At 72.7% G+C, this 57,671-nt stretch carries 43 protein-coding genes and 1 riboswitch (2 of these 44 only partly in view); of the genes, 30 read left to right on the top strand and 13 right to left on the bottom strand.

The window, feature by feature from the left end; genetic code table 11:
• The 3 genes from OOK31_RS08510 to OOK31_RS08500 all read left to right on the top strand — a co-directional run.
• Positions 1-1,773, top strand: partial view of an IucA/IucC family protein gene (locus tag OOK31_RS08510; protein ID WP_267011727.1) — the 3' portion only. Its footprint begins 237 nt before the window's first position; only the last 1,773 of its 2,010 coding nucleotides appear in the window; its start codon lies off the left edge, out of view; it ends in the stop codon at positions 1,771-1,773.
• A gap of 30 nt (positions 1,774-1,803) precedes the next feature.
• Positions 1,804-2,478 (top strand): GNAT family N-acetyltransferase, encoded by a 675-nt coding sequence (locus tag OOK31_RS08505; RefSeq protein WP_267011726.1) that lies wholly within the window; start codon positions 1,804-1,806, stop codon positions 2,476-2,478.
• Positions 2,479-2,641: 163 nt separating this feature from the next.
• The gene (locus OOK31_RS08500) at positions 2,642-4,612 is read left to right on the top strand and encodes an ATP-dependent DNA helicase (RefSeq protein ID WP_267011725.1); all 1,971 of its coding nucleotides are present in this window, start codon (positions 2,642-2,644) and stop codon (positions 4,610-4,612) included.
• Positions 4,613-4,683: 71 nt separating this feature from the next.
• On the opposite strand, the gene lexA is transcribed toward OOK31_RS08500, so the two are convergent.
• Positions 4,684-5,475, bottom strand: coding sequence for a transcriptional repressor LexA (gene lexA, locus OOK31_RS08495; protein ID WP_267011724.1), 792 nt, complete (start codon positions 5,473-5,475; stop codon positions 4,684-4,686).
• A gap of 567 nt (positions 5,476-6,042) precedes the next feature.
• Here lexA and nrdR point away from each other — a divergent pair.
• From nrdR to OOK31_RS08465, 6 genes are all read left to right on the top strand, one after another.
• Positions 6,043-6,555: a transcriptional regulator NrdR gene (gene nrdR / locus OOK31_RS08490; protein ID WP_267011723.1), complete on the top strand. Its 513-nt coding sequence runs from the start codon at positions 6,043-6,045 to the stop codon at positions 6,553-6,555.
• A gap of 144 nt (positions 6,556-6,699) precedes the next feature.
• On the top strand, positions 6,700-9,585 hold the full coding sequence (locus tag OOK31_RS08485; RefSeq protein WP_267011722.1) for a vitamin B12-dependent ribonucleotide reductase: 2,886 nt from the start codon (positions 6,700-6,702) through the stop codon (positions 9,583-9,585).
• Positions 9,586-9,731: 146 nt separating this feature from the next.
• Complete coding sequence (locus OOK31_RS08480) at positions 9,732-10,571, top strand: arylamine N-acetyltransferase (RefSeq protein WP_267011721.1); 840 nt, start codon at positions 9,732-9,734, stop codon at positions 10,569-10,571.
• Positions 10,572-10,603: 32 nt separating this feature from the next.
• The gene (locus OOK31_RS08475) at positions 10,604-11,209 is read left to right on the top strand and encodes a YdbC family protein (RefSeq protein ID WP_267011720.1); all 606 of its coding nucleotides are present in this window, start codon (positions 10,604-10,606) and stop codon (positions 11,207-11,209) included.
• Positions 11,210-11,281: 72 nt separating this feature from the next.
• Complete coding sequence (locus OOK31_RS08470; protein WP_267011719.1) at positions 11,282-11,941, top strand: histidine phosphatase family protein; 660 nt, start codon at positions 11,282-11,284, stop codon at positions 11,939-11,941.
• Between the two features lie 11 nt (positions 11,942-11,952).
• The gene (locus tag OOK31_RS08465; protein ID WP_267011718.1) at positions 11,953-12,867 is read left to right on the top strand and encodes an ADP-ribosylglycohydrolase family protein; all 915 of its coding nucleotides are present in this window, start codon (positions 11,953-11,955) and stop codon (positions 12,865-12,867) included.
• A gap of 172 nt (positions 12,868-13,039) precedes the next feature.
• Here the strand turns inward: OOK31_RS08465 and OOK31_RS08460 are convergent, their stop codons facing one another.
• The 3 genes from OOK31_RS08460 to OOK31_RS08450 form a co-directional block, all read right to left on the bottom strand.
• Complete coding sequence (locus OOK31_RS08460) at positions 13,040-13,609, bottom strand: transposase (RefSeq protein ID WP_267011717.1); 570 nt, start codon at positions 13,607-13,609, stop codon at positions 13,040-13,042.
• Between the two features lie 17 nt (positions 13,610-13,626).
• Positions 13,627-14,022, bottom strand: a complete 396-nt coding sequence (locus tag OOK31_RS08455) for a winged helix-turn-helix domain-containing protein (RefSeq protein WP_267011716.1) — start codon at positions 14,020-14,022, stop codon at positions 13,627-13,629.
• A gap of 299 nt (positions 14,023-14,321) precedes the next feature.
• A complete protein-coding gene (locus tag OOK31_RS08450; protein ID WP_267011715.1) occupies positions 14,322-15,878 on the bottom strand; it encodes an MFS transporter in 1,557 nt (518 codons plus the stop codon).
• Between the two features lie 141 nt (positions 15,879-16,019).
• On the opposite strand from OOK31_RS08450, the gene OOK31_RS08445 reads away from it, so the two are divergent.
• The 3 genes from OOK31_RS08445 to OOK31_RS08435 all read left to right on the top strand — a co-directional run bounded on the left by OOK31_RS08445 (position 16,020) and on the right by OOK31_RS08435 (position 18,179).
• Entirely contained in the window at positions 16,020-16,625 is a 606-nt protein-coding gene (locus OOK31_RS08445) for a TetR/AcrR family transcriptional regulator (protein WP_267011714.1), read from the top strand.
• 151 nt (positions 16,626-16,776) lie between these two features.
• Positions 16,777-17,487, top strand: coding sequence for a ribonuclease HII (locus OOK31_RS08440; RefSeq protein ID WP_267011713.1), 711 nt, complete (start codon positions 16,777-16,779; stop codon positions 17,485-17,487).
• A 59-nt stretch (positions 17,488-17,546) separates the two neighbouring features.
• A complete protein-coding gene (locus tag OOK31_RS08435; RefSeq protein WP_267011712.1) occupies positions 17,547-18,179 on the top strand; it encodes a hypothetical protein in 633 nt (210 codons plus the stop codon).
• A gap of 278 nt (positions 18,180-18,457) precedes the next feature.
• Here OOK31_RS08435 and OOK31_RS08430 read toward each other — a convergent pair whose 3' ends face one another.
• Positions 18,458-19,087, bottom strand: a complete 630-nt coding sequence (locus OOK31_RS08430; RefSeq protein ID WP_267011711.1) for a hypothetical protein — start codon at positions 19,085-19,087, stop codon at positions 18,458-18,460.
• A gap of 218 nt (positions 19,088-19,305) precedes the next feature.
• On the bottom strand, positions 19,306-21,465 hold the full coding sequence (locus OOK31_RS08425) for a RecQ family ATP-dependent DNA helicase (RefSeq protein WP_267011710.1): 2,160 nt from the start codon (positions 21,463-21,465) through the stop codon (positions 19,306-19,308).
• Positions 21,466-21,614: 149 nt separating this feature from the next.
• Between OOK31_RS08425 and OOK31_RS08420 the strand changes: the two genes are divergently transcribed.
• From OOK31_RS08420 to OOK31_RS08390, 7 genes are all read left to right on the top strand, one after another.
• Positions 21,615-22,880 (top strand): DUF4192 domain-containing protein, encoded by a 1,266-nt coding sequence (locus OOK31_RS08420; RefSeq protein ID WP_267011709.1) that lies wholly within the window; start codon positions 21,615-21,617, stop codon positions 22,878-22,880.
• 425 nt (positions 22,881-23,305) lie between these two features.
• Positions 23,306-25,321 (top strand): glycogen debranching N-terminal domain-containing protein, encoded by a 2,016-nt coding sequence (locus OOK31_RS08415; RefSeq protein ID WP_267011708.1) that lies wholly within the window; start codon positions 23,306-23,308, stop codon positions 25,319-25,321.
• A gap of 254 nt (positions 25,322-25,575) precedes the next feature.
• On the top strand, positions 25,576-26,322 hold the full coding sequence (locus tag OOK31_RS08410) for an NUDIX domain-containing protein (protein WP_267011707.1): 747 nt from the start codon (positions 25,576-25,578) through the stop codon (positions 26,320-26,322).
• Between the two features lie 152 nt (positions 26,323-26,474).
• The gene (locus tag OOK31_RS08405) at positions 26,475-28,412 is read left to right on the top strand and encodes an ABC transporter ATP-binding protein (RefSeq protein WP_267011706.1); all 1,938 of its coding nucleotides are present in this window, start codon (positions 26,475-26,477) and stop codon (positions 28,410-28,412) included.
• A 147-nt stretch (positions 28,413-28,559) separates the two neighbouring features.
• A complete protein-coding gene (locus OOK31_RS08400) occupies positions 28,560-29,501 on the top strand; it encodes a FadR/GntR family transcriptional regulator (protein WP_323188189.1) in 942 nt (313 codons plus the stop codon).
• A 359-nt stretch (positions 29,502-29,860) separates the two neighbouring features.
• Positions 29,861-31,435 carry an RNA polymerase sigma factor gene (locus OOK31_RS08395; RefSeq protein ID WP_267011704.1) on the top strand — a complete coding sequence of 525 codons (1,575 nt, stop codon included), beginning with the start codon at positions 29,861-29,863 and terminating at the stop codon, positions 31,433-31,435.
• Positions 31,436-31,566: 131 nt separating this feature from the next.
• Positions 31,567-32,421, top strand: a complete 855-nt coding sequence (locus tag OOK31_RS08390) for a serine protease (RefSeq protein ID WP_267011703.1) — start codon at positions 31,567-31,569, stop codon at positions 32,419-32,421.
• A gap of 197 nt (positions 32,422-32,618) precedes the next feature.
• Here the strand turns inward: OOK31_RS08390 and OOK31_RS08385 are convergent, their stop codons facing one another.
• Complete coding sequence (locus tag OOK31_RS08385; protein ID WP_215019552.1) at positions 32,619-32,855, bottom strand: hypothetical protein; 237 nt, start codon at positions 32,853-32,855, stop codon at positions 32,619-32,621.
• A gap of 447 nt (positions 32,856-33,302) precedes the next feature.
• Between OOK31_RS08385 and OOK31_RS08380 the strand changes: the two genes are divergently transcribed.
• From OOK31_RS08380 to OOK31_RS08370, 3 genes are all read left to right on the top strand, one after another.
• Complete coding sequence (locus tag OOK31_RS08380; protein ID WP_267011702.1) at positions 33,303-35,423, top strand: type IIA DNA topoisomerase subunit B; 2,121 nt, start codon at positions 33,303-33,305, stop codon at positions 35,421-35,423.
• 165 nt (positions 35,424-35,588) lie between these two features.
• Positions 35,589-36,074, top strand: coding sequence for a DUF485 domain-containing protein (locus OOK31_RS08375; RefSeq protein WP_267011701.1), 486 nt, complete (start codon positions 35,589-35,591; stop codon positions 36,072-36,074).
• Positions 36,071-37,663 carry a cation acetate symporter gene (locus tag OOK31_RS08370; protein ID WP_267011700.1) on the top strand — a complete coding sequence of 531 codons (1,593 nt, stop codon included), beginning with the start codon at positions 36,071-36,073 and terminating at the stop codon, positions 37,661-37,663. The genes OOK31_RS08375 and OOK31_RS08370 overlap by 4 nt, the downstream gene beginning before the upstream one ends.
• An 18-nt stretch (positions 37,664-37,681) precedes the next feature.
• Here the strand turns inward: OOK31_RS08370 and OOK31_RS08365 are convergent, their stop codons facing one another.
• The 3 genes from OOK31_RS08365 to OOK31_RS08355 all read right to left on the bottom strand — a co-directional run bounded on the left by OOK31_RS08365 (position 37,682) and on the right by OOK31_RS08355 (position 41,724).
• On the bottom strand, positions 37,682-38,380 hold the full coding sequence (locus OOK31_RS08365) for a response regulator (protein ID WP_267011699.1): 699 nt from the start codon (positions 38,378-38,380) through the stop codon (positions 37,682-37,684).
• Positions 38,377-39,993 (bottom strand): sensor histidine kinase, encoded by a 1,617-nt coding sequence (locus tag OOK31_RS08360; RefSeq protein ID WP_267011698.1) that lies wholly within the window; start codon positions 39,991-39,993, stop codon positions 38,377-38,379. Before OOK31_RS08360 ends, OOK31_RS08365 begins: the two co-directional genes overlap by 4 nt.
• 474 nt (positions 39,994-40,467) lie before the next feature.
• The gene (locus tag OOK31_RS08355; protein ID WP_267011697.1) at positions 40,468-41,724 is read right to left on the bottom strand and encodes a citrate synthase; all 1,257 of its coding nucleotides are present in this window, start codon (positions 41,722-41,724) and stop codon (positions 40,468-40,470) included.
• A gap of 70 nt (positions 41,725-41,794) precedes the next feature.
• Between OOK31_RS08355 and OOK31_RS08350 the strand changes: the two genes are divergently transcribed.
• Complete coding sequence (locus OOK31_RS08350; protein WP_267011696.1) at positions 41,795-42,946, top strand: citrate synthase/methylcitrate synthase; 1,152 nt, start codon at positions 41,795-41,797, stop codon at positions 42,944-42,946.
• 14 nt (positions 42,947-42,960) lie between these two features.
• Positions 42,961-44,073: a GTP-binding protein gene (locus OOK31_RS08345; RefSeq protein WP_267011695.1), complete on the top strand. Its 1,113-nt coding sequence runs from the start codon at positions 42,961-42,963 to the stop codon at positions 44,071-44,073.
• A 22-nt stretch (positions 44,074-44,095) separates the two neighbouring features.
• Here OOK31_RS08345 and OOK31_RS08340 read toward each other — a convergent pair whose 3' ends face one another.
• Together OOK31_RS08340 and OOK31_RS08335 are read right to left on the bottom strand one after the other, a co-directional pair.
• Positions 44,096-46,216: a restriction endonuclease gene (locus tag OOK31_RS08340; RefSeq protein ID WP_267011694.1), complete on the bottom strand. Its 2,121-nt coding sequence runs from the start codon at positions 46,214-46,216 to the stop codon at positions 44,096-44,098.
• Between the two features lie 97 nt (positions 46,217-46,313).
• Positions 46,314-48,770 carry a DNA topoisomerase (ATP-hydrolyzing) subunit A gene (locus OOK31_RS08335; RefSeq protein WP_267011693.1) on the bottom strand — a complete coding sequence of 819 codons (2,457 nt, stop codon included), beginning with the start codon at positions 48,768-48,770 and terminating at the stop codon, positions 46,314-46,316.
• A gap of 238 nt (positions 48,771-49,008) precedes the next feature.
• On the opposite strand from OOK31_RS08335, the gene OOK31_RS08330 reads away from it, so the two are divergent.
• The 4 genes from OOK31_RS08330 (at position 49,009) to OOK31_RS08315 (ending at position 53,937) form a co-directional block, all read left to right on the top strand.
• On the top strand, positions 49,009-50,373 hold the full coding sequence (locus OOK31_RS08330) for a pitrilysin family protein (protein ID WP_267011692.1): 1,365 nt from the start codon (positions 49,009-49,011) through the stop codon (positions 50,371-50,373).
• A 20-nt stretch (positions 50,374-50,393) separates the two neighbouring features.
• Positions 50,394-51,761 (top strand): pitrilysin family protein, encoded by a 1,368-nt coding sequence (locus tag OOK31_RS08325; RefSeq protein ID WP_267011869.1) that lies wholly within the window; start codon positions 50,394-50,396, stop codon positions 51,759-51,761.
• Positions 51,762-52,105: 344 nt separating this feature from the next.
• Positions 52,106-52,265: riboswitch (cyclic di-AMP (ydaO/yuaA leader) on the top strand.
• 12 nt (positions 52,266-52,277) lie between these two features.
• Complete coding sequence (locus tag OOK31_RS08320) at positions 52,278-53,087, top strand: M23 family metallopeptidase (RefSeq protein WP_267011691.1); 810 nt, start codon at positions 52,278-52,280, stop codon at positions 53,085-53,087.
• 184 nt (positions 53,088-53,271) lie between these two features.
• Positions 53,272-53,937 carry a GntR family transcriptional regulator gene (locus OOK31_RS08315; RefSeq protein WP_267011690.1) on the top strand — a complete coding sequence of 222 codons (666 nt, stop codon included), beginning with the start codon at positions 53,272-53,274 and terminating at the stop codon, positions 53,935-53,937.
• 272 nt (positions 53,938-54,209) lie between these two features.
• On the opposite strand, the gene OOK31_RS08310 is transcribed toward OOK31_RS08315, so the two are convergent.
• Positions 54,210-54,491: an HPr family phosphocarrier protein gene (locus OOK31_RS08310; protein ID WP_215022735.1), complete on the bottom strand. Its 282-nt coding sequence runs from the start codon at positions 54,489-54,491 to the stop codon at positions 54,210-54,212.
• Positions 54,492-54,701: 210 nt separating this feature from the next.
• Here OOK31_RS08310 and OOK31_RS08305 point away from each other — a divergent pair, with 210 nt between their 5' ends.
• Together OOK31_RS08305 and OOK31_RS08300 are read left to right on the top strand one after the other, a co-directional pair.
• On the top strand, positions 54,702-57,509 hold the full coding sequence (locus OOK31_RS08305) for a bifunctional GNAT family N-acetyltransferase/acetate--CoA ligase family protein (RefSeq protein ID WP_267011689.1): 2,808 nt from the start codon (positions 54,702-54,704) through the stop codon (positions 57,507-57,509).
• A gap of 38 nt (positions 57,510-57,547) precedes the next feature.
• On the top strand, positions 57,548-57,671 hold the 5' portion of the coding sequence (locus OOK31_RS08300; protein ID WP_267011688.1) for a DUF5998 family protein. It continues 482 nt past the right edge of the window; 124 of the gene's 606 nt are visible here — the first part of the coding sequence; it begins with the start codon at positions 57,548-57,550; its stop codon lies beyond the right edge, outside the window.

Genomic DNA, 57,671 nt, shown 5'->3' with positions numbered 1-57,671 from the left:
GTGGGCGGGGCCGGTCCCGTAGGTCCCGAACCGGCCGCGCTGCCCGACCTCCTCGACCACCCCGACCCGGCGGTCGCCGCCGAGGCCGCGACGGTGGAGAACCTGCTGCGGTGCTGGGTCCGGGAGAGCGGCACCGGCCGCCCCGACGGGCCCGTCGGCACCTTGCTCCGCATCCCCCTCCCCGCATCCGGCGCCGCCCTGCTGGTCCCCGTCCGGTACTGGTCCCCGGCAGGTTGGCACCGCTTCGCCCCCGCCCGGCTCGAAGGGGCTCCCGCACACGCCCCCGCCCTCGACGCCGTTACCCTCGCGGCCCTGATCGCCCGCGAGGGCACCGGCCGGGCCGGCGCCGACCTCGTCGGCCGGGTGGCCGACTCGGTACGCCGTACCACCGAGTTCATCGCCGACCGGCGCGAACGCCGCACACCCCCCGCCCCCGTCGCCGGGGACCGCTTCCTCACCGCCGAACAGTCGCTGCTCCTCGGTCACCCCCTCCAGCCGGACCCGAAGAGCCGCGAAGGACTCTCCGAAGCCGAAGTACGCCACTACTCACCCGAACTCCACGGCTCCTTCCCCCTGCACTGGATCGCCGTCGCACCCTCCGTCCTCGCCACGGACTCCGCGTGGACGGAACGCGGCCGCCCGGTCTCCGCCGCACAGCTCCTCGCCCGGCTCGCTCCCGGACTCCCGCTGCCCGCCGGCTTCACCCCCCTTCCCCTGCACCCCTGGCAGGCACGCGACCTCCTCCACCGCCCCGCCGTCGCCGCCCTCCGCGACGCCGGACTCCTCACCGACCTGGGCCCCTACGGCGCACCCTGGTACCCCACCTCCTCCGTCCGCACCGTCCACCGCCCCGGAACCCCGGCGATGCTCAAGCTCTCCCTGGGCCTGCGCATCACCAACAGCCGACGCGAGAACCTCCGCAAGGAACTCCACCGCGGTGTCGAGGTGCACCGGCTGCTCCGCACCGGACTCGCCGAGCAGTGGCAGGCCGCCCACCCGGGCTTCGACATCGTCCGCGACCCCGCCTGGGTCGCCGTCGACTCCCTGGACGGCACCCCCGTCCGGGGACTCGACACCCTGCTGCGCCACAACCCCTTCCACTCCGACGACGACGCCGTCTGCATCGCCGCACTCACCGCACCCCGCCCGTGGCCCGGCCGGGCCACGATGCGCTCCCGGCTCGCCGAGACCGTCGCCGCTCTCGCCGTCACCACCGGCCGACCCACCTCCGCCGTCGCCGCCGAGTGGTTCCTGCGCTACCTCGACCACGTCGTCCTGCCGGTCCTCGCCTTCGACGCGCTCGCCGGCATCGCCCTCGAAGCGCACCAGCAGAACACCCTGGTGGTCCTCGACCAGGCCGGCTGGCCCGTCGGCGGCCGCTTCCGCGACAACCAGGGCTACTACTTCCGCGACTCGCGCCGCGCCGAACTGGACCAGCGCCTCCCCGGCATCGGCAGCGCCAGCGACACCTTCGTCCCCGACGCCGTCACCGACGAACGGTTCGCCTACTACCTCGGCATCAACAACGTGCTCGGTCTCATCGGAGCCTTCGGGGCCCAACGCCTCGCCGACGAACGCGTACTCCTCGCCGCGTTCCGCCGGTTCCTCGGCAAGGCGGCCGGTCTCGGCCCCGTCCCCGCGCAGCTGCTCGACTCACCTACCCTCCGCTGCAAGGCGAACCTGCTCACCCGCCTGGGCGGCCTCGACGAGCTCGTGGGCCCCGTCGACACCCAGTCCGTCTACGTCACCATCGCCAACCCCCTTCACGACTGACGCGCTCCCGCCGATCCGGAGAAGAGCCCGATGCCCACCACAGACACGCCCACCGGCACCGCCCCGGGTCCCGCACTCCACGAGGCCACCGGGCGGCGCCTCACTCCCGGACTGCTGCCCCTGCTCGCCGAGGCCGACCTCCTCGACTCCCCGGCGGGCTGGGGCACCGCCACCACCAAGGCCGGAGCCTTCCGGCTCGAACCCGTACGGCCGGGACGGGACCTGGAACTCCTCACCGGCTGGATGAACGACCCCGAGGTGGCCGCCTACTGGGAACTCGACGGCCCCGCCTCCGTCACCGCCGCCCACCTGCGTACCCAACTGGACGGCGACGGCCGCAGCATCCCCTGCCTGGGCCTCCTCGACGGGACCCCGATGAGCTACTGGGAGATCTACCGGGCCGCCCTCGACCCGCTCTCCCGCCACTACCCGGCGAGCCCCCACGACACCGGTATCCACCTGCTCATCGGAGACGGCACGAACCGGGGCAGGGGTCTGGGCAGCACCCTGCTGCGCGCCGTCGCCGACCTGGTCCTCGACAACCGCCCCCGCTGCACCCGTGTCATCGCCGAACCGGACATCCGCAACACCCCCTCCGTATCCGCCTTCCTGACCGCCGGCTTCCGCTATGCCGCGGAAATCGACCTTCCCGAGAAGCGCGCCGCGCTGATGATCCGGGACCGCGCCCTGCGCAACCTCCTCTGAATCACCGACGCCAACACCTCTCCCTTCGAAAACTCTGCGTCGCGCAGCAAAGTTCCCGATCTTCCGAGGATTCCCGTGCGCATGCCCCCACCTCGCCCGGACCGCCCGTGAGGGTTGATCGATGCCACTGCTGTCGGTGGCGCCCCGTAGGGTTGTCACTGCTATGACGAAGCCCTCCCTCCCCGACCTGCTGCACGCCGCCGTCTCCGCCGTCGGCGGCACGGAGCGGCCCGGCCAGGTGGCCATGGCCGAAGCCGTCGCCGAAGCGATCGATGACAACTCCCACCGGCTGATCCAGGCCGGTACCGGCACGGGCAAGTCCCTGGGCTACCTGGTGCCGGCCCTCGCGCACGGCGAGCGCGTCGTCGTCGCCACCGCGACGCTGGCCCTCCAGCGCCAGCTGGTCGAGCGTGACCTGCCGCGCACGGTCGAGGCACTGCATCCGCAGCTGCGGCGCCGTCCGCAGTTCGCCATGCTCAAGGGCCGGTCCAACTACCTCTGCCTGCACCGCCTGCACGAAGGGGCCCCGCAGGACGAGGAGGAGGGGCTCTTCGACCAGTTCGAGGCGGCCACCCCCACCAGCAAGCTCGGCAAGGACCTGATCCGGCTGCGCGACTGGGCCGACGAGACCGAGACCGGCGACCGCGACGACCTCACCCCCGGTGTCTCGGACAAGGCCTGGGGCCAGATCTCGGTCTCCTCCCGGGAGTGCCTGGGCGCCACGAAGTGCGCGTACGGGGCGGAGTGCTTCGCCGAGGCGGCCCGCGAGCGGGCCAAGCTCGCCGATGTGGTCGTCACCAACCACGCGCTGCTCGCCATCGACGCCATCGAAGGCGCCCCGGTGCTCCCGCAGCACGAGGTGCTGATCGTGGACGAGGCCCACGAGCTGGTCTCCCGCGTCACCGGCGTCGCCACCGGCGAGCTCACCCCGGGGCAGGTCAACCGGGCTGTGAAGCGTGCGGCGAAGCTGGTCGACGAGAAGACGGCGGACTCCCTCCAGACCGCCTCCGAGTCCTTCGAGCGCGTCATGGAGCTGGCGCTCCCCGGCCGCCTGGAGGAGATCCCCGAGGACCTCGGGTACGCGCTGATGGCCCTCCGGGACGCCGCGCGCAACGTGATCTCCGCGATCGGCGCCACCCGCGACAAGTCCGTCCACGACGAGGACGCCGTCCGCAAGCAGGCGCTGGCGGCGGTGGAGAGCATCCACGGCGTGGCGGAGCGGATCACCAACGGCTCCGAGTACGACGTCGTCTGGTACGAGCGCCACGACCGCTTCGGCGCCACCCTGCGGGTCGCACCGCTCTCGGTGTCCGGGCTGCTGCGCGAGAAGCTGTTCGAGGACCGCTCGGTGGTCCTGACCTCCGCCACCCTCAAGCTGGGCGGCGACTTCAACGGGGTCGCGGCCTCGCTCGGTCTCTCCGCCGAAGGGGTCGAGGGGGAGGGCGTGCCCGTCTGGCGGGGACTGGATGTCGGGTCCCCCTTCGACTACCCCAAGCAGGGCATCCTCTACGTCGCCAAGCACCTGGCCACCCCGGGCCGCGAGGGCACCCGCGGCGACATGATGGACGAGCTGGCGGAGCTGATCGAGGCGGCCGGCGGCCGCACGCTCGGTCTCTTCTCCTCGATGCGCGGCGCCAAGGCGGCGGCGGAGGAGCTCCGGGGCCGACTCGACAACCCGATCCTGCTCCAGGGCGAGGAGACGCTCGGCGAACTGATCAAGACGTTCGCGGCCGACCCGAAGACCTGCCTGTTCGGGACGCTCTCGCTCTGGCAGGGCGTGGACGTGCCCGGCCCGAGCTGCCAGCTCGTGATCATGGACCGGATCCCGTTCCCCCGTCCCGACGACCCGCTGATGAGCGCGCGGCAGAAGTCGGTCGAGGAACACGGGGGCAACGGCTTCATGGCCGTCGCCGCCACCCATGCGGCGCTGCTCATGGCCCAGGGCGCGGGCCGCCTCGTACGGGCCTCGGGCGACCGGGGTGTCGTCGCCGTCCTGGACCCCCGCCTGGCCACGGCCCGGTACGGGAGCTTCCTGCGGGCCACGCTGCCCGACTTCTGGTACACCACGGACCGTAACCAGGTGCGCCGCTCCCTGGCTGCCATCGACGCGACCGCCAAGGCCGACGGCAAGTAGCTCGCCGGGCATGGAACAGCTCCGGGACCGGCGCAGTGGGTCCCGGAGCTGGCTGAGGGCCGTCGGGCCGGTCAGACCCGACGCAGTACCGCGACGACCTTGCCGAGGATGGTGGCCTCGTCGCCGGGGATCGGCTGGTAGGCGGCATTGTGCGGAAGCAGCCACACATGGCCGTCCTCCCGCTTGAACCGCTTGACCGTGGCCTCGCCGTCCAGCATCGCGGCGACGATGTCGCCGTTCTCCGCGACGGGCTGGCGACGGACGGTGACCCAGTCGCCGTCACAGATCGCTGCCTCGATCATCGAGTCACCGACGACCTTGAGGACGAAGAGCTCGCCGTCGCCCACGAGCTGGCGGGGCAGCGGGAAGACGTCCTCGACCGACTCCTCGGCGAGGATCGGGCCGCCGGCCGCGATCCGGCCGACCAGGGGAACGTAGGAGGCCGCGGGCTTGCCGGTGGTGTCGGTGGGCTGCGAGCTCGGCTGGTCCGAGCCGCGTACCTCGTAGGCGCGGGGCCGGTGCGGGTCGCGGCGCAGGAAGCCCTTCCGCTCCAGGGCCATCAGCTGGTGTGCCACGGACGAGGTGCTGGAGAGGCCGACCGCCTGGCCGATCTCCCGCATCGACGGCGGGTAGCCGCGCCGCTGCACGGAGTCCCGGATGACTTCGATGACCCTCCGCTGCCGGTCCGTGAGCCCGGAGCTGTCGGCGCGGATGCCTGGAGGTCGCCCTGGCAGCGAGCGTGCGGGGCGTACGGGCTCCGCCTCCGGGTTCTGACTTGCGTCATTCATGGCATGCACCGGCTCGAGTCGGCTCTGGGAGCGGTTCTGGGCAGTGATGGTGGCACTGTCTGCGGTGGTGGTCACGTCGGCCCCTCTCGAAATGTTCTCCCTAGCTGGACAACGGTAGTAGCTTTCGAAAGGTTGCGCCAAACACACGTTCGAGTGAAAAATTGCGGATCGCCCGCCTGGGTGAGAACGGCGGGTGTATGGGCGACCGCTGTCGGTAGCCGGACCGGCGCCCGGCGTCGACGGCTGCGATCGGCGGCCATGCAGTCGGGAGGCTCGGGCGGCGTCGGGCGGGCGTCGTGCGGCGGGCCCGCGGACCGAACGCGGGTTCGGCTCAGGCCCTGCTGCTTACGGTACCCTTCCCGGTTGGATCGCCACCTCCGGGGCTCGCCCAGTGTGGCACTCGGAGCCCCTGTGTCCGCCTGTGCGGCGCTGCGACACGCGGAGCCGTGTAAATCCGCCACAACCCAAGATCTAGTGGTTGGATGAGCGCTGCCACCCAGAAGTTGTGGTCCTCGGTCCGCCGGAGTCCGCGACATCGCATATGCTTGTGGCTGCTTCACGAGCCCCCGGCGAAGACTTGTCTCCGTCGTTCAGGGGTTCCGTGGGGTGATTCAGTCGTGCCGAACGAAGGGTGAGGGAACCATGCACTGCCCCTTCTGCAGGCACCCCGACAGTCGCGTCGTCGACAGCCGGACGACGGACGACGGTACGTCGATCCGCCGGCGCCGTCAGTGCCCCGACTGCTCCCGTCGCTTCACGACGGTGGAGACGGCCTCGCTGATGGTGATCAAGCGCAGCGGGGTGACCGAACCCTTCAGTCGCACCAAGGTCATCTCTGGCGTCCGCAAGGCGTGCCAGGGGCGGCCGGTCACCGAGGACGCCCTCGCCAAGCTCGGCCAGCGGGTCGAGGAGGCGGTGCGCGCCACCGGGAGCGCCGAGCTGACCACCCACGACGTGGGTCTGGCCATACTCGGCCCGTTGCAGGAACTCGACCTCGTCGCATACCTGCGGTTCGCATCCGTTTACAAAGCGTTCGACACCCTTGAAGACTTCGAGGCCGCCATCGCGGAACTGCGCGAGCGGCCTCACCCCCATGAGTGCGAGCCCGGAGGGACCCCCCCGGTCGTCCCCGTGCCCGCCTCCGCCGCCGACTGACCGGACGGGCCGCAGCGCAGCGCGGCAGGACCCGGTCGTCGGCATGGCGAAATTCGCAGAAACAAGACACACAGCACCGTGCCGCGGAATATCGCTGGCACTTTAGGGCGTTTTTGCCCGCATATGGCGCATATGGGAGGCGGCATGACAGAGACGGCGAGCGGCTCGGCGCGAGGTTCCCGTACCAAGGGGACCAAGGCTGCCAAGGGCGGCCTGCGTATCGAGCGCATCCACACCACCCCGGGCGTGCACCCGTACGACGAGGTGAGCTGGGAGCTCCGTGACGTCGTCATGACCAACTGGCGCGACGGCTCGGTCAACTTCGAGCAGCGTGGCGTCGAGTTCCCCGACTTCTGGTCGGTGAACGCGGTCAACATCGTCACCAGCAAGTACTTCCGTGGCGCGGTGGGTACCCCGCAGCGCGAGACCGGTCTGAAGCAGCTCATCGACCGGATCGTGAAGACCTACACGAAGGCCGGTGACGAGCACGGCTACTTCTCCTCCCCGGCCGACTCGGAGATCTTCGAGCACGAGCTGACCTACGCGCTCCTGCACCAGATCTTCAGCTTCAACTCGCCGGTCTGGTTCAACGTCGGCACGCCCCAGCCGCAGCAGGTCTCCGCCTGCTTCATCCTCGCCGTCGACGACTCCATGGAGTCGATCCTCGACTGGTACAAGGAAGAGGGCATGATTTTCAAGGGCGGCTCCGGCGCCGGCCTGAACCTCTCCCGCATCCGCTCCTCCAAGGAGCTCCTCTCCTCCGGCGGCAACGCCTCCGGCCCGGTCTCCTTCATGCGCGGCGCCGACGCGTCCGCAGGAACGATCAAGTCGGGCGGCGCCACCCGCCGCGCGGCCAAGATGGTCGTCCTGGACGTGGACCACCCGGACGTCGAGGACTTCATCGCCACCAAGGTGAAGGAGGAGGAGAAGATCCGCGCCCTGCGCGACGCGGGCTTCGACATGGACCTGGGCGGCGACGACATCACGTCCGTCCAGTACCAGAACGCCAACAACTCCGTCCGTGTGAACGACGAGTTCATGACGGCCGTCGAGAACGGCACCGAGTTCGGCCTGCGTGCCCGCATGACCGGCGAGGTCATCGAGAAGGTCGACGCCAAGGCGCTCTTCCGCAAGCTCGCCGAGGCCGCGTGGGCGTGTGCCGACCCGGGCATCCAGTACGACGGTGTGATCAACAACTGGCACACCTGCCCCGAGTCCGGCCGCATCACCGCGTCCAACCCGTGCAGCGAGTACATGCACCTGGACAACACGTCCTGCAACCTCGCCTCCCTCAACCTGATGAAGTTCCTCGACGACGACGGCAAGGGCAGCCAGTCCTTCGACGCCGAGCGCTTCTCCAAGGTCGTCGAGCTGGTCATCACCGCGATGGACATCTCGATCTGCTTCGCGGACTTCCCGACGCAGAAGATCGGCGAGAACACCCGCGCCTTCCGCCAGCTGGGCATCGGCTACGCCAACCTCGGCGCCCTGCTGATGGCCACCGGCCACGCGTACGACTCCGACGGCGGCCGCACCCTCGCCGCCTCGATCACCTCGCTGATGACCGGCACCGCGTACAAGCGCTCCGCCGAGCTGGCCGCGATCGTCGGCCCGTACGACGGCTACGCCCGCAACGCCGAGTCGCACAAGCGCGTCATGAAGCAGCACTCCGACGCGAACGCCGTCGCCCCGCGCACCGAGGACCTGGACAACGTCATCTGGGCCGCGGCCACCGAGGCCTGGCAGGACGTCCTGCGCCTCGGCGAGGCGAACGGCTTCCGCAACTCCCAGGCCTCCGTCCTCGCGCCGACCGGCACCATCGGTCTCGCGATGTCCTGCGACACCACCGGTGTCGAGCCGGACCTGGCCCTGGTCAAGTTCAAGAAGCTCGTCGGCGGCGGCTCGATGCAGATCGTCAACGGCACCGTCCCGCAGGCCCTGCGCCGCCTGGGCTACCAGGAGGAGCAGATCGAGGCGATCGTCGCCCACATCGCCGAGCACGGCAATGTCGTCGACGCCCCCGGCCTGAAGGCCGAGCACTACTCGGTGTTCGACTGCGCGATGGGCGAGCGCTCCATCTCCGCGATGGGCCACGTCCGCATGATGGCCGCGATCCAGCCCTGGATCTCCGGCGCGATCTCGAAGACGGTCAACATGCCGGAGACGGCGACCGTCGAGGAGATCGAGGAGATCTACTTCGAGGCGTGGAAGCTGGGCGTCAAGGCGCTCGCGATCTACCGCGACAACTGCAAGGTCGGCCAGCCCCTCTCCGCGAAGAAGAAGGAGGAGGAGAAGGCCGAGGTCACGGCGAAGGCCGAGGACACGATCCGCACGGCGGTCGAGAAGGTCATCGAGTACCGTCCCGTCCGCAAGCGCCTCCCCAAGGGCCGCCCGGGGATCACCACCTCCTTCACCGTCGGTGGCGCCGAGGGCTACATGACGGCGAACTCCTACCCGGACGACGGTCTGGGCGAGGTCTTCCTGAAGATGTCCAAGCAGGGTTCGACCCTCGCGGGCATGATGGACGCCTTCTCCATCGCCGTCTCGGTCGGTCTGCAGTACGGCGTCCCGCTGGAGACGTACGTCGCGAAGTTCACCAACATGCGCTTCGAGCCGGCCGGTATGACGGACGACCCGGACGTGCGGATGGCGCAGTCGATCGTCGACTACATCTTCCGCCGCGTGGCGCTGGACTTCCTGCCCTTCGAGACCCGCTCGGCCCTCGGCATCCACTCCGCCGAGGAGCGTCAGCGCCACCTCGACACCGGCTCCTACGAGCCGCTCGAGGAGGAGCTCGACACCGAGTCCCTCGCGCAGTCGGCGCCGGTCGCCGCCGCCCCGGCGCCCAAGCCGGTCGTGGTCGTCCCGGTCCCGGCCCCGAAGACGGCGCACAGCAACGCCGAACTGGTCGAGATGCAGATGGGCGTCTCCGCCGACGCTCCGCTCTGCTTCTCCTGCGGTACGAAGATGCAGCGCGCCGGCTCCTGCTACATCTGCGAGGGCTGCGGCTCCACCAGCGGCTGCAGCTGATCACCGAGCACGCCTAGCTGACTGAGCGGGGACCGGCCTTGTGCCGGTCCCCGCTTCGGCGTGCGGCGCGCGGTCACGGCGATCATTGTGCGGGGCCGGCCGGCCGGCGGCCGGACCGGGAACCTCACGACGGGGAGCGGGAAGCCATGTGGAGCGGTGACGAGCTGGACCTGGACGCGTACCTGGCGCGGATCGGATACGCGGGACCGGTGGGGGAGGGCGGGGAACTCCGGCCGGACCTCGACACGTTGTACGAGGTGCACCGTGCCCACACCACCGCCATCGCCTTCGAGAGCCTGGACGTCCTGCTCGGCCGCCCCGTCGAGCTGGAGCTCAAGGCGATCGAGGACAAGCTCGTGCACCGCCGTCGCGGCGGCTACTGCTACGAGCAGAACTCGCTGCTGGCCGCCGCCCTGGAGCGGATCGGCTTCGAGGTCGCCGGGCGCGGTGCCCGCAACCGCACCCGGGGCGACACCCTGCTGGCGGTGACGCACGCCGTCCTCGTCGTCACCGTCGGGGGCGAACCCTGGCTGTGCGACGCCGGGTTCGGCTACCAGGGCCCGCGCGAGCCCGTACCACTCGCGCGGCCCGGCAGCGAGCTGCGGCAGGGGGCGTGGACGTACGCCGTGCACGAGGAGGAGGACGGCATCCTCGTGCTCCGCACCCTGCGCGGGGAGGTCTGGCGGGACCTGTACGCCTTCTCCCCGCAGCGCTACCACCCCGTCGACTACGTCCTGCTCAACCACTACAGCTCCTCGCACCCCCGCTCCTCCTTCGTCGGGCAGGCCATCGTCCAGTACCCGGGCGACACGGTGCGGCTGGCGCTCGTGGGGCGGGAGCTCACACGGCTGTACCCGGACGGGCGGACCGAGCGGGAGCCCGTCGCCGCCGACGGGCTGCTCTCCCTCCTCGACCGGGAGTTCGGGCTTCGGCTGTCCGGCCGGGATGCGGCGGAACTGGTACGGATCCACCGCTCCGGGGACTGACCCGGGCCGCGCCTGGACCGTACGATGGCGCGGTGCTGGTCAAGTGGATTCGCTGCACGGTGACGGACCGACGCGGGTTCGAGCGCGGGCAGCGCAAATGGGCGGGGCTGCCCGGCGAACCCGGATTCCGGGGGCAGGGCGGTGGCTGGAGCCGGGGCAGGCAGGGGGTCGCGCATGTCTTCGCGTTCTGGGAGAGCCGTGCCTTCTACGACTCCTTCATGGCCCGCTCGCACGACCGGCTCGCGGCCGCGCAGAACGGCACCTTCACGGACGCGCGGGTCACGCTCTTCGACCACCGCTTCGATGTGAAGACGGGCTTCGAGCCCCGCTTCAGCGACGCCGACGTGGTCCGCGTCGCCCACACCCGGGTACGGGAGGGGCGCGTGGACCACTTCGCCCTGATGCAGGAAAAGGTGTGGAATCCGGCCATGGCGGGCTCGCCCGGGATGATCCGCGGCCTCTTCGGGGAGGCCCCCGGCCGGGAGTTCCTGGTCCTGTCCATGTGGCGGGCCGCCGCCGAGCACGGGAAGTACCGCCAGGAGCGGGTGGAGCGGCTCTCGCTGCGCGCCCAGACCGAGGCCGACGTGGAGGCCCTGACCGGGGACGTCGTGGATCTCGAACCCGGCTGGACGGTATGACCGTACGACCTTCGGCATGCCGACCGGCGTGCCCGGTGTGTGCGCGCGCCGATGGCCGAATAGGGTCGTGGAATGGTACGACCACGGCGCATCGTCCTTGTCCGGCACGGGGAATCGGAGGGCAATGCCGATGACACGGTGTACGAGCGTGAGCCCGACCACGCCCTGCGGCTGACCCGAGCCGGCCGCGAACAGGCCGCCGGGGCGGGCGTCCGGCTGCGCGAGCTCTTCGGCGACGAGACCATCAGCGCCTACGTCTCCCCGTACCGCCGGACCCTGCAGACCTTCCGAGAGCTGCGCCTGGACCCCGCCCGGGTGCGGATGCGCGAGGAACCCCGGCTGCGCGAGCAGGACTGGGGGAACTGGCAGGACCGCGACGACGTACGGCTGCAGAAGGCCTACCGCGACGCCTACGGGCACTTCTTCTACCGCTTCGCACAGGGGGAATCGGGAGCGGACGTCTACGACCGCGTCGGCTCCTTCCTGGAGAGCCTCTACCGCAGCTTCGAGGCACCGGACCATCCCGAGAACGTCCTGCTGGTGACCCACGGACTGACGATGCGGCTGTTCTGCATGCGCTGGTTCCACTGGTCGGTAGCCGAGTTCGAGGCGCTGTCCAACCCGGGGAACGGCGAGTACCGCGTGCTGATGCTCGGTCCGGACGGCCGGTACCGGATGGACCGCCCGTTTGAGCGGTGGACCACACCCGAGCCTTATGACCTGGACGGCTAAAGTGACGCGGGATGACCGCTGATTCCGCTCCCGAGACGCGCTACGCACGCGCCATGTCCAGCCTCCGAGGGCTGGCACTGGGGGACGCCCTGGGCTCCCAGTACTTCGTTCCCGTGAACTACCCGCTGCTCAAGCGGCGCGAACTGCCGGCCGGCAGTTCGCCCTGGCAGTGGACCGACGACACCGAGATGGCCTGCTCGGTGGTGGCCGTGCTCGCCACCCACGGACGTGTCGACCAGGACGCGCTGGCCCGTTCCTTCGCCGACCACCACGACTTCGACCGCGGCTACGGGCCCGCCGTGAACCGGATGCTGCGGCTGGTCCGCGAGGGCGAGGACTGGCGCACGCTGGCCGCCGAGCTGTTCAACGGGCAGGGCTCCTGGGGCAACGGCGCCGCGATGCGCATCGCCCCGCTGGGCGCCTGGTACGCGGACGACCCGGAGCAGGCCACGCACCAGGCGGAGATCTCCGCGTACACCACCCACCAGCACCGTGAGGCGGTGTGCGGGGCGATGGCCGTCGCCGCCGCGGCCTCGCTGGCGGCCTCCCCGGCCGGTGCCCCGACCGCCGCCGAGCTGCTGGACGGCGTGATCGCGCTGGTGCCGCGCAGCGCGGTGGGCGCGGGCCTGCGCAGGGCGCGCGGCATGCTGGACTACGACGACGCGACCACCGTCGCGGCGGTGCTGGGCTGCGGCCGGCGTACGAGCGCTCACGACACGGTGCCCTTCGCGCTGTGGTCGGCGGCGCGGGCTCTGGACGACTTCGAGCGGGCCTTCTGGACCACGGCCGGGGTCGGCGGGGACGTCGACACCACCTGCGCGATCGTGGGAGGCGTGCTGGGGGCGCGCGGGGACGCGGTACTGCCGCAGTCCTGGCTGTCGCGCACCGAGGCCCTGCCGGCATGGCTCCCGGGGCCGGCGGCCTAGGGCCTGTCGTCAAACTCCCGTCTGCCCCGCGGCGCCTGGCACGCGCTCTCGCCGCACCGGGCGAAAGCCCGAGTACGGTCCAGTACGCGGGCTTCCGCCCGGCACGCCGAGAGCACGCACCAGACGCCGCGGGGCCGCCCTCCGGGCGACGACGGGAGTTTGACGACAGGCCCTACTGATCTTTTCGTAAGTTCGGTGGGTGTGGTGGGTGGATGGTCAGGCCGGTGTGGGCGAGGAAAGACCATGGCAGTTGCGGGTTGTGGTTGATGCGGTGGATGCCTTGTTCGGTGGCGTCGGCGACGTCGGCGAGGTGGTCGCCGGCGAGGTTGGCGAGTTCACGCTTCTTGAGCGAGGACCACAGCAGCTCCACCGGGTTCAGCTCGGGAGCGTAGGCGGGTAACCGCTCCAGGGTGAGCCAGTCCTGGTCGGCGACCCAGGCCCGCATCGCCCGGCTCCAATGGGCGGAAAGGCCGTCCCAGACCAGGACCACCCGCTCGCCGCGGTAGAACACCTTCATCTGCTCCAGGACCTCGATGAGGGCCGTGGTGTCGTAGCTGCCGGGCTTGAGGTGGAAGCACAGGCGGGCCCCTCGATCGGGGTCGGCGGAGTGGTAACCCAAGGCCCCGGCCATCGACGCCCGCTTCCAGTTCAGCCGGTGCCGCAGGAGCGGAGTCCGCCCTCGGGGCGAGTAGGTGCGGCGGATCTGAGGCAGCAGAGAGACGCCCGATTCGTCGAGGAACACGATCTAGGCACGTGTGTTCACGGCCCCTTTTTGATCCGCGGCCACTCATGCGCGATCCAGCGGGCGATCTCCGACTCGTCCCTCTCGACCGCCCGCCGCTCGGGCCGCTGCAGACTCCATCCGAGCCGGCCGGTCAGCAGCCGCCACACCGACGCCCTCGACAGCACCACTCCCGTCACCTGCTCCACGACGGCACCGACTCGCTCCAGGGTCCACAGGTCGGCCTCGAACCCATGAGCCTGGGCTCCTCGCATCAACGCGGCCCGGACAGTCTCGACCTGGGCGTCGTCCAGCTTGGGCGGACGACCGGTGGCCGCACGCCGCCGCAGGGCCGAAGCACCACCTTCCTCCCACGCCCGCCGCCATCGCCGCACGCTCTCCGCACACACCCCCACCGCCCGCGCAATCTCCACATTCGAGACACCGTCCTCAAATAACTCGACCGCCCGAACACGACGCGCCTCCGCCAACTGAGGCCGCGGCAACGGAGGAAGGAAGGCGCCGGCCGCAGAGGGCGAAGGTTGATAAGACACCCCGACAGCTTCCCACCCGCACCGCCACCACACCCACCGAACTTACGAAAAGATCAGTAGGACGCCCCTTCCGGATCCTGCCCGGCCCGCGCCGGTTCGGTGCGGAAGTGCCGTACGGGGGCCCGGGCGCGCGCGGTGTGACTCCGGGCGCCCGGGCCCTTGTAGGGGTGCAGGAGCGGTCAGGCCGCCGGGCCCGCCTTGGCGGCGGTTCCGTTGAGGGCCTCCAGGTCGCTCCTGCGCACCCGGATCACCAGGAGCGCCGTGGCCAGGGCCAGTCCTGCCATGGCGACGGCCGCCGTGAAGGCCGTCGAGATGCCGTGGGTGAGGACGAGGTCTCCCCAGGGGTCCGGAAGCCGGGTGGGGTCCGGGAACGTCACCTGCTGCTGGTCGCCGGTCTGTGCGCCGATGAAGGCGGGTATCTGCCGCTCGGCCTCGTGACGGCTCGCCGTCCCGAACACCGTGACCAGGATGGACAGGCCGAGCGAGCCGCCGACCTGCTGGCTGGCGTTGAGCAGCCCGGAGGCCGCGCCGGCCTCCCTCGGGGCCACGCCGGAGACGGCCGTGAGGGTGAGGGTCACGAAGTTGAGGCCCATGCCGAAGCCGAACAGCAGCATCGGGCCGAGGACGCCGGAGAGGTACGAGCTGTCGGTGCGGATGAAGGACAGCCAGGCCAGTCCGCTTCCGGTGAGCGCCGATCCGAGGACCATGAACGGCTTCGGGCCGAAGCGGGGCAGGAAGCGCTGCGAGAGGCCGGCGGCGGTGACGATGGCGGCGGTCACCGGCAGGAAGCCGAGCCCGGCCCGGATGGGCGAGAAGCCCAGCACGTTCTGCACGAACTGGACGATGAAGAAGAACATGCCGAACATGGCGGCGGCGAGGCCGAGCATGATCACGTACGTGCCGGCCCGGTTGCGGTCGGCGAACATCCGCAGCGGGACGATCGGTTCGGCGGCCCGGGACTCGATGACCACGAACAGGCCCAGCAGGACGACGGCGGCCACGAACGAGCCGATGGTGAGGGAGTCCCGCCAGCCGTCCTCGGACGCGCGGATGAACCCGTAGACGAGCGTGGCCATGCCGCCGGTGGAGGTGAGCGCCCCGGCGAGGTCGAAGCGGCCGGGGTGGCGCTCCGACTCGCTGATGTAGAGCGGGGTCAGGACCGCGATCAGCAGGCCGATGGGGACGTTGACGAAGAGGACCCAGCGCCAGTCGAGCCATTCGGTGAGCATGCCGCCGGTCAGCAGCCCGATGGCGCCGCCGCCCGCCGAGACGGCGGCGAACACCCCGAACGCCCGGTTCCGCTCGGGGCCTTCGGCGAAGGTGGTCGTGATCAGCGCGAGCGAGGTCGGCGAGGCGATCGCGCCGCCGACTCCCTGGAGCGCGCGGGCGGCCAGCAGTTGCCAGGGCTCCTGGGCGAAGCCGCCGAGGAGGGAGGCCAGGGTGAAGAGCAGGATTCCGGTCAGGAAGACGCGGCGCCTGCCGAGGATGTCGCCGGCCCGGCCGCCGAGCAGCAGGAGGCCGCCGAAGGTGAGGGTGTAGGCGCTGAGCACCCAGGAGAGGTCGGTGGTGGAGAAGTCGAGTGAGGTCTGGATGTGCGGGAGCGCGATGTTCACGATCGTCGCGTCGAGTACGACCATCAGCTGGCAGGCCGCGATGACGGCGAGTGCCACGCCTGGGCGCCCGGGCCGTCGGGCGGCCCCCGGTATCCGAGGAGTGGCGAGTTGAGTGCTTGTCACTGTCGATCCCCCCGAAGTGAAATAGTGAACGCATCCGTTCACTGCGGGACCACGGTAGGAGTCCGCTCGTAGGGAACGCAAGCGTTCACTAGGGCTGAAAATACGTGCGACGGACGCACGGCCCGGTCGGAGGTATGGAGCATGACGGGTTCGCGCTGGTCGGCGGGGGCGGCGCCGGGGCGCAGGCGGGGGCCGGAGCTCGAACGGGCGATTCTGGACGCCGCCCTGGAACAACTCAGCACGGTCGGCTGGAACGCCCTCACGATGGAGGGCGTCGCGGCCGGGGCGCGCACGGGCAAGGCGGCCCTCTACCGGCGCTGGCCCTCGAAGGCGGACCTGGTCGCCGAGGTGCTGCGGGCGGGGCTGCCCGCGCTGGGGGAGATCCCGGACCAGGGATCGGTCCGCGAAGACCTCCGCCGGCTGTGTGTGCGGATGCTTGACGTCATGCGCTCTCGGGCGGGTGTCGCGCTGCGGGCCGTCCTTCACGAATGCGATCACGTCCATGCCGACCGGTTCCGTGGGGTCATCTGGAACGGGCTGCACGAACCGGCCCACGAGCTGATCCGGGAGCTGGTGCAGCGCGGAATCGAGCGGGGGGACGTGCGGGCGGATGCGATGAGTCCGCTCGTCGTCGACGTGATTCCGGCGATGATGATGTACCGCGCCAAGGTGTGCGGGAGCGAATGGCCGGACGCGGAGATCGTCGAGATGATCGACCGGGTGATGGTGCCGATGCTCCGGGCCTGAGCCGACCGTACGCCGGGTGCACGGCCCGCCCCGAAGCCTGGTCCCGGCCCCGGCCCGGAGCCCGCTCCGGGGCCCGTGGGCCCGCCCGGACCACGCTTGCCGCAGGCCGGGGTGTGCAGGCGGCTCCGGGCGGCGTAACCTTGCTGGCGCCATGCCGTACGAAGCACCCACCCACACCGTCGAGCGCTCCCTCCGTGCAACCACCGGCGCCAAGGTCATCGCCGGGGTCGACGAGGTCGGACGAGGGGCCTGGGCCGGTCCCGTCACCGTCTGCGCGGCGGTCACCGGACTGCGCCGGCCGCCCGCGGGACTCACCGACTCCAAACTGCTCACCCCCAAGCGACGCGACGCGCTGCTCGACGTCCTGGAGGACTGGGTCACCGCCCACGCGCTCGGGCACGCCTCTCCCGAGGAGATCGACGAGCTGGGGATGACGGCCGCCCTGCGGCTCGCGGCGGTGCGCGCGCTGGAGGCCCTTCCGGTGCGGCCCGACGCGGTGATCCTCGACGGCAAGCACGACTACCTCGGCCCGCCGTGGCAGGTCCGAACGGTGATCAAGGGCGACCAGTCCTGCGTCGCCGTCGCCGCGGCCTCGGTGATCGCCAAGGTCCGCCGCGACCGGATGATGGCCGAACTCGGCGAACAGGGCGACGGAATAGAGGACTTCGCTTTCGCCGCCAACGCCGGCTATCCCTCGCCCGTGCACCGGGCCGCCCTGGAGGTCCGCGGGCCCACCGCGTACCACCGGCTCTCGTGGTCGTACCTCGACGCGCTGCCCCAGTGGCGGCACTTGAAGAAGGTGCGCCGGAGCGAGGAATCGGTGGAGCTGGAAAACGGAGGCCAACTCGGCTTCGATTTCTGATCGCACCCACGTGCCACCCACCGGTACGTTTCGTACCGGTGTTTGATAGATATCAACTCATGCCTCTCACCCCCGCCATCGAGGAGCCTCAGATTCACGAGAGTGCCCAGGGTCCCCGCGTCACGCCGGTCGCGAGCCGCACCGCGCAGACCCCCCGCCCCGTACCTGGTCCGCGTCCCGCAGCCGTACCCCGGCCCGGACGCCCCGGTCCTGTCCGGCCCGCCCCGCCCGCGCAGCGCGCGGCACAGGCCACCCCCGGACCCGTTCCCGCAGCCCCCACCGCGCCGTCCGTCTCGGCGGCGGTGCCGCAGGTCCAGCTGATCCCGGCATCCGCCGAGGGTGCGCTGGACGCGGCCGAGGAGGCCGTGGACCTGCTGCTCGACACCGGGCGCGCGCCCGGCGACATCCTCGTCCTCACCACCGGCGACCCGCACCCGTGGGCCGCGCACGAACTGTCCTTCGGCGAGGCCCCCTACTGGGCCCAGCACGACGCCGGGGACGACGTCTTCTACGCGGACGCGGCGCACGTACAGCGCGCCGCGAGCCGTCCCGTCGTGGTCTTCGCCGCCAACGGCGGACCGGCCGGGACGATCACCGCCGCACTGCCGGTCGCGCTCTCGCGGGCCGGTGCGCTGCTGATCGTGTGCGGCGACGTACAGCAGATCAACTCCGTGCTGGGCACGGGCGTCTGACGCCCCGTACCCCGCACGGGCCAGGGGCGGGGCGGGCCCGGTGCCGGCCCCGCTGAAGTCCGAGGCCCGACCAGCCGTACGCCCTTCGCGGGAGTGCGGCCGTGAAGGCTGTCCGCGGCGCTGTGCCGTGCCGTGCCCCCGCGCGGCACGGGCGCCGGGGCCGGACCGTGGTTCCGGCAGGCCGCGCACGTGGTGGCCGATGCGTGGCGGACGGACGGGTACGTGGAACAGCCCGGGCGCGTGGTGTGCGGGCGGTGCGGCTTCGGCGGTGCGCGTCCTCAGCGGGCCGCGGTGCGGCGCAGGGCCTCCGCGGCGCCACCACCGGTGCGCAGGGTCAGCGGTGTGACCTCGGCCGTTATGGACCCGAGGTGCTCGGGCCGGGAGTCCGAGCTGGGGCTCCGGCCGCCCCTGCCCTCGCCGAGCACCTGCCAGCCGCCGCGCGTCAGAGTGATGTACGCGCCGCAGCGCAGGCCGTGCAGGGTGCAGGCGTCCCGCAGCCCCCACATCCAGGCGCCGTCCTCCTCGGTCCACCGCTCGTCGCCGTCGCGGCAGTACATCAGCACCGCCGTCCTGACCGGGGTCCGTCGCCGCAGGTCGTGCGGGATGATCCGGCGCAGCCGGGACAACAGCGCGTTGCGGTACTCCCAGCCGTCGGCCGAGACCGACCTCTGCGCGAACGACGCACTGGCCACGAGTCTCTCATCGGGACCCAGCACGGCTATGACGGCCGTGGACGGTACCGGGCTGTGCCGGGAGTGCAGCCCGCCGACCACCTCGCGCGGATTGGTCAGCAAGGGGATTCCCGCAGCCGTCCACTCGGCGGGTTCGAGCAGTCTGCCGTGCCGGCTGGCGCCGCCGGTGGCCGTTGTCAGGGTCGTGGTCGAAGGCGGGGCGAATCCGAAGGTCACGGTCCTCCCTTCGGGTACTCGCCCGGGAACGGGCACGGCTGGGGTGCGGGCGCGCGCCACGACACGGCCCTGGAGAGTGCCGAAGAGCCGCGCGGGAGCACTCCCGATTCTCGCGTGGCCCGCGAGGGTGGGGCAATGAGCATTTGAGGCCGCAGACCGGAATTCGCCGGTATGCCGTTCATATCCTTGCCCCGCCAGGCCGAAGATGACGCATTCCGCTACGGCTGGAGCGCGAGCACCAGCGGAAACACACCCTTCGCACCCGCCCGCCGCAGCAGCCGGGCGGCCACCGCGAGGGTCCAGCCGCTCTCCGAGCGGTCGTCGACGAGGAGCACCGGGCCCGAGACCTCAGCCAGGGTGGCCGCCAGCGCCGGGGGCACGGTCAAGGCCTGGTGGAGCGCCCGGACCCGCTGGGCGCTGTTCGAGGACGGCAGCCCGAACTCCGGTGCCTGACCGGTGTACTCCAATACTCCGAGCAGCGGCATGCGGCCGACCTCCGCGATCCGGGCGGCCAGCGAGCCGACCAGCTGCGGCCGGCTCCGCGAGGGCAGCGCGACCACGCCCACGGGCCGGGCGGGAGCGTCCGCGGCCCCCGAGGCCCAGCCGCCCGGACCCCGGGCCCAGTCGGCCATCACGGCCACCACGGCCTGCGTCACATCGTCCGGAACGGCCTGGTCGGGCGACTGCCGGGCGAGCATCGGCCGCAGCCGGTTGCCCCAGCCGATGTCGGACAGCCTGCCCAGGGCCCGGCCCGTCGAGGCCTGTTCCCCGGCCGGGATCCGGCCCTTGAGGTCCACGCCCACCGCCACGAGCCCCGTCGGCCACATCCTGCGCGGCTCCAGCTCCACACCGGGACGGCCCAGCTCGCCCCGGGCGGTGTCCAGGGCGGCGGTGGAGACGTCCGCGGTGAAACGGGCCCCGGCGCAGTTGTCGCAGCGGCCGCAGGGCGCGGCCTCCTCGTCGTCGAGCTGGCGGCGCAGGAACTCCATGCGGCACGCGGTGGAGGCGGCGTAGTCCCGCATCGCCTGCTGCTCGGCGGACCGCTGCCGGGCGACCCAGGCGTACCGCTCGGCGTCGTACGCCCAGGGCTCCCCCGTAGAGGTCCAGCCGCCCTTGACGCGGTGGACGGCGCCGTCCACGTCGAGCACCTTGAGCATCGTTTCGAGCCGGGTCCGGCGCAGGTCGACCAGGGGCTCCAGGGCGGGCAGCGACATCGGCCGGCCCGCCTGGGCCAGGACGTCCAGGGTGCGGCGCACCTGCTCCTCCGGGGGGAAGGCCACGGAGGCGAAGTACTGCCAGATCGCCTCGTCCTCACGGCCCGGCAGCAGCAGTACCTCCGCGTGCTCCACACCACGGCCGGCGCGGCCGACCTGCTGGTAGTAGGCGATGGGGGAGGAGGGTGAACCGAGGTGCACCACGAAGCCCAGGTCCGGCTTGTCGAAGCCCATTCCGAGGGCCGAGGTGGCCACCAGGGCCTTGACCCGGTTGGCCTGGAGGTCGTTCTCCGCCTGCTCACGGTCCGCGTTCTCGGTCTTGCCCGTGTAGGACGACACCGTGTGCCCGCGGTGTCGCAGGTAGGCGGTCACCTCCTCGGCGGCGGCCACCGTCAGCGTGTAGATGATTCCCGAGCCGGGCAGGTCCGCGAGGTGGTCGGCGAGCCAGGCCAGGCGGTGCGCGGCGTCGGGCAGCGTCAGGACGGCCAGGCTCAGGCTCTCCCGGTCCAGGGGCCCGCGCAGCACCAGCGCGTCCGTGCCCGCCCCGGTGCCCAGCTGTTCGGCGACGTCGGCCGTCACACGGGCGTTGGCGGTGGCGGTGGTCGCCAGGACCGGGACGCCGGGCGGCAGATCGGCCAGCATGGTGCGCAGCCGGCGGTAGTCGGGCCGGAAGTCGTGCCCCCAGTCGGAGATGCAGTGCGCCTCGTCGACCACGAGCAGGCCGGTCGCCGCCGACAGCTTGGGGAGCACCTGGTCACGGAAGTCCGGGTTGTTGAGCCGCTCCGGACTGACCAGCAGGACGTCGACCTCGCCTGCGGCGACCTCGGCCTGGATGCCCTCCCACTCCTCCGGATTGGCGGAATTGATGGTGCGGGCGCGGATCCCGGCCCTGGCCGCCGCCTCGACCTGGTTGCGCATCAGCGCGAGCAGCGGGGAGACGATGACGGTCGGTCCGGCGCCGCCCGCCCGCAGCAGGGACGTGGCGACGAAGTACACGGCGGACTTGCCCCAGCCCGTGCGCTGGACCACCAGCGCGCGCCGCTTGTGGGCGACGAGGGCCTCGATCGCGGTCCACTGGTCCTCGCGCAGCCGAGCGGTGCCCGTGGGGTCGCCCACGAGCCGGGCGAGGACGGAATCGGCCGAGGACCTCAGGTCTGCGTTCATGCCCCCATGCAACCCGATGCCTCCGACATCGCGCCAATGACGCCCTGAAGCCTGTGGATGTTGAAGGCTTGAAGAAGCGGGATCCGGGGGTGCCCCGGAAGTTATCCACAGGGGTTTCGTGATCGGATCACGCACGGGACCGTCGAGACATGACGACGAACCACGAATCACGCAGCCCGTCCGGCCGACCGTCCATCAGCCCGTCCGGATCCGCCGGCGAACCCCAGATCACCCTGCGCAGCCCGGCCGAACTGGCCGACGCGCTGCCCTACATGCTCGGCTTCCATCCCACCGACTCCCTCATCCTCGTCGCCGTGCACGGCGAGGGCGGCCGCTTCGGAGGCCGGCTCCGCGTCGGGATCCCCACCACGCCCGCCGAATGGGAGGACACCGCCCGGCAGGTCGCCGAATGCCTCATCCGGGGCAGCGAGCGGCGTGGCGGCAAGCCCGACGGCATCGTGGCCTTCCTCTGCCAGGACCCGCGCGACGGGGAGAGCGGGCAGCGGGTGATGACCCGGCTCCGGCCGCTCGCCCAGCGGCTGCGGATGGCCTGCGGCGCCCTGGACGTCCCCGTCCTGGAGGCGCTGTGCCTGTCCGGCGGCCGCTACTGGTCGTACACGTGCCCCGACGGCGACTGCTGCCCGGCCGAGGGAAACCCCCTGGCCGCTCCCGGCACCTCCGTGATGGCCGCGGCGGCCACGTTCGCAGGGCTCCAGGTCCGGGGCTCACTGAAGGAGATCGAGGGCCGGCTCACGCCGCTTCGCGGGGTCTGGGCCGCCGACCAGGAAGAAGCCCTGGAACGGGCGGCCGCCGCGCTCGTGCCGAAGATCCTCGACGGGGCCACCCGCGAACAGGTCCGCGCCGAGACCCTCACTCTCGCCAGGACCCTCATGCGGCGCATGACCCTCGCCCCACCCGCGGAAGGCGGACCCCACGCCGACGACTGGGACGACGCGCTGCTCGGCCACGAGGAGGCCGCCGCCGTGATCCTCGGGCTTCAGGACCGCGAGACCCGCGACATCGCCGCCGAGTGGATGGAGGACGACGAAGCCGCCCCGGCCCTCAGGCTGTGGCGGGCGCTGGCCCGGCGCTGCGTCGGGGCCTACGGGGAGCACGCGGCGGCCCCGCTCACCCTCGCCGGCTGGGTCTCCTGGTCCTGCGGGGACGAGCCGACCGCCCGGATCGCGCTGGGGCTGGCGCTGCGGGCGGACGCCGATTACCGCTTCGCCCAGCTGCTCCACCACGCCTGCAATGAGGGCATCGACCCCGAAGGGCTGCGGCAGTGCCTGCGGGAGGAACGCCGACGCCGCGAACCGAGCCGCAGGCGGCCCTCCGGAGCCACCCGCCCACCCGGCCGCAAGGCCACCGGCCAGCGCCGCCGCAGCGCCCGGCGCACCGAGGGGAGCGACCAGTGAGCCCCCGCCGGGCCCCCGGCCGGAGCAGCTGCGCGCAGCGGCTCTGGAGCGCGGCGGGCGCGACCCTGCGGCGACGGCGCGCCGCAGGGTACGGGCAGCCGCCCCCGGGGCCCGTGACCCGGGCGGGGGCGGGGGCGTTCAGCTGGAGGGTGGCGGGGGCCCGGCCACGCCGCCGCCCAGCCGACATGGCCGGAGCGCAGACAAGGCGACACATGGCTCCCCCCGTACCCGCGGTCCCCGAGACCGACCCGCCCGACACGGCCCCTACGGCCCACCCGCCGGGGGCTGCCTCCGCGGCCCATCTGCCCGGTGCCGCTGCCGCGACCCGTCCGCCAGGCACCGTGGACGCCGGCGCGGCGCAAGGGGCCGCTCGGGTGCTCGTGCCCGGGGGGCGTGATGTCCGGCCCGGGCCGGCTTCGGAGGGCATGGGCCGGCCGGCGGAGGGCTCGCACGGGCAGGCGGCCCCGGCCCCGGCCCCGGTCCCGGGGCCGCCCGTGCGGTGGGCCGAGCTGCCGCCGGTGCACGGCTCCGTCATCTGTGTCTCCGCGCCCGGCCTCGTCATCTCGCCCGAGCACGGTCAGCTGACCGGGCGCGGGGTCGACGGGATCTACCGGTCCGGGAGGAGGCTGCTGTCCCGCTGCGTGCTGCGCGTCGGCGGGCGGGACCCCGTCGCCGTCCAGGGCCGCAGCCTCGGAGCCGACCGGGCCGCCTTCACCTCCACCGTCCGCACCGGGGTCGAGGCCGGGCCCGACCCCGACATCGGGGTGGAGCGGATCCGCCACGCCGACGGCACCGAACGCATCACCCTGCGCAGCTTCGCCGCACGGCCCCTACGGCTCCCCGTAGAGGTCGCCCTCGGCACCGACCTGGCCGAACTGGCCGCCGTCGCGGCAGGCCGGGCCGGGCCCGAGCTCGCCGCCGGGGTGCACGCCGGCGGGCTCCGCTGGAGCGCCGGGGAGGCCCACGCCGTCACCACCGCCGACCCGGCCCCCGACGACGCCCTCGCCTCGGCCGGCCTGCTGCGCTGGGAGCTCGAACTGGCGCCCGGAGAGTCCCGCAGCATCGAGCTGCGGACCACCCGCGACCGTACGGTGCGGGCTCCCGCCGGGCAGGTCGCGAACCCACTGGCGGCGGCCCGCGCCGAAGGGGACGACCCCAGGGTCGACGTGTGGCTGCGGACCAGCGTCGAGGATCTGCGCGCGCTGCTCCTGCGGGACCCGGAGTCACCCGGCGACGCCTTCGCGGCGGCGGGAGTTCCGTGGCGGCTCGGGCTGGCACCGGCAGAGTCGCTGTGGGCCGCGCGGATGGCACTGCCGCTCGGCACCGGGCTGGCCGCCGCCACGCTGCGGACGCTGGCCCGCGGTCAGACCGGGGGGCGTGGTCCCGACGCGGGGAAGATTCCCGGGCCGCTGCGCGCCGCCGGGGCGCAGCTGCCGCCCGGGTGTACCGGGACCGAAGCCACCCTCGGCTTCCCGGCCGTGCTCGCCGAGGCCCGGCGGTGGGGGATGCCGGAGGAGGAGCTGGCCCGGCTGCTGCCCGCCGCCGAGCGCTGCCTGGACTGGCTGCGCGGGGCTCTGGGCCAGGACGGGTTCCTCGCCGACCCCGACCCCGGGCCGCGGCGCTGCGAGACCCAGGCCCACGCCCACCGGGCCGCACTGCTCGGCGCCGACCTGCTCGACGGATGCGGCCGGCCCGGAGCAGGGGAGTGGCGGGAGTGGGCGGCCGCGCTGGGGGAGCGGTTCCGGGCCCGGTTCTGGATCGACGGCCCGGACGGGGGCCGGCCCGCCGCCGCCCTGCACCCCGACGGACGGCCGCTGCCCCGGCTGACCGGCGCCGCCGCGCACCTGCTGGACACCGGACTGCTGGGCGGCGGCCGGCTCGCCCCCGGGCTGCTGGACCGGATCCGCACCGAGCAGCTCGCCCGGCTCCTCGGATCCCCGGCCATGGATTCCGGATGGGGCCTGCGGAGCATGGCGGCCCGCGAACCGGGCCACAACCCCTTCGGACACCGCTCCGGTGCCGTCCGGGCCCACGAGAGCGCGGTGGCGGTGGCCGGGCTCGCCCAGGCCGGTTTCGAGAAGGAGGCCGCCGGGCTGCTGCGGGGCTTGCTGGACGCCGCGGAATCCTTCGGCTACCGGCTGCCGGAGATGTACGCGGCGCACCAGCGCACCGCCGGCAGCGCCCCGCTCCCGCACCCGACCGCCTGCCGGCCCGCGGCGGTGGCCGCCGCCGCCGGGATCCACGCCCTCACCGCCCTCGCCGGGATCCGCCCCGACGCACCGGCGGCGACGGTCGCCGTGACCCCCCGGGCGGGCGCCCCCCTCGGCGCCCTGCGCTTCGCGGACCTGCGGGTGTCGGGGGAACCGTTCGCCGTCCGGATCAGCCGGCTCGGGGTCGGCATGGTGGAGGAGGCTGCCGGTGCGCTCCAACTGGGTGGCTAGTGCTGTGGCCGGAAAGGTTTGCCGGGTCGCGGTGTCCGGTGCGGTGCCTCGCAAGGCGGAGGGCCGCCGCTTGTACTGGACGTACTCGGGTGGTCCGACAACGCGGCGAGGTGCCGTGCCGGGCGCCGTGACACGGTGAACCTTTCCGGTCACAGCGCTAGGGCGTGTACCGCCGTACGGGCTGGGTTCCAGATCACCGTCTTCAGGATCACCAAAGCTCTGTTTATCGTCAGGGAGACGACTATGATCGCGGCATGTCGCCCTACGACCCGTCGGCCTTTCCGCCCTTCGCCGTCACCGTCGACCTGGTCGTGCTCACCGTGCGGCGCCACGCGCTCTGCGCGCTGGTCGTGCGAAGAGGTGAGCAGCCGTTCCAGGGGCGCTGGGCGCTGCCCGGCGGCTTCGTCCGCGGAGACGAGGACCTGGGGGCGGCCGCTGCCAGGGAACTCGCCGAGGAGACGGGCCTGTGCGCCCACGACCCGGCCGTACCCGGCGTGGACAACGGCGCGCACCTCGAACAGCTCGCCACGTACGGGGATCCCGAGCGGGACCCGCGGATGCGGGTGGTCAGCGTGGCGCACCTGGTCCTCGCCCCGGACCTCCCCGCGCCCCGGGCCGGCGGCGACGCCAACAGTGCCCGCTGGGCCCCCGTCGACGAACTCCTGGAGGTCCCCGACCAGGCCTCCGCCGGACTCGCCTTCGACCACGAGCGGATCCTTGCCGACGGCGTGGAGCGGGCCCGCTCGAAGATCGAGTACTCCTCCCTGGCGACGGCCTTCTGCCCGCCCGAGTTCACCGTCGGCGAGCTGCGCCGCGTGTACGAGGCGGTGTGGGGCGTGGCGCTCGACCCGCGCAACTTCCACCGCAAGGTCACCGGCACCCCCGGGTTCCTGGTGCCGGCCGGAGGGACGACGACCCGTCAGGGCGGCAGGCCCGCCCAGCTGTTCCGGGCCGGCGGGGCGACCCTGCTCAACCCGCCGATGCTGCGCCCGGAGGTCTGACCCTCCCGAGGCCGCACCCCTGCCCCGGGGCCCGGCGGACGCAATGCCGACACCCGGCCGGGCCGGTTACGTCGAAAATCGGACATATCGCGTTATCTTGCTTGCGGTACACACCCTGCCGCAGAGCGGTCTCACCCCCCGCGAGAGAAGCGATGCTCCAGGCCATCGGACTCACCAGCACCCCCCGTCGAAACCTCCCGCCCCTCGTGGACGACCTCACGTTCGAGGCCCGCCCCGGGTGCGTGACCGCCCTGCTCGGCGAGCCGGGTTCGGGCAAGACCACCGCGCTGCGGCTCATGCTCGAACTCGAACCGGGCCGAGGCGTCGCCTACTTCCGCGGCCGCCCGCTGCACCGGATCGCACATCCCGGCCGCGAGGTCGGCGTCCTCCTCGGCGACGTCCCAGGGCACCCGTCCCGGACGGTCCGCAACCAGCTGCGCATGCTGTGCGCCGCCGTCGGCGTACCGGCCTCCCGGGCGGACGCCATGATGGAGGTCGTCGGCATCGGCGGACTGCGCGACCAGCGCCTCGGCTCGCTGTCGGCCGGCATGGACCGCCGGGTCGGACTGGCCGCCGCCCTGCTCGCCGACCCGTGCACCCTGCTCCTCGACGAGCCGGCCGCCGGACTCCCCGCCCGGGAACGCGCCTGGCTGTACGGGCTGCTGCGCGGGCACGCCTCCCTCGGCGGCGCGGTGCTCTTCACGACCGACGACGCCAAGGAGGCGGCCCGCAGCGCCGACCGGGTCGTCTCCATCGCCTCGGGCCGCCTCGTCGCCGACCAGGACGTCGCCGACTTCGCCCGCACCCGCCTTCGGCCGCGCGTCGCCGTGCGCACCCCGCACGCGGCCCGGCTGGCCGACGTACTGGGCCGTGAGGCCCGTGCCGCCCAGCGGGTGGTGGAGATCGTCGAGGAGAGCGGCAGCCGCCTCTCGGTGTACGGCAGCAACTGCGCCGAGGTCGGCGAGGCCGCGTTCCGCAACGGCGTGCTCGTCCATCAGCTCGCCGACGAGACCGGCGACGCCGGAGCGCCGGTCCCGCCCGTCCCGCAGGCCCGCACCGGGGCGGGAGGCGCCGCGCGCGCGGAGGCCCGCGTCGAAGCCGTGGCCCAGGTCCGCAGCGCGGCCGGCTCGACCCATCTCGAGCCGCGCCCCGGCGCGGCACCGGGCGCGGGCGTCCTGCCCGGCCTCCCGCCCACCGCCTTCCCGGCGGAGCCGGAGCCGCAGCCGCAGCCGCAGCCGGAGGCGGCCGACGGCCGGGGTGCGGCCCGGCGGGCCCGTCGCGCCCGTTCCGGGAGGCCCGCCTCGCCGGTCCGCCGGGTCGGCGGCCCGCTGCGGCCGCTGCGCTACGAGCTGCTGCGCGTCTTCGGTACCGCCACCCCGCTCCTCACCGCGGCGCTCGTCGTCATCGTCTCCGCCGTCACCGCCCTGGTCCTCGCCCGGGCCGGACACACCCCGCGGAACCGGGTGCTCGCCGCGTGGCCGGAGCTGCTGCCGTTGCCTCCGGCCGCGCTCGGCGCCGGTCTGCTCGGCGCCCTGGCCTTCGGCGAGGAGTACCGCTACCCCGCCCTGGCCGCCGACCGGGGCACCGTGCCACGCCGCATGGGGCTGCTCTTCGCCAAGCTCGGGGTCTGCGCCGCGCTCGCCCTGACCCTCGGCGCCCTCGCCGTCACCGCCGACGCCGCGGCGCTCCGGCTCGTCTTCGGCGCCGGCCCCCTGCGCGCCCCGGCAGAGTGGCTCTCCCCGGCCGCGAGTTGGGCCGGGCTGCTGGTCGGCTGTGCCTGGGCCGGGGTGCTGGCCTCCGGGGTGTTCCGGTCCGCCTCGGCGGGGCTGGCCGCAGTGGTCGCCGTGCCGGTGCTGGTGGTTCCGCTGGTGCGCAAGGTGCTGGACGGGCCGTCCGCGTACCCGGTGACCGGCATCGTCGCCCGGCTGCGCGGCCTGACCTGGTCGCAGTGGCCCCCGGAGGCGGACCGGCTGGTCCTGGGAGCCCTTCGGGTGATGGCCCAACCCGTCGGCACCGCGCTGGTGTTGTCGCTGATGGTCCTGTTGTGCGCCTATGGGTTCACAGGACTGCGCGGCCGCGTCCGTTGGTGATCGTTCCGGTGCAGGAGGCGACATCGGCGGGACCGGAGAAGTCCACATCACGTGAAATCACGCGAAGCGGATCGCAACTCCCCGCAAAAGGCCCGGTTCTTTACGATAAGTCGTCAATTGCGTAGGTGGCACCGATCACCCTTTCGTGTGCTTTTCACCAAAGACCTCAAGGGTCGCGGAAGCACGACCGACAAAGGATTCGTGAGTACCCTTGCGCACACCATGATGACCGCCGCCCGCCATGCCGACACCGGCCTCGCCGGCCCGGGCGAACTCGACCGCTACCCCTACCCGGAGGCCTCCGGGTCCGACCGGGTCGGACCGCCCCACTGGGACGGCGCCGACGTCGAGTTGAGTCGCGTCGGCCGCCGCGCGGCCGGCAGCCGCGGCCGCGGACTGCACGGCCAACTCGTCCAGCAGCTCGGCCAGATGATCGTTTCCGGTGACCTCGGCGCGGACCGCCCCCTGGTCCCTGAGGAGATCGGCCAGCGCTTCGAGGTCTCCCGTACGGTCGTCCGCGAATCGCTGCGGGTCCTGGAGGCCAAGGGCCTTGTCAGCGCCCGCCCCAACGTCGGCACCCGGGTCCGCCCGGTCGCCGACTGGAACCTGCTCGACCCCGACATCATCGAATGGCGCGCCTTCGGACCCCAGCGCGACGACCAGCGCCGCGAGCTCAACGAGCTCCGCTGGACCATCGAGCCGCTGGCCGCCCGGCTCGCCGCCGGACACGGCCGCCCGGACATCCAGCAGCGCCTCGCCGACATGGTCGAGATCATGGGCCACGCCCTCGGGCAGGGCGACGCGATCACCTTCGCCCGCGCCGACAACGAGTTCCACGCCCTCCTCATCCAGGTCGCCGGCAACCGCATGCTGGAGCACCTGTCCGGCATCGTCTCCTCCGCGCTCCAGGTCTCCGGCAGCCCCATCACCGCCTGCGACCGCCCCAGCGAGGCCTGCGTCGCGCACCACGCGCGGATGGTCGAGGCCCTCGCCACCGGTGACGCGGTGGGTGCGGAGAGTGCCATGCGCCAGCTCCTGACGGTGCATCCGGAGGTAGAGCGCGTGGTCCCCGCCCCGCGCGAGCACTGACGCCCCGACGCGCGGGGGCGCGGGGTGCAGCACCGGTCGCCGGGCCCGATTTCGGGTCCGGCGACACCGGCGTCCGGGGGCCGTTCGAAGCCCCCGGAGGGGTACGCGGGACCGTAGGACCGGCGTGGGCGCGACCCGTATGTGATTCGGGCCACGAAGATTGGGCGTAACGCTCCGCGACGTCACGCGATGACCTAAGAGGTGATGGCCGACGGAGGGAAGACAGCAGCCCTTGGGGGTGCTGTGCAGCTCCCCGGCCCCTGCCCGCGCCCCCGGCCCATCCCCAGTCGGTGTCGTCGGCTCCGGTCCAGAACCACGCCGGGGTCGGAAGCCGTTTCCATCGTTCCGAGAGGTTGTTCGTGTCGGCCAGCACATCCCGTACGCTCCCGCCGGAGATCGCCGATTCCGAGTCTGTGATGGCGCTCATCGAGCGGGGCAAGGCCGAGGGGCAGATCGCCGGCGATGACGTGCGTCGGGCCTTCGAGGCTGACCAGATTCCTGCGACCCAGTGGAAGAATGTTCTGCGCAGCCTCAACCAGATCCTCGAGGAAGAGGGTGTGACGCTGATGGTCAGTGCCGCGGAGTCGCCCAAGCGCACCCCCCGCAAGAGCGTCGCGGCGAAGAGCCCCGCCAAGCGGACGGCGACCAGGACCGTCGCGGCTGGGACGACGGCCTCCCCGGCCCCGGTCGAGGTCACCGCGGTCACCGAGCCGGGGACGGACCCCGAGCCCGTCGACGCCCTCGCCGAACAGCCCGGAACCGAGCCCGCCGCGAAGAAGACGGCGGCCAGGAAGACGGCGGCGAAGAAGGCCGCGCCCGCGAAGAAGACAGCCGCGAAGAAGACGGCGGCCAAGAAGACCGCCGCCAAGAAGGACACCGACGACGGCGAGGCGGAGACCCCCGGCGAGGGCCCCGACGCCTCGAAGGCCGAGGCCGACGAGGAAGAGGAGGGCGGGGAGAACAAGGGCTTCGTCATCTCCGACGACGAGGACGACGCCCCCGCCCAGCAGGTCGTCGTGGCCGGCGCCACCGCCGACCCCGTCAAGGACTACCTCAAGCAGATCGGCAAGGTCCCCCTCCTCAACGCCGAGCAGGAGGTCGAACTCGCCAAGCGCATCGAGGCGGGCCTCTTCGCCGAGGACAAGCTGGCGAACTCCGACAAGCTCGCGCCCAAGCTCAAGCGCGAGCTGGAGATCATCGCCGAGGACGGCCGCCGTGCCAAGAACCACCTGCTGGAGGCCAACCTCCGCCTCGTGGTCTCCCTGGCCAAGCGCTACACCGGCCGCGGCATGCTCTTCCTGGACCTGATCCAGGAGGGCAACCTGGGTCTGATCCGCGCGGTCGAGAAGTTCGACTACACCAAGGGCTACAAGTTCTCCACGTACGCGACGTGGTGGATCCGGCAGGCGATCACCCGCGCCATGGCCGACCAGGCGCGCACCATCCGCATTCCGGTGCACATGGTCGAAGTGATCAACAAGCTGGCCCGCGTGCAGCGCCAGATGCTCCAGGACCTGGGCCGCGAGCCCACCCCGGAGGAGCTGGCCAAGGAACTCGACATGACCCCCGAGAAGGTCATCGAGGTCCAGAAGTACGGCCGCGAGCCGATCTCCCTGCACACGCCGCTCGGCGAGGACGGCGACAGCGAGTTCGGCGACCTCATCGAGGACTCCGAGGCGGTCGTCCCGGCCGACGCGGTGTCCTTCACGCTCCTCCAGGAGCAGCTGCACTCGGTCCTCGACACGCTCAGCGAGCGCGAGGCCGGCGTGGTCTCGATGCGCTTCGGCCTCACCGACGGCCAGCCCAAGACGCTCGACGAGATCGGCAAGGTCTACGGGGTCACCCGTGAGCGCATCCGCCAGATCGAGTCCAAGACCATGTCGAAGCTGCGCCACCCCTCCCGTTCCCAGGTCCTGCGCGACTACCTGGACTGACCCGGACCGGCGGTCCGGCCCTGGCGCCGGACCGGCCGGCGGGAGCGTACGCCGGTGGCCGCGCGGGTGCGCGCCGCCACCGGGCATCCCACTCTGGGTGGAGTACTGGACACTCGGAGTCAGGAGGCCTTATGCGTCGTTCCCTTGCCCGTGCTCTGGCGGGCGCGCTGGCCCTGGTGGCGGGAGCGGCCGCGGCGCCGCTGCTCCAAGCCCCCGGGGCCGCCGCGGACAGCGTGGTGATAGGTGGGAAGCCGGTGCAGGTGGCCGACAGCCCCTGGGTCGTGGCCCTCGCCAGCCGTGACCGGTTCGGGGGTATCCGGGACGGGCAGTTCTGCGGCGGCGTCCTCGTGGCCCCGACCAGGGTGGTGACGGCGGCCCACTGCCTCGGCCGCCAGGTGCTCGGAGGCCCGGTCGAATCCGTCACGGACTTCCGCGTGATCACCGGGCGTACGGAGCTGCGCGCCGAGGAGGGCCGGGAGATCGCGGTGCGGGCGGCCCGGGTGAATCCCGCCTACGACCCGGGCACCAACGCGGGTGACCTCGCGGTGCTGGAGCTGGCCGAGGCCGTCCCGGCGGAGCACGTGCTGCCGATCGCCGGGGCGGGCGACCTCGCCTACGCGGCCGGCACCGACGCCGCCGTGTACGGCTGGGGCGACACGAGCGGGTTCGGGGACTACGCGTACGGGCTGCGGGTTGCGCGGGTCACCGTGCTGGACGACGACGCCTGCCTGCGGGCCTACCCGGGGAACGCGGACGGCCGCTACCTCGCGGAGTCCATGGTGTGCGCGGGAGACCGGGCGGGCGGCAAGGACGCCTGCCAGGGGGACAGCGGAGGGCCGCTGGTGTCCCGGGGCAGGCTCATCGGGGTGGTGTCGTGGGGGCGCGGCTGCGGACGCGCCGACAGTCCGGGCGTCTACACCCGGATCGCTCCCCTGGTCGACTTCGTGAGCGGCCGCGAGACGGCCGCGCAGCCGGACGGGGTGTAGGCGCACGTACGGGGTGCCCGGAGGGACTCCAGGCGCCCCGTACGGCCCGGCACGGATGCCTGGGGGCCGGACGTGGTGCCTGGAGCGGGGGAAGCGCCTCGGATATGAGGACGGGCAGCGTCCCTGGGTCTCAGAGATGCCGCCCGTCGACCGGCCTGGCCGGTCCTTGCTCGTCGGATGCGAGGGTAGGCCTTGTGTCAGCGGTCCTCGGGTTCGGCAGCATTAGCGGCCGGAGCGGACGTGAGCCGCTCGGTCTCATCCTGTATTTCCGCGGCGATCTTCTTGAGTTCCGGCTCGAACTTGCGCCCGTGGTGGGCGCAGAAGAGCAGTTCACCACCGCTCAGGAGGACGACGCGCAGATATGCCTGGGCGCCGCAACGGTCGCATCGGTCAGCGGCCGTCAGCGGGGTCGCGGGTGTCAGAACAGTAGTCACGTCGCCTCTTCTCTAGCTCGACGAGCTGTCGTACCAGGGTCAACATCCAACCAGGCCGAAAACGTTCCCGCTCGCGGCTTTTCCTCGAAACTTCCTTCCGAAGCTGGCCGGCTGTTGCCGGTTGGCGGCGAAGGAGCCGTATTGCGTTGCTTTACGGTTTCGCGTTGTCAGTCGTTCGCTTGTAGCAGTTCCCGTCCTCCCCGGCGTGAGTGCCGGTTGTTCATGAGGACGTGCCCGAACCCTAAATGGTTCATGCCTGGAAGGGAACGTGATGTTTGCTTCACCCTCACGGGGGATCGAACACCCGTGCGGATCTGCACTAGGCTGAGGAACCCACGAGGGTGGCGTTGCATCGGCTCTACCAGGCCTCGGTACCCTTCGACCGGCAAGCCAGCCACCCCTGCGCCCGACCGGGCCAGAAAAGAAATTCAGCGAGGAGCGAACTGCGTGACCGCCGACACGTCCGTGCCTTCCAGCGCGCTGCTGTCCGGAGCAGACCGGGACGCTTCCAACTACACCGCGCGGCACCTGCTCGTCCTCGAAGGCCTCGAGGCCGTCCGCAAGCGCCCCGGGATGTATATCGGCTCCACCGACAGCCGGGGCCTGATGCACTGCCTCTGGGAGATCATCGACAATTCCGTCGACGAGGCCCTGGGCGGCTACTGCGACCACATCGAGGTGATCCTCCACGAGGACTCCTCGGTCGAGGTCCGCGACAACGGCCGTGGCATCCCAGTCGACGTCGAGCCCAAGACCGGCCTCTCCGGGGTCGAGGTCGTCATGACCAAGCTGCACGCCGGCGGCAAGTTCGGCGGGGGCTCCTACGCGGCCTCCGGCGGCCTGCACGGCGTCGGCGCCTCCGTGGTGAACGCCCTGTCGGCCCGCCTCGACGTCGAGGTCGACCGGGGCAGCTCGACCCACGCCATCAGCTTCCGCCGCGGCGTCCCCGGGATCTTCACCGAGCAGGGCGCCGACAGCCCCTTCGACCCGACGGGCGGCCTGCGCAAGGTCAAGCGGATCGCCAAGGGCAAGACCGGCACCCGGGTCCGCTACTGGGCCGACCGCCAGATCTTCCTCAAGGACGCCCGCCTCGGCCTGGAGACGCTCTACCAGCGCGCCCGCCAGACCGCCTTCCTCGTCCCGGGCCTGACCATCGTCGTCCGCGACGAGCGCGCCATCGACGGCGCGGGCAAGACCGAGGAGACCTTCCGCTTCGACGGGGGCATCAGCGAGTTCTGCGAGTACCTCACGCAGGACAAGGCCGTCTGCGACGTCCTGCGCCTGACCGGCACGGGAACCTTCAAGGAGACCGTCCCGGTCCTCGACGACCGCGGCCACATGACCCCCACCGAGGTCACCCGCGAGCTCGGCGTGGACATCGCCCTGCGCTGGGGCACGGGGTACGAGACCAACGTCAAGTCCTTCGTGAACATCATCGCCACCCCCAAGGGCGGCACCCACGTCTCCGGCTTCGAACGCTCGGTCGCCAAGACGGTGAACGAGGTGCTCCGCTCCGCCAAGCTGCTGCGCGTGGCCGAGGACGACGTGGTCAAGGACGACGCGATGGAGGGCATGACGGCCGTCGTCACCGTCCGCCTCGCCGAGCCGCAGTTCGAGGGCCAGACCAAGGAGGTCCTCGGCACCTCGGCGGCCACCCGGATCGTCGCCGCCGTCGTGGCCAAGGAGCTCAAGGCCTTCCTGACCTCCACCAAGCGCGACGACAAGCAGCAGGCCCGCGCCGTGATGGAGAAGATCGTCGCGGCCGCCCGGACCCGCATCGCGGCCCGCCAGCACAAGGAGGCCCAGCGCCGCAAGACCGCCCTGGAGACCTCCTCGCTCCCGGCGAAGCTGGCCGACTGTCGCAGCGACGACGTGGAGCGCAGCGAGCTCTTCATCGTCGAGGGCGACTCGGCCCTCGGTACGGCCAAGCTCGCGCGGAACTCGGAGTTCCAGGCTCTCCTGCCCATCCGCGGCAAGATCCTCAACGTCCAGAAGTCCTCGGTCTCGGACATGCTCAAGAACGCCGAGTGCGGAGCGATCATCCAGGTCATAGGAGCCGGCTCGGGCCGGACCTTCGACCTCGACGCCGCCCGCTACGGGAAGATCGTCCTGCTCGTCGACGCCGACGTGGACGGCGCGCACATCCGCTGCCTGCTGCTCACGCTCTTCCAGCGGTACATGCGGCCGATGGTCGAGGCCGGCCGGGTCTTCGCGGCCGTGCCGCCCCTGCACCGGATCGAGCTCGTCCAGCCCAAGAAGGGCCAGGACAAGTACGTCTACACGTATTCGGACAACGAGCTGCGCCAGACGCTCCTGGAGTACCAGCGGAAGAACATCCGGTACAAGGACGCCATCCAGCGGTACAAGGGCCTCGGCGAGATGGATGCCGACCAGCTCGCGGAGACCACCATGGACCCCCGGTTCCGTACCCTGCGACGGATCAACATCGGCGACCTGGACTCGGCTGAGCAGGTGTTCGACCTGCTCATGGGCAATGAGGTGGCCCCGCGCAAGGAGTTCATCACCGGTTCCGCGGCGACCCTGGACCGCTCGCGCATCGACGCCTGATCCGGGCCGCCGGAGCGCGGACACGGTCCGGCGGCACGGCACACCGGCGCTCTTCTCTCCATCACCTGAAGGAGTGAAGAGCGCCGGGACACCAGTCCGGAAAACGACCATTGAGCACATCCTTGTGGGCACGCGGCCAATGCGGCAGCGGACAAGGAGAGTTCGGTGGACAAGCACGAAGGTCGTGATGCCGGAACGATCCGGCTGGACGATCCCTGGTACGACGCGCTGGCCGTGGGCTGGGGCGAGGGCGGGGAAACGCTCCCGCCGAGCCCGGCCCCCGAAGGGCGGACCGCGCCCGGCGCGTCCGACATCTACCTGGAAGTGCAGCGCAGTGCCGCCTTCCAGGAGGTCCGCACCCGCTACCGAAGGTTCGTCGTCCCCGCGACCATCGGCTTCTTCCTCTGGTACGTCGCCTACGTGATCGCGGCCACCGCGGCGCCCGGGCTGATGGCCCGGCCCGTGGCCGGAGCGGTCAACGTGGCCCTCCTCGCGGGTCTCGGGCAGTTCCTCAGCACCTTCCTGCTGACCTGGGCGTACGCCCGGCACGCGCGGCTGCGCCGCGACCGGGCCGCGCTCGACCTGCGCTGGACGGTCTTCGAGCAGGAGCGCGGCCAGGAGCGCAACCGGACCCGCGGGGAGGGCCGGTGAGCACCGAGCACCAGACCCTCGCGCTGATCCTGTTCAGCGTCTTCATCGCCGTGACCCTCGGCATCACCACCTGGGTCAGCCGCAACCGGCACGGCTCGGCCGAGGAGTTCTACGCGGGCGGGCGGCTGTTCTCCCCCATGGAGAACGGTTTCGCCATCGCCGGCGACTACATGTCCGCCGCCTCCTTCCTGGGCATCTCCGGGCTGATCGCCCTCTTCGGCTACGACGGCCTGCTGTACTCCGTCGGCTTCCTCGTCGCCTGGCTCGTCGTGCTGTTCCTCGTCGCCGAACTGGTCCGCAACTGCGGCCGTTTCACCCTCGCCGACGTCGTCGCCGCCCGGATGAGCGAGCGGCCGGTGCGGATCGCGGCCGGGACCTCCTCCGTCGTGGTCTCGGTGCTCTACCTGGTCGCGCAGATGGTCGGCGCAGGCAGCCTGGTGGGACTGCTCCTCGGGGACTCGGGCCCCGCCGCCCGGACCCTGACCGTGATCGGGGTCGGCGCGCTGATGGTGGTCTACGTGTCCTTCGGCGGGATGCGGGCCACCACCTGGATCCAGATCGTCAAGGCCGTCCTGCTGATGGGCGGCGCGGTGACGCTGACGGTGCTCGTCCTGCTGCGCTTCCACGGGAACGTCGACCACCTGCTCAGCGCGGCCGCCGAACGCAGCGGGCACGGCATCCGCTTCCTGAGCCCCGGGCTCAAGTACGGCGGGGACTGGACCGCCCGCGTCGACTTCATGAGCCTGGGCCTCGCGCTGGTCCTGGGCACGGCGGGGCTGCCGCACATCCTGTCGCGGTTCTACACCGTGCCCACCGCGCGGGCGGCCCGCCGGTCGGTGGTGTGGGCGATCGCGCTGATCGGCGGCTTCTACCTGATGACCATCGTGCTCGGCTTCGGGGCGGCCGCGCTGCTCGGGCCGGACGAGGTACGGGCCTCCAACGCCTCCGGGAACACGGCCGTCCCGCTGCTGGCTGCCTACCTCGGCGGGGGCGCCGGGTCCACCGGCGGCGCCGTGCTGTTCGCGTTCGTCGCCGCCATCGCCTTCGCGACGATCCTCGCCGTGGTCGCCGGGATCACCCTGGCCTCCTCGGCCTCCGTCGCGCACGACCTCTACGCCTCCCTCAAGCGCCGGCACGCCCGTCAGCGCAGCGAGGTGGGGGTGGCCCGGGTCGCGGCCGTCGGGATCGGGGCCGTGGCGATCGCCCTCGGACTGCTCGCCCAGGACCTGAACGTGGCCTTCCTGGTGGGGCTGGCCTTCGCGGTCGCCGCCTCGGCGAACCTGCCGGTGCTGCTGTACTCGCTGTTCTGGCGCGGGTTCACCACACGGGGGGCCGTCTGGTCCGTGTACGGGGGGCTGGTTCCGGCGGTGCTGCTCGTCGTGCTGTCGCCGGTGGTGTCGGGGAGTCCCGAATCGCTGTTCCCCGGAGTGGACTTCCAGTACTTCCCGCTGCAGAACCCGGGGATCGTCTCGATCCCGCTGGGCTTCCTCGCGGGCTGGCTGGGCACGGTCACCTCCGGTGAGGAGCCCGACGAGCGCAGGCACGCGCAGACGGAGGTCCGTTCCCTGACCGGGGCCGGGGCGGTGTGAGCCGCCGGGTCCCGCCGCTCAGGCGCCGGCCGACGGGAGCCAGGCGTACCGGTGTTCCGGGCGGCCGGTCTCGCCGTACCGCAGGGCGAGCGTGACGCGGCCGGCGCGGTCCAGGAGCTTCAGGTAGCGCTGGGCGGTCTGACGGCTGATCCCGGCCCGGTCGGCGATCTGCTGGGTGGACAGGGGGCCCTCCGCGGTGCGCAGGACCTGGCGGACCAGTTCCGCGGTGGTCGGGGAGTGCCCCTTGGGGAGTTCGTTGGGGGTTCCCGCGGCGGCCAGGGCGCCGAAGATGCGGTCGACCTCGGCCTGTTCGGCCTCGCCGCCGCCGGAGAGGGAGCGGCGCAGGGCGGCGTAGGCCTCCAGTTTGGCGCGCAGGCCGGCGAAGGTGAACGGCTTGACCAGGTACTGGAGGGCGCCGAGCCGCATGGCGGCCTGGACGGTGGCCAGGTCCCGGGCGGCCGTGACCATGATCACATCGCTGTGGTGGCCGAGGCGGCGCATGTGGCGGACGAGGTCGAGGCCGTTCTCGTCCGGGAGGTAGTGGTCGAGGAGGACCAGGTCCACCGGGCGGGAGGTGAGGAAGTCCAGTGCCTCGGCCGCAGAATGGGCCTGGCCGCAGACCTGGAAACCGGGAACCTTCGCCACGTACGCCGCGTTGATCAGGGCAACACGCATGTCGTCGTCGACGACCAATACGTGCATCGGGGTCTCGTTCATCGCAGGGCCTCCGGGAGTACGACGGAGAACTCCGCCCCTCCGTCCTCTGCCTCGCCGGCCCGGGCGCTGCCGCCCTGCCGCTCCGCGAGGCGGCGTACGAGGGCGAGGCCGAGCCCGCGTTCGCGGTGGGCCTTGGGCTGCTTGGTCGACCAGCCCTCGGTGAAGATCTCCTCGCGGCGTCCGGCGGGGATCCCGGGACCGCTGTCGCGCACCGTCAGGACGGCCGTGCGTCCCTCCGCGCGGATGTCCACCTCGACGAGGGGCGCGGCCGAGCCGGCCGCCGCGTCCAGGGCGTTGTCCACCAGGTTGCCGAGGATGGTGACGAGGCCGCCCGGGTCCACGAGCCGGTCGGGGAGCAGGGCCGCCGGGGCGAGGCGGAGGGGGACGCCGCGCTCCGCCGCGACGGTGGCCTTGCCCACCAGCAGCGCCGCCAGCAGGGGGTCGTGGACCTTCTCGGTGACCTGCTCGGCCGTGGTGCGGTGCACGCCGGCCACCTCGGTCACGAAGGCGACGGCTTCCTCGTGGAGCCCGAGTTCGAGCAGGCCGAGGACGGTGTGGAGGCGGTTGGCGTGCTCGTGGTCCTGCGCGCGCAGGGCGTCGATCAGGCCCTTGGTGGAGTCGAGCTCGCGGCCCAGGCTCTCCACCTCGGTGCGGTCGCGCAGGGTGGCGACGGCGCCGCCGTCGGCGGTGGGCATGCGGTTGGCGACCAGGACCCGGGGGCCCTGGACGGTGAGCAGGTCGTGCCCGGTGACGCGGCCGGCCAGGACGTCGCTGGTGCGGCCCGCGCCGAGCACCTCGTCCAGCGGACGTCCGGCGAGGGTGTCCGCCGCGTCCGGGGCGAGGCCCAGCAGGCGGGCGGCCTCGTCGTTGACCAGGCGGACCCGGTCGTCCCGGTCGAGGGCGATCACGCCCTCGCGGATGGAGTGGAGCATCGCCTCACGCTCGGCGAGCAGGCCGGCGATATCGGAGAAGGCCAGGTCGCGGGTCTGCCGCTGGATCCGGCGGGAGAGCAGGTAGGCGGCGAGCGCTCCGACGGCGAGGGCGCCGCCCGCGTAGGCGAGGAGGCTGGGGATGGCGCCCAGCAGCCGGTCGCGGACGCTGTCGTAGGCGATGCCGACCGACACCGCCCCGACGATCTCCCCGTCGGGGGCGACGAGGGGGACCTTGCCGCGGGCGGAGCGGCCCAGGGTGCCCTCGTCGATCTCCATCACCTCGTGGCCGGCCAGGGCGTCGCTCGGGTCGGTGGAGACCGGCAGGCCGACGCGCTCGGGGCTGGGGTGGGAGCGGCGGATGCCGTTCAGGTCGAGGACGACCACATACTCGGCCCCGGTCGCCCGGCGGATCCGCTCGGCCGCCGACTGGACGGGGGTGTCGGCCGTCGGCCCCGTCCGCAGGACGTCGGTGGCCAGCGAGGGGTCGGCCGCCGCGCTCTGGGCGATGGCGAGTGCGCGGCGCATGGCCTGGTCGTCCAGCTGGGAGCTCAGGGGGGCCAGGAAGAGCCCCGTGGCCAGCACGAGGACCCCGGCGGCGATGGCCAGCTGGGTGAGCAGGATCTGCGAGACGGCCCGTCGGGGCAGCGCGAGGCGTGGAAGGGCCGTGGGGAGGAACCGCATGACTAGCACCGTAGGTCGGCCCGGAGCTTTGGGGAACCGGTGGTGGGCGGCGACGGCCTATGAGAAGACCCACCCGGTGGCCGGTGGCCGGGGTGGCCGGCGTGCGGTCGTCGGCCGCGGGTGGGTGCCGCTGCGCGGGGCCGGTCCCCTACCCGCCCTTCCACCGTTCCCGCCTCAAGCGCCGGCGGGGCTGAGGTGGGTGCGGGTGGGTGGGAGGGGTTCTGCGCGGAGCGGAACCGCTGTGCCCGCACGGGGTGCCGGGCTGCCGCGGCGGCGCCCCGGGAGGGGCGGCCGGGAGGGGAGGTCAGGAGGGGCCGCCGCGGCGGTGCCCCGGGCGGGGCGGGCGGGTGGGCTGGGTGGTTGTCGGCGCCCGTGCCCGCGCGTCCGGGTGGGGGCGGTGTCGGCGTCTGCTGCGGACCGTGCCGGTCGGGCGAGGTCTGGAAGAGACGGTCCGGCTGCATCGTGCCCAGCGCGTCAGGGCAGGGGGCGGGGTGGGCGGGGGCCTTCGTAGTGGCCGCTCGGGCGCATGCGGAGGGGGCGTTCCTGGTATTCCTCCAGCGCGTGGGCGATCCAGCCGGCCGTGCGGGCCACCGCGAAGACGGTCTCCCCGGCCTCCGCCGGCATCCCGCAGGACAGGGTCAGCACCGCCAGCGCCAGGTCCACGTTGGCGTGCAGCCCGTGCCGTGCCATCACCGCCGACACGTCACGCGCCGCGCCCAGCGCCGGGGCGGCCCGGGGGAGGGTTTCCAGGTGGCCGAACAGCGCCCGGGCCCTCGGGTCCTCGCCCTGGTACAGGCGGTGGCCGAGCCCCGGGACCCGCCGCCCCGCGCGCAGGTACTCCGCGACCACCGGCGCGGCGCCGCCCCGCTCCAGGACCTCCGCCAGCATCCGGTGCGCGAGCCGCCCGGCCGCCCCGTGCAGGGGGCCTTCGAGCGCGCCGAGTCCGGCCGAGACCGCCGCGTACGGATGGGCCCGCGCCGAGGCCGCCACCCGGACGGCCAGGGTGGAGGCGGCCAGGTCGTGGTCGACCAGCAGGGCCAGTGCCAGGTCCAGCCCGTCCAGGGCCGCCCGGTCCGGTGCGTGAGCGGTGAGCCGGGGCCAGAGCTCCCGGGCGAGGCGTTCGTCGGCCAGGGAGTCCGCAGGGACCGCCGGGGTGACCTCGGGCAGGGCGCCGACCAGGGTGGGGATCAGGCTGCGCGCGGAGCCCAGTACCGCTTCCTCGGACAGGTCGAAGCGCAGCGGGTCCACCACCGCCGCGGCCGCGACCACGACCCGCAGCCGGTCGATCGGCCCGCTGTGCTCGGGCAGCGCGGCCACGGCCCGCCGGGCGGCGGCGAGGGCCTCCGGGGGAGCGGTGAAGCGGACACCGCGGGGGAGGGTCCCCGCCCAGAGCCACTCGGCGACCTCCTCGTAGGTGCGGTTCGTGGCCAGTTCCACCGCGTCCACGCCCCGGAAGTAGTACCGGTCGGACTCGATGAGGGTGAGCGAGGTGCGGACGGCAAGCTCCCCGGCGGGGACGGCGGCCTCGCGCCGGCTGCGCCGGGCCAGCGCCTCCACCTCGCGCGCGTCGAAGCTGCTGCCCCGGCCGACAGGGTCCCGGCGGCTGGTGAGCTGGCCCCGGCTGACGTACGCGTACACGGTGGCCGGTTTCACCCCGAGGAGGTGCGCGGCCTCCTGGGTGCTGAGCCGCCGGGCGTCGGACGAGGGGGGTTCGGCAGCGTGGTCGGTCATGATGGGCAGGGTATATGTATTGATGAAATCAACATTGACAAGGATTGAGTCAAGCATGGATGGTCGATCCATGAACACCACCGTCGATGTACCCCGCGGTCTCGCGGGAGTCGTGGTCACCGACACCCAGCTCGGTGACGTCCGGGGCCGCGAGGGCTTCTACCACTACCGCCAGTACTCGGCCGTCGAGCTCGCCGCAGCCCGCTCCTTCGAGGACGTCTGGCACCTGATGTTCCGCGGCGAACTCCCCGCGGACGCCGGCCGGCGGGCCGCCTTCGCCGCCGAGACCGCCCCGCTGCGCCACCTGCCCGCCGAGGTGCGGAGCGCCCTGCCCGCCCTCGCCCGCGCCACCGCCCTCTCCGGACCCCTCGCCGGGCTGCGCACCGCGCTCTCCCTGCTCGGGGCCTCGGCCGGCTTCCGCCCGGTGTACGACCTCACGCCCGAACGCCGCGCCGCCGACGCGCTCGCCGCCTGCGCCGCCGTACCGACCCTGCTCACCGCCCTGCACCGGCTGGGGCAGGGCCTGGAGCCGGTGGAACCGCGCGACGACCTCCCGTACGCCGCCAACTACCTGTGGATGCTGACCGGCACCGAGCCCGACCCCGTCAAGGCCCGCGCCGTCGAGCGGTACCTGATCTCCACCGTCGACCACGGGTTCAACGCCTCCACCTTCACCGCCCGCGTGATCGCCTCCACCGGCGCCGACGTCGCCGCCTGCCTGACCGGGGCGATCGGTGCGCTCTCCGGACCGCTCCACGGCGGGGCCCCCAGCCGGGCCCTGGACACCCTGGACGCCATCGGCACGGCCGAGCGCATCGGGCCGTGGATCCGGGAACGGGTGCTCGCCGGAGACCGGATCATGGGCTTCGGGCACCCCGTCTACCGCACCGAGGACCCGCGCTCGCGGATGCTGAAGGAGATCGCCCTCGGCTTCGGCGGACCGCTCGTGGACCTCGCCGTGGAGGTGGAACGGCAGGTCGAGGAGATCCTCGCCGAGCTGAAGCCGGGCCGTGAGCTGCACACCAACGTGGAGTTCTACGCGGGCGTGGTCATGGAGCTGTGCGGGCTGCCGCGCGAGATGTTCACCCCGACCTTCTGCGCCGCCCGCGTCGTGGGCTGGAGCGCGAACATCCTCGAACAGGCCGCCGACTCGAAGATCATCCGTCCGGCCGCGCGCTACACGGGCCCGACCCCGCCCCGGCCCGTTCCCCCGCTGGGCTGACTACGATCGACCGGGTGAACAGCAGGCAGCCCACCCCGCCCGTCCCCATCCCCGTCGTCGTCCTCGCCGGATTCCTCGGATCGGGCAAGACCACCGTGCTCAACCACCTCCTCACCCACCGGGCGGGCACCCGCATCGGGGTCGTCGTCAACGACTTCGGGTCGATCGAGATCGACGCGATGTCGGTGGCGGGCCAGGTCGGCGACTCGATGGTCTCCCTCGGCGGGGGCTGCCTGTGCTGCGCGGTCGACGGCAGCGAGCTGGACGCGTACCTGGAGAAGCTCTCCGCGCCCGTCCACCGGATCGACGTGATCGTCATCGAGGCCAGCGGGCTCGCCGAACCGCAGGAGATGGTCCGGATGCTGGTGGCCAACGAGAACCCCGCGATCCGCTACGGCGGCCTCGTACAGGTCGTGGACGCGGCGGAGTTCGACGCGACCCGCGCCCTGCACCCCGAGACCGACCGCCACCTCGCCGTGGCCGACCTGGTGGTGCTCAACAAGACCGACCGGGTGGACGCCGCCGAACGTTCCCGGATCGAGGGTGAACTCGCCGCGCTCTGCGCCCCGGGCATCCCGCTGGTCGGCGCCGAGCACGGGCGGATCGACCCGGAACTCCTCTTCGACCGCCGCCCCTGGACCGAGACCCGCGGCCAGCTCTCCTTCGAGGACCTGCTCGCCGAAGGCCGCCAGCAGGAGGACGAGGACGACCACGAGCACGGCTCGCACGCGCACGCGCTGTACGAGAGCGTCGAGTTCGCCTCCGGCCAGGCCCTCTCCCCGCGCCGCCTCATGGACTTCCTCGACCGCCGCCCGGCCGGCCTCTACCGGATCAAGGGCTTCGTCTGGTTCGGGGTGCCCGGCCACCAGGAGCGGTACGAGGTCCACGCGGTCGGCCGCTCCCTGCGCTTCACCCCCGGCCCCTGGGAGCGGGGCGAACCCCGCCGCACCCAGCTGGTCCTGATCGGCTCCGGCACGGACGGGCCGGGCCTGCTGCGCGAGCTGGAGGCCTGCCGGGAGGCGGCACCCGAGGACACGCCCCCCGAGAGCATGTGGGGAGTCCTGCGGTACGTCCCCCGGCACGAACCCGCGCGGGAGGACGACGCCGACACCGCCGACGCCTCCTGACCGGCCCGACGCGACGGGCGGCTCAGGCCACCTCGACGCCGTACTCGCGCAGCAGGTCCTCCAGGCCGCCCCGGTAGCCCTTGCCGCCGATGACGAACTTCCAGTCGCCGTTCGGGCGGCGCCGGAACGAGCCCAGGACGAGGGCCGTCTCGCCCGCCCGGCCGTCGGAGACCTCCAGCCGGTCGATCTCCTCGCCGCCCGCGCCCAGCAGCCGGATCCGCGCGTCGGTGAAGCCCGCCAGGTCGGCGTCCGGATTGACCTCCGGATCGATCGCGGCGACCAGCACCAGCCGGTCGGCGCGCTGCGGCAGCGCGTCGAAGCCGACCTCGACGGCTGCCTTGTCGGGCGCCGCGTGGGGGCGGGAGCGGACCGAACCGTCGGGGGTCCGCGGGTTGTTGAAGAAGACGAAGTGGTCCTCGCTCAGGACCCGGCCGCCCTCGCAGACCAGCGCGCACACGTCCAGGGCGACCGCACCGGACCAGGACATGCCCAGCACGTTGTGGTCGGCCGCCGGCGCGGCGGGCAGAGCGGGCTCGGCCGTCCGCTGCGCGGGCAGGGTGACAGGGGCCGCCGCCGAAGGGCCGCCGCCCAGGCGGCCGCGGAGCCCGTACCGGCGCAGCAGCTCCACCAGTTCCACCCCGGGAACCAACTCCAGCGGCTTGCCGTTGGCAAAGGTGTACGACCCCGGTCCGAAGGACGAGGTGGTGACCAGCACCCCCTTGTTCGCCCCCGCGTCCTGGACCGTGCCGTACAGGTCCCGTACCGCCGTCGGCGGGACGGTGTTGCGGTACCGCTTGACCTGCACCACGATCCGCCCGCCCCGGATCGGGGCCGGGTCCAGCGCCTCGACGTCCACGCCGCCGTCACCGGACCGCTGCGTGGTCACCGCCTCCATGCCCATAGCCCGGAACAGCTCGGCGACCAGGTTCTCGAAGGCGATCGGGTCCATCTCGAAGAGGTCGGGCTCGTCCTCGCCGCCGCCCGCGTGGCCGCCGTGGCTCACCACGGCCCCCGCACCGCCGACCTCGGCGGGCCTGCGCCCGGCCCGTACGGCCGTCAGCTGCTCGGGCCGCGCCGACAACTGCCCCCGCAGGCCGTCGACCAGGCAGTCCACCGCGCTCACCTGCTCCAGCCGCAGCCCGGCGAAGGCGGTCCGCGGGGCCTGCACGGTGGCCAGTACGATCCGGGCCTCCTGGCCCGTCACCGGATCGTGGTCGTCCACGAAGCCGTTGACCACCACCGAGTCCAGCGCGCCGAACTCGTCCGCCGCGTACAGCTCGCGCAGCACCAGCAGCGCGCACTGGGCGAGCAGGTCCCGGTACAGGGCCCGGCGCTGGGTGGCGGGCCGGGCCGTCTCCTTGTCCTGGTCGGTACTCGGCTGGTACCGCACCGACTTCGCCTCCGGCACGACCTCGAACCGGGCCAGCTCCCAGTCCAGCACCAGCTGCCGCGCCGCCGGGTCGTACGCCGCCGACACCTGGCGGGGCAGCTCCTCGGGCCAGGCCGTGGAGGCGTACAGGGCAGCCGAGAAGTACTCCACGGCGGCTTCGGGATCGCCCGCGCGCAGCGCGTCGGCCAGCTCGGTCAGGCCGCTGTTGTGGCCGCGGATCTCGGCGAGCCGGTCCGCCGCCCACCGGTCGTACTGCTGCCGGTACGCCGCCAGCTGCCGCAGCCGCTCCTGCTCGGCGGCGTGCGCGGCCTGCCAGGCCTGCGTGTACCGGTCGTGGGCCTCCCGCTCCGCCTGCGCCCGGCGGCCCGGACCCAGGGTCCAGCCGCTGCTCTGCTGCTGGAACTGCGCCAGCTGCGGCATGGCCACCGGGTGCGCGAGGCTGCCCGGCTCGAAGGGTTCGAGATGCTCGGCCCGCACCAGGGAGGCCATCCGGAACGCCGGCGCCCGGCAGCCCGCGGCCAACAGCCCCTGGAGGGCCGCCACCTGCGCGTCGAGTCCCTCGGTGCGCCGCCGCGCCTCCGCCTCGCGGTGCTGGCGGTAGGCGGCCTGCTGTTCCCGCTGGCCCCGGGCCACGTCCCGTTCCCAGGCCCGCTGCCTGCGCTCCGCCTCGCGCTGCTGGATCAGCTGCGCCCGCTGCTGCTGTCGCTGGGCCTCGGCCCAGACCCCGATCAACCCGCTCGACCGACGGCTCATCAGCTCTGCTCTCCCCCCACCCGCGTGTACCGGGAAAACAGTAGTCGGGGCGAGGGGTGCGCGGCCGCCGGAAGGGAGGACCGCGCACCCTTGCGCCCTACAGCGCGCCCCCCGCCAGCGACTCGACGGCCGCCGGCAGCGCGGTGCCCGAGCCGTCGCGGCGCGGGTCCACGGCCGGCAGCGCGGCCGGGGAGCCGTTCGCGGTGGCCGCGCGGACCGGGGCGTTCCCGGCCCAGGCCAGCACGAGCACGTCCTCGCCCTTCAGGAAGCGCTGGCAGCGCACGCCGCCGGTGGCCCGCCCCTTGCGCGGGTACTGGTCGAAGGGGGTCACCTTCCCGGAGCGCACCGAGTCGTCGAGCGTCCCGTGCGAGCCCGCCACGCTGAACACCACGGCGTCCCGGGCCGGGTCCACGGCCGAGAAGTGGATCACCTTGGCGTTCTCGGCGAGCTTGATGCCCGCCATGCCGCCCGCCGGACGGCCCTGGGGGCGGACCTGGCCCGCCGGGTAGCGCAGCAGCTGGGCGTCGTCGGTGATGAAGACCAGGTCCTCCTCGCCCGTGCGCAGTTCGACCGCGCCGACGATCCGGTCGCCCTCCTTGAGGGTGATGACCTCCAGCTCGTCCTTGTTCGCCGGGTAGTCCGGCACGACCCGCTTGACCACGCCCTGCTCGGTGCCCAGGGCCAGGCCCTGCGAGGACTCGTCGAGGGTGGTCAGGCAGATCACCGTCTCGTCGGCCTCCAGCCCGGAGACGAACTCCGCGACCGGGGCCCCGCCCGCCAGGTTCGGCGCGGCATGGGTGTCCGGCAGCTGCGGCAGGTCGATCACCGCGAGCCGCAGCAGACGGCCGTACGAGGTCACCACGCCGACGTCGGCGCGGGCGGTCGCGGCCACCTGCGAGACGATCACGTCGTGCTTCGCGCGGGCGGAGCCCTCGTCCTCCGGCAGCGGCTCGGCGTTCGCCGTGCGGGCCAGCAGGCCGGTGGAGGACAGCAGCACCCGGCAGGGGTCGTCCGCGACCTCCAGCGGAACGGCCGAGACGGCCGTGCCCGCCGACTCCAGCAGCACCGTCCGGCGCGGGTTGGCGAACTTCTTCGCGACCGCCGCCAGTTCCGAGGAGACCAGCTTGCGCAGCTCGCTGTCCGAGTCGAGGATGCCGGTCAGCTCGTCGATCTCGCCGGTCAGCCGGTCGCGCTCGCTCTCCAGCTCGATCCGGTCGAAGCGGGTGAGGCGGCGCAGCGGGGTGTCCAGGATGTACTGGGTCTGGATCTCGCTCAGCGAGAAGCGCTCCATCAGGCGCTCCTTCGCCTGGGCGGAGTTGTCGCTGTCCCGGATGATCCGGATGACCTCGTCGATGTCGACCAGGGCCACGAGCAGGCCCTCGACGAGGTGCAGCCGGTCGCGCCGCTTGCCCCGGCGGAACTCGCTGCGGCGGCGCACGACCTCGAAGCGGTGGTCCAGGTAGACCTCCAGCAGCTCCTTGAGGCCCAGCGTCAGCGGCTGCCCGTCGACCAGCGCCACGTTGTTGATGCCGAAGGACTCCTCCATCGGCGTCAGCTTGTAGAGCTGCTCCAGGACGGCCTCCGGGTGGAAGCCGTTCTTGATCTCGATGACCAGGCGCAGGCCGTGCGAGCGGTCGGTGAGGTCCTTGACGTCGGCGATGCCCTGGAGCTTCTTCGAGCCGACCAGGTCCTTGATCTTCGCGATGACCTTCTCGGGGCCGACCGTGAAGGGCAGTTCGGTGACGACCAGACCCTTGCGGCGCGGCGTCACGTCCTCCACGGCCACGGTCGCGCGGATCTTGAAGGTGCCTCGACCGTTCTCGTAGGCGTCCTTGATCCCGGACAGGCCCACGATCCGTCCGCCGGTCGGCAGGTCCGGACCCGGCACGAAGCGCATCAGCGCCTCCAGGTCGGCCTCCGGGTAGCGGATCAGGTGGCGGGCGGCCGCGATGACCTCGCCCAGGTTGTGCGGGGCCATGTTCGTGGCCATGCCGACGGCGATCCCGGAGGCGCCGTTGACGAGGAGGTTCGGGTACGCGGCGGGCAGGGCGACCGGTTCGCGCTCCTGGCCGTCGTAGTTGGCGGTGAAGTCGACGGTGTCCTCGTCGATCGACTCCGTCATCAGCGAGGTGGCGTCGGCCATCTTGCACTCGGTGTAACGCATCGCGGCCGGCGGGTCGTCGTTGCCGAGCGAGCCGAAGTTGCCGTGGCCGTCGACCAGCGGCAGCCGCATCGAGAAGGGCTGCGCCATGCGGACGAGGGCGTCGTAGATGGACGCGTCACCGTGCGGGTGCAGCTTGCCCATGACCTCGCCGACGACGCGGGCGCACTTCACGTACCCGCGGTCGGGGCGCAGGCCCATCTCGTTCATCTGGTAGACGATGCGCCGGTGGACGGGCTTCATGCCGTCCCGGGCGTCGGGCAGGGCACGGGAGTAGATCACCGAGTACGCGTACTCGAGGAAGGAGCCCTGCATTTCGTCGACGACGTCGATGTCGAGGATCTTCTCCTCGAAATCCTCCGGCGGCGGGGTCTTCGTGCTGCGGCGGGCCATCGCTGCGCGGCTCCTTAACCAAGAATCGGTGTGTACGGGCTCGGACCGGGGTGTCCGAAGGGGGGCGACGCGGACCATTGTGGCCCGCGGCACCGACAACGCCGACTCCGACCCCGGGGGGTCCCCCCGGACGGAGTCCGGGGCGGGACCCGGGAACTTCTACGGTGACCGGCGCGCTTGCATACAGTGGCAGGTCTGACAGAAATCTCTGCATCGCGATCGAAGGGACCACATGCCCATGGGTCACACGGCCACAGCTCAGGCCGGCTCCGGCGGCCTGACAGCGACCGAGCACCGGCTGGCCAACGGCCTGCGCGTGGTGCTGTCCGAGGACCACCTCACTCCGGTCGCCGCCGTCTGCCTCTGGTACGACGTCGGCTCGCGCCACGAAGTCAAGGGGCGGACCGGTCTGGCTCACCTCTTCGAGCACCTGATGTTCCAGGGCTCGGCGAGCGTACCGGGCAACGGCCACTTCGAGCTCGTCCAGGGGGCCGGCGGTTCCCTCAACGGCACCACCAGCTTCGAGCGCACCAACTACTTCGAGACGATGCCGGCCCACCAGCTGGAACTCGCCCTGTGGCTGGAGGCGGACCGCATGGGCTCGCTGCTGGCCGCCCTGGACGAGGAGTCCATGGAGAACCAGCGCGACGTCGTCAAGAACGAGCGCCGCCAGCGCTACGACAACGTCCCGTACGGCACGGCGTTCGAGAAGCTGACCGCCCTGGCGTACCCCGAGGGCCACCCGTACCACCACACCCCGATCGGCTCCATGGCCGACCTGGACGCCGCCTCCCTGGAGGACGCGCGGAACTTCTTCCGTACGTACTACGCGCCCAACAACGCGGTGCTGTCGGTCGTCGGCGACATCGACCCCGAGCGGACGCTCGCCTGGGTCGAGAAGTACTTCGGCACCATCCCGGCGCACGACGGCAAGCAGCCGCCGCGCGACGGCTCGCTCCCCGAGGTCATGGGCGGGCAGCTGCGCGAGGAGATCGTCGAGGAGGTCCCGGCGCGCGCGCTGATGGCCGCCTACCGCCTCCCGCACGACGGCACCCGCGAGTGCGACGCCGCCGACGTGGCCCTGACCGTGCTGGGCGGCGGCGAGTCCTCCCGCCTGCACAACCGCCTCGTACGCCGCGACCAGAGCGCCGTCGCGGCCGGCTTCGGCATGCTGCGCCTGGCCGGAGCGCCCTCGCTGGGCTGGCTGGACGTCAAGACCTCCAGCGGCGTCGAGGTGCCCGCCATCGAGGCCGCCGTGGACGAGGAGCTCGCGCGGTTCGCCGCCGAGGGCCCCACGGCCGAGGAGATGGAGCGCGCCCAGGCGCAGCTGGAGCGGGAGTGGCTGGACCGGCTGAGCACGGTGGCCGGCCGCGCCGACGAACTGTGCCGCTTCGCGGTGCTGTTCGGCGACCCGCAGCTGGCGCTGACCGCCGTCCAGCGCGTCCTGGACATCACCGCCGAGGAGGTGCAGGCCGTGGCCGCGGCCCGACTGCGCCCCGACAACCGCGCGGTGCTCGTCTACGAGCCGCTGCCCGGTGCCGCCGAGAACGACCAGGACGACCAGGACGACGAGAACGACGAGAACGAGGGGGCGGAGCAGTGAGCGACACCGCAGCCGTCACGATGACCTTCCACCCGCGCCCCGAGGCCGGCGAGCCCCAGCCGTGGGCCTTCCCGGCCCCCGAGCGCGGCACCCTCCCCAACGGCCTGACCCTGCTGCGCTGCCACCGCCCCGGCCAGCAGGTCGTCGCCGTCGAGGTCAACCTCGCGGCGCCGCTGGACGCCGAACCCGAGGGCCTCGACGGCCTGGCCACCATCATGGCCCGCGCCCTGTCGGAGGGCACCGACAAGCACTCCGCCGAGGAGTTCGCGGCCGAGCTGGAGCGCTGCGGCGCGACCCTCGACGCGCACGCCGACCACCCGGGCCTGCGGGTCTCCCTGGAGGTCCCGGCCTCCCGCCTGCACAAGGCGCTCGGGCTGCTCGCCGAGGCACTGCGCGCGCCGGCCTTCGCCGACAGCGAGGTCGACCGCCTGGTGCGCAACCGGCTCGACGAGATCCCGCACGAGCTGGCCAACCCGCAGCGCCGCGCCGCGAAGCAGCTCTCCAAGGAGCTCTTCCCGGCCGGCCTGCGCATGTCCCGCCCGCGCCAGGGCACCGAGGAGACGGTCGCGCGGATCGACTCCGCGGCCGTACGCGCCTTCTACGAGGCCCACGTACGCCCCGCCACCGCCACCGCGGTGGTGGTCGGCGACCTCACCGGCATCGACCTGGACGCCGTGCTGGCGGACACCCTGGGGACCTGGACGGGCAACACCGCCGAGCCCCTCCCGGTCCCGCCGGTGACGGCCGACGACACGGGCCGCGTGGTCATCGTGGACCGGCCGGGCGCGGTGCAGACCCAGCTGCTCATCGGCCGGATCGGCCCGGACCGCCACGACATCGTCTGGGCCCCGCAGGTGCTCGGCACGTACTGCCTCGGCGGCACCCTCACCTCCCGCCTGGACAAGGTGCTGCGCGAGGAGAAGGGGTACACGTACGGCGTGCGCGCCTTCGGCCAGGTGCTGCGCTCCACCGCGGACGGCAAGGGCGCCTCGATGCTCGCCATCAGCGGCTCGGTGGACACCCCGAACACCGGCCCGGCGCTGGCGGACCTGTGGCAGGTGCTGCGCACCCTCGCCGAGGGCGGCCTGACCGACGCCGAACGGGACGTGGCGGTGCAGAACTTGGTGGGCGTGGCCCCGCTGAAGTTCGAGACGGCGGCCTCGGTCGCGGGCACCCTCGCCGACCAGGTCGAGCAGGAGCTCCCGGACGACTACCAGGCCCGGCTGTACGCGCGGCTGGCCGAAACCGGTACGGCGGAGGCCACTTCGGCGGTCGTGAACGCCTTCCCGGTGGACCGGCTGGTCACCGTCCTGGTGGGCGACGCGGCGCAGATCGAGGAGCCCGTACGGGCGCTCGGGATCGGTGACGTCACGGTCGTCACCAACTGAGCGGTGAGGGCTGAACCGGCCCGAACCGGACCGAACCGGCGTGAGCCGGGCGGGAACTGAGCGGGGACCGACCGCGATCCGGTCGGTTCTCGATCCGCATCCGGTCGGTATGCGGCCTGGATCCGGTCGCGACTCGACCGGGTTCTGGCCGACCCGATCGGCGTGCGCGGCAAGGGGCTTCGGTGGATCCGCCACCGGAGCCCTTTTGTCCGTTTGGCAACGTGGTTGCTGTTGTGGGGTGTGGCGTAGGTAACAAAAGGGCGCGTCTGTTTGGTGATCGACGGATGATCCGCCTAGCGTCGGCCGTGCTGTCCGTCAGTTGTACCCGCCGCACCCGCGGCACCGGGCAGCGATCGCCGAGTCCCCGTCAGGCGCGAGCCTGGGGAGCCGGGGACCCACATCAGTCCCTGGGGTGAATCGGACCGCCTCGCAAGAGGAGGCCCGTAGGAGACCTTCCTGCTCCGAACCCGTCAGCTAACCCGGTAGGCGAGAGGGAAGGAAAGGATCACCCCCTTCATGGCGTTTGGCAGTCCTACCGCCGGGTCCGGCAAGCACCGCGGCTCCAGCCGTCTGAGCCGCAAGACCGCCGGCTACGCCGGTATAGCCGCCCTCGCCACCACGGGTGTGGTCGCCACTCTGGCGGCCCCGGCCTTCGCCGCGGACAACTCCGCCCCCTCCGTCGAGGACACCGGTCAGAACACGATCGTCGTCGCGGACGGCCTCCAGGACGACATCGAGGTCCAGGCCGAGTCCCAGCAGCGCGCCGCCGAGGCCGTCGCCGCCCAGGTGCAGGCCGAGAACGAGGCCAAGCAGCGGGCCGCCGAGGCCAAGCGCACCGCCGAGGCCGCCGAGGCCAAGGCCAAGGCCGAGCGTGAGGCCGCCGAGCGCGCCGCCCGCGAGGAGCAGCGCAAGCGCCTCAACACCTTCGTCTCCCCGATCACCGGCTCGTACATCAGCACCAGCTACGGTGCGGGCGGCGGCATGTGGTCCTCCGGCAGCCACACGGGCGTCGACTTCCACGCGGCCTCCGGCACCACGGTCCACGCCGTCGGCGCGGGCACCGTCGTCGAGGCCGGCTGGGGCGGCGCGTACGGCAACAACGTCGTCATCCGCCACAACGACGGCACCTACACCCAGTACGGGCACATGGACTCGCTGAGCGTCTCCGCCGGCGAGACGGTCACCCCGGGCCAGCAGATCGGCCTGTCGGGCTCCACCGGCAACTCCAGCGGCCCGCACCTGCACTTCGAGGCCCGCACCGGCGCCCAGTACGGCTCGGACATCGACCCGGCGGCGTACCTGCGCAGCCACGGCGTCAGCATCTGACCCGCACCGCACTTCACGCAGAAGGCCCCGGCTTCCGAGCCGGGGCCTTCCGCGTCCGCGCCGCCCGCTGAATTTTGCGAATTTCCGTCCCTCATCGGAAATAATCGTGTGCTGCAATAGAGTCGCAGTACGGTCACGATCCCGGCGACGGCGCCGGCAGTCGAATTCCAGCGGAGGTCCGGCCTTGCGTATTCCTGCGCACGCGGTATGCACAGCGATCCGCGACGACATCGTCTCCGGGTTCTTCGGGCCGGGCGGCCGGCTCACCGAGGAGGTGCTCGCCCGCCGCTACGGGGTCTCGCGGGTCCCCGTCAGGGAAGCGCTGCGCACCCTGGAGTCCGAGGGCTTCGTCACCACCCGGCGGCACGCGGGCGCCTGCGTGGCCGAGCCGACCGAGCAGGAGGCCGCCGACCTCCTGGAGCTGCGGATGCTGCTGGAGCCGCTGGCCGCCTCCCGGGCCGCCCGGCGCCGTACCGAGGGCCACCTGAAGGTGCTGCGCGGGCTGGTCAGGCTGGGCCAGGAAAGGGCCAGGAGGGCGCAGGGGGAGGATCTGAGGGCCCTGGGGAGCTGGTTCCACGAGACCCTCGCGCAGGCCTCCGGCAGCCCGGGGCTGATCTCCCTGCTGACGCAGACCCGGCACAAGATCGCCTGGATGTACGTGGTGGAGGCGCCGGCCCGGCCCGTGGACTCCTGGGCGGAGCACGGGGCGATCGTGGACGCGGTGGCGCGCGGCGACGCCGAGCGGGCCCGGTCCCTGACCGCCCTGCACACGGCGACCGCGGCCGAGGCGCACCGGCCGCGGGTGAGGACTTCGCAACGTGCCGTAAACATGGCGAGCGGTCCGCATTAACACGCCCCGTATACAAAGGACGGACATTCGCGCGGCGCCGCGTCCCGCGCGGGCGCCTGCCATTTTTCCGCTGCGCCGAATTCCGGAATTCCCCGTGCGCGCGGTCCTGCCCGCTGCCGCGTAAATTCGCCCGCAGTTATTCCAGTCGAATTCCGGCCGCCGGCCGGGCCCGGCCGGAAAGCGGTGGAGTCAAAGGCGGTGGAGCCGAAAGCAGTGGAGCCGCAGTCCCCGCTCGTGGCGGGGGCTGCGGCTCCGTCACCGGACCCGAAGGGTCAGACCGTCTCCGGGAGCTCCTCGAGGCCCTCGGCGACCAGCTTCGCGAGGCGGTCGAGCGCGGCCTCCGCGCCCTCGGCCTCGGAGGTCAGGACGATCTCCTCGCCGCCCTGGGCGCCCAGGCCCAGGACCGCCAGCATCGAAGCGGCGTTGACGGGGTCGCCGCCCGCCTTCGCGATGGTCACCGGGACGCCGGAAGCGGTCGTCGCGCGGACGAAGATCGAGGCGGGACGAGCGTGCAGGCCCTCGGCCCAGCCGACGTTGACGCGGCGCTCTGCCATGGTGATGCCCTTCAGGTTCTTACGGTTGTCTAGACCAGTCTCTCACGACGCCCGGACTGTTCGGACCGGCCTTCGGCCCGAATCCAGCGCCGTTCGACCCTCCCCAGCTTGCACTGGTTTGCCCCCTGCTGCCGCATTCGCCGCGCGCGCGGCCCCCGGCCCGCCCGCCGTGCCCCGCCGCCCCGGCGGTCCGCCCCTTAGGGTGGCCCCATGACCACCGCGTCGGACCCCTCGTACCCGGCCCACTGGGAAGCGGACGTCGTGCTGCGCGACGGCGGCACGGCCCGGATCCGCCCCATCACCACCGAGGACGCGGACCGCCTGGTCAGCTTCTACGAGCAGGTCTCGGACGAGTCGAAGTACTACCGCTTCTTCGCCCCCTACCCCCGGCTCTCCGACCGCGACGTGCACCGCTTCACGCACCACGACTACGTGGACCGGGTCGGCCTCGCCGCCACCATCGGCGGGGAGTTCATCGGCACCGTCCGCTTCGACCGCATCGGCCCGGACGGCCGCCCCGCCTCCACCCCCGCCGACGAGGCCGAGGTCGCCTTCCTCGTCCAGGACGCCCACCAGGGCCGCGGGGTCGCCTCCGCCCTCCTCGAACACATTGGCGCGGTCGCCCGCGAGCGCGGCATCCGCCGGTTCGCCGCCGAGGTGCTGCCCGCCAACACCAAGATGATCAAGGTGTTCACGGACGTCGGCTACCAGCAGAAGCGCAGCTTCGAGGACGGCTCCGTCCACCTCACCCTCGACCTCGAACCCACCGCCGAGTCCCTCGCCGTGCAGCGCGCCCGCGAACAGCGCGCCGAGGCCCGCTCCGTCCAACGGCTGCTGGCCCCCGGCTCGGTCGCCGTGATCGGCGTCAGCCGCTCCGGCTCCGGCGTGGGCTCCGCCGCCCTGCGCAACCTGCGCGACGGCGGCTTCCACGGCCACCTCTACGCCGTCAACGAAGCCCGCGCCCCCGGCATGGAAGGGGACCTGCTGGACGGCGTACGGGCCTACCGCACCGTCGCCGACATCGCGGCCCCGGTCGACCTCGCCGTCATCGCCGTACCGGCGGACCGGGTCCCCGACGCCGTCGCCGCCTGCGGGGACCACGGCGTCCAGGGCCTGGTCGTCCTGTCGGCCGGATACGGCGAGAGCGGCCCGGACGGCCTCGCCCGCCAGCGCCAACTGGTGCGGCAGGTGCGCTCGTACGGGATGCGGCTGATCGGACCGAACGCCTTCGGGGTGATCAACACCGCCCCGGCCGTCGAACTCAACGCCTCGCTCGCCCCGGTCCCCGCCACCGCGCGCGGCCGGATCGGACTGTTCACCCAGTCCGGCGCCATCGGCATCGCCCTGCTGTCCGGACTGCTGCGGCGCGGCGAGGGCCTGTCGTCCTTCGTCTCCGCCGGGAACCGGGCCGACGTCTCCGGCAACGACATCCTCCAGTACTGGTACGACGACGACTCCACCGACGTCGCCCTGATGTACCTGGAGACCCTCGGCAACCCCCGCAAGTTCACCCGCCTCGCCCGCCGCACCTCCGCCGTCAAACCGGTGGTCGTCGCCCGCGGCGGCCGCCACACCCCCGCCGGGCACGTCGTCCCCGACACCCGGCTCCCCGACGCCACCGTCTCCGAGCTGCTGAGCCAGGCCGGAGTCATCCGGGTCGACACCGTCACCGAGCTGGTCGACGTCGGCCTGCTGCTGGCCGGGCAGCCGCTGCCCGCCGGACCCCGCGTGGCCATCCTCGGCAACTCCGAGTCCCTCGGGGTGCTCACCTACGACGCCTGCCTGACGGAGGGGCTGCGCCCGCTGCCCCCGCTCGACCTGACCACGGCGGCCTCCCCGGCCGACTTCCGCGCCGCCCTCACGGCGGCGCTGGCCTCCGACGACTGCGACGCCGTCGTCGTCACCGCGATCCCGTGGGTGAGCGAGCGCGCGCTGGCCGACGAGCTGGCGGAGGCCCTGCGGGAGGCGGTGGCCGAGATCCCGGGCAAGCCGGTGGCGGTGGTGCACGTGGAACTCGCCGAGCTGGTGGAGGCGCTGTCCGCCGCGGGCGCCGCCCCGCCCGCGCCCGCTCCCGCGCCGGCGGCCCCCGCCCCGCGGCCCGACCCCGCACCGGCGGCGGCTCAGGTGCCCGCGGGGGAGGCCCCCGCCGGGCGGATCCCCGCCTATCCCGCCGCCGAGCGGGCCGTGAAGGCCGTCGCCGAAGCAGTCCGCTACGGGCAGTGGCGCCGCGCCACCGCCGAGGCCGGGCAGGTCCCCGAGTACGAGGACATCGACGAGGGCGGAGCCGCTGCCCAGCTCGCCGCCCTGCTGGCCGACGTCGAGGAGGGCACGGCCTTGACCCTGGACGAGCCCGACGCCCGCGAGCTCCTCGCCCGCTACGGGATCCGGGTCCCGCCCACCCTGCCCGCCCCCAGCGCCGACGCCGCCGTCCGCGCGGCCCGGATCCTCGGCTACCCGGTCGCCCTCAAGACCACCGCCCCGCACCTGCGCCACCGCGCCGACCTGGGCGGCGTACGCCTCGACCTGGCCACCGAAGCCGACCTCAGACGTTCGTACGAGGAACTCACCGACGCCCTCGGCAAGCCGGCCGAGCTGCTCCCCGTGGTCCAGGCGATGGTGCCGCGCGGGGTGGACACCGTCGTCCGCTCCGTCGTCGACCCCGCCGCCGGAGCCGTCCTCACCTTCGGGCTCGCCGGAGTCGCCTCCGAGCTGCTCGGGGACACCGCGCACCGGCTGGTTCCGGCAACCGACCGCGACGTGGCCGCCCTGATCCGGTCCATCCGCACCGCACCCCTCCTCTTCGGCTGGCGCGGCAGCGACCCCGTCGACACCCCCGCGCTGGAGGAACTTCTGCTGCGGCTGTCCCGCCTCGTGGACGACCACCCCGAGGTGACGGGGGTCTCGCTGGAGCCCGTCGTCGTCGCCACGGAAGGACTCTCCGTGCTCAGCGCCACCGTGCGCCTCGCCCACCCGCCCGCCCGGAGCGACCTCGGACCGCGCACCCTGCCCAGCTACTGAGCACAGGGCAGGTAGGGGGACCCCGTAAGGGCCTTAGGATGGACCTCATGGCGAAATCCGGTACGACGACCCAGGGGCTGCGCGCGGCGATCGAGCGCAGCGGCTACTACCCGGCCCTCGTGGCCGAGGCGGTTGAGGCCGCTGTGGGCGGCGAGCCGATCT

It is taken from the genome of Streptomyces sp. NBC_00249, assembly GCF_026342355.1.
In the GTDB taxonomy this organism is placed as follows: domain Bacteria; phylum Actinomycetota; class Actinomycetes; order Streptomycetales; family Streptomycetaceae; genus Streptomyces.
This window is presented reverse-complemented; position numbering and strand designations above follow the sequence as displayed.

What these genes read in the sequence shown, in the direction of transcription:
- OOK31_RS08505 (WP_267011726.1), top strand. Translation starts at nt 1,804, where the DNA reads ATGCCCACCACAGACACGCCCACCGGCACCGCCCCGGGTCCCGCACTC.
- OOK31_RS08500 (WP_267011725.1), top strand. Translation starts at nt 2,642, where the DNA reads ATGACGAAGCCCTCCCTCCCCGACCTGCTGCACGCCGCCGTCTCCGCC.
- nrdR (WP_267011723.1), top strand. Translation starts at nt 6,043, where the DNA reads ATGCACTGCCCCTTCTGCAGGCACCCCGACAGTCGCGTCGTCGACAGC.
- OOK31_RS08485 (WP_267011722.1), top strand. Translation starts at nt 6,700, where the DNA reads ATGACAGAGACGGCGAGCGGCTCGGCGCGAGGTTCCCGTACCAAGGGG.
- OOK31_RS08480 (WP_267011721.1), top strand. Translation starts at nt 9,732, where the DNA reads ATGTGGAGCGGTGACGAGCTGGACCTGGACGCGTACCTGGCGCGGATC.
- OOK31_RS08470 (WP_267011719.1), top strand. Translation starts at nt 11,282, where the DNA reads ATGGTACGACCACGGCGCATCGTCCTTGTCCGGCACGGGGAATCGGAG.
- OOK31_RS08465 (WP_267011718.1), top strand. Translation starts at nt 11,953, where the DNA reads ATGACCGCTGATTCCGCTCCCGAGACGCGCTACGCACGCGCCATGTCC.
- OOK31_RS08445 (WP_267011714.1), top strand. Translation starts at nt 16,020, where the DNA reads ATGACGGGTTCGCGCTGGTCGGCGGGGGCGGCGCCGGGGCGCAGGCGG.
- OOK31_RS08440 (WP_267011713.1), top strand. Translation starts at nt 16,777, where the DNA reads ATGCCGTACGAAGCACCCACCCACACCGTCGAGCGCTCCCTCCGTGCA.
- OOK31_RS08435 (WP_267011712.1), top strand. Translation starts at nt 17,547, where the DNA reads ATGCCTCTCACCCCCGCCATCGAGGAGCCTCAGATTCACGAGAGTGCC.
- OOK31_RS08425 (WP_267011710.1), bottom strand. Translation starts at nt 21,465, where the DNA reads ATGAACGCAGACCTGAGGTCCTCGGCCGATTCCGTCCTCGCCCGGCTC.
- OOK31_RS08420 (WP_267011709.1), top strand. Translation starts at nt 21,615, where the DNA reads ATGACGACGAACCACGAATCACGCAGCCCGTCCGGCCGACCGTCCATC.
- OOK31_RS08415 (WP_267011708.1), top strand. Translation starts at nt 23,306, where the DNA reads ATGGGCCGGCCGGCGGAGGGCTCGCACGGGCAGGCGGCCCCGGCCCCG.
- OOK31_RS08410 (WP_267011707.1), top strand. Translation starts at nt 25,576, where the DNA reads ATGTCGCCCTACGACCCGTCGGCCTTTCCGCCCTTCGCCGTCACCGTC.
- OOK31_RS08405 (WP_267011706.1), top strand. Translation starts at nt 26,475, where the DNA reads ATGCTCCAGGCCATCGGACTCACCAGCACCCCCCGTCGAAACCTCCCG.
- OOK31_RS08390 (WP_267011703.1), top strand. Translation starts at nt 31,567, where the DNA reads ATGCGTCGTTCCCTTGCCCGTGCTCTGGCGGGCGCGCTGGCCCTGGTG.
- OOK31_RS08365 (WP_267011699.1), bottom strand. Translation starts at nt 38,380, where the DNA reads ATGAACGAGACCCCGATGCACGTATTGGTCGTCGACGACGACATGCGT.
- OOK31_RS08360 (WP_267011698.1), bottom strand. Translation starts at nt 39,993, where the DNA reads ATGCGGTTCCTCCCCACGGCCCTTCCACGCCTCGCGCTGCCCCGACGG.
- OOK31_RS08355 (WP_267011697.1), bottom strand. Translation starts at nt 41,724, where the DNA reads ATGACCGACCACGCTGCCGAACCCCCCTCGTCCGACGCCCGGCGGCTC.
- OOK31_RS08350 (WP_267011696.1), top strand. Translation starts at nt 41,795, where the DNA reads ATGAACACCACCGTCGATGTACCCCGCGGTCTCGCGGGAGTCGTGGTC.
- OOK31_RS08340 (WP_267011694.1), bottom strand. Translation starts at nt 46,216, where the DNA reads ATGAGCCGTCGGTCGAGCGGGTTGATCGGGGTCTGGGCCGAGGCCCAG.
- OOK31_RS08335 (WP_267011693.1), bottom strand. Translation starts at nt 48,770, where the DNA reads ATGGCCCGCCGCAGCACGAAGACCCCGCCGCCGGAGGATTTCGAGGAG.
- OOK31_RS08330 (WP_267011692.1), top strand. Translation starts at nt 49,009, where the DNA reads ATGGGTCACACGGCCACAGCTCAGGCCGGCTCCGGCGGCCTGACAGCG.
- OOK31_RS08325 (WP_267011869.1), top strand. Translation starts at nt 50,394, where the DNA reads ATGACCTTCCACCCGCGCCCCGAGGCCGGCGAGCCCCAGCCGTGGGCC.
- OOK31_RS08320 (WP_267011691.1), top strand. Translation starts at nt 52,278, where the DNA reads ATGGCGTTTGGCAGTCCTACCGCCGGGTCCGGCAAGCACCGCGGCTCC.
- OOK31_RS08310 (WP_215022735.1), bottom strand. Translation starts at nt 54,491, where the DNA reads ATGGCAGAGCGCCGCGTCAACGTCGGCTGGGCCGAGGGCCTGCACGCT.
- OOK31_RS08305 (WP_267011689.1), top strand. Translation starts at nt 54,702, where the DNA reads ATGACCACCGCGTCGGACCCCTCGTACCCGGCCCACTGGGAAGCGGAC.